The 55,294-nt window shown below is 70.0% G+C and carries 51 protein-coding genes, 2 tRNA genes and 1 pseudogene (2 of these 54 running past the window's edge); 22 read left to right on the top strand and 32 right to left on the bottom strand.

Annotated elements, in window-relative coordinates; genetic code table 11:
• The 5 genes from Q392_RS29055 to Q392_RS29035 form a co-directional block, all read left to right on the top strand.
• On the top strand, positions 1-373 hold the 3' end of the coding sequence (locus Q392_RS29055; RefSeq protein WP_051954053.1) for a Bug family tripartite tricarboxylate transporter substrate binding protein. 602 nt of this gene lie to the left of the window's left edge; 373 of the gene's 975 nt are visible here — the last part of the coding sequence; the start codon falls outside the window, past its left edge; the stop codon is at positions 371-373.
• A 27-nt stretch (positions 374-400) separates the two neighbouring features.
• Positions 401-973 (top strand): NADPH-dependent FMN reductase, encoded by a 573-nt coding sequence (locus Q392_RS29050; RefSeq protein ID WP_038217124.1) that lies wholly within the window; start codon positions 401-403, stop codon positions 971-973.
• A 22-nt stretch (positions 974-995) separates the two neighbouring features.
• Positions 996-1,697 carry a 3-oxoacid CoA-transferase subunit A gene (locus Q392_RS29045; RefSeq protein ID WP_038217121.1) on the top strand — a complete coding sequence of 234 codons (702 nt, stop codon included), beginning with the start codon at positions 996-998 and terminating at the stop codon, positions 1,695-1,697.
• A complete protein-coding gene (locus Q392_RS29040; RefSeq protein WP_038217118.1) occupies positions 1,694-2,332 on the top strand; it encodes a 3-oxoacid CoA-transferase subunit B in 639 nt (212 codons plus the stop codon). Before Q392_RS29045 ends, Q392_RS29040 begins: the two co-directional genes overlap by 4 nt.
• Positions 2,333-2,497: 165 nt before the next feature.
• Complete coding sequence (locus Q392_RS29035; protein ID WP_211260333.1) at positions 2,498-2,722, top strand: hypothetical protein; 225 nt, start codon at positions 2,498-2,500, stop codon at positions 2,720-2,722.
• A gap of 101 nt (positions 2,723-2,823) precedes the next feature.
• Here Q392_RS29035 and Q392_RS29030 read toward each other — a convergent pair.
• From Q392_RS29030 to argA, 15 genes are all read right to left on the bottom strand, one after another.
• Positions 2,824-2,899: transfer RNA gene (locus tag Q392_RS29030), tRNA-Lys, on the bottom strand.
• A gap of 67 nt (positions 2,900-2,966) precedes the next feature.
• Complete coding sequence (locus Q392_RS29025; RefSeq protein WP_038217112.1) at positions 2,967-3,782, bottom strand: tRNA threonylcarbamoyladenosine dehydratase; 816 nt, start codon at positions 3,780-3,782, stop codon at positions 2,967-2,969.
• Entirely contained in the window at positions 3,779-4,525 is a 747-nt protein-coding gene (gene ybgF / locus Q392_RS29020; RefSeq protein ID WP_038217109.1) for a tol-pal system protein YbgF, read from the bottom strand. Before ybgF ends, Q392_RS29025 begins: the two co-directional genes overlap by 4 nt.
• A 2-nt stretch (positions 4,526-4,527) precedes the next feature.
• Positions 4,528-5,043, bottom strand: a complete 516-nt coding sequence (gene pal, locus Q392_RS29015) for a peptidoglycan-associated lipoprotein Pal (RefSeq protein WP_038217106.1) — start codon at positions 5,041-5,043, stop codon at positions 4,528-4,530.
• Positions 5,044-5,076: 33 nt separating this feature from the next.
• A complete protein-coding gene (gene tolB, locus Q392_RS29010) occupies positions 5,077-6,393 on the bottom strand; it encodes a Tol-Pal system beta propeller repeat protein TolB (protein WP_038217102.1) in 1,317 nt (438 codons plus the stop codon).
• A gap of 110 nt (positions 6,394-6,503) precedes the next feature.
• Entirely contained in the window at positions 6,504-7,013 is a 510-nt protein-coding gene (locus Q392_RS29005) for a hypothetical protein (RefSeq protein WP_038217101.1), read from the bottom strand.
• 42 nt (positions 7,014-7,055) lie between these two features.
• A complete protein-coding gene (locus tag Q392_RS29000) occupies positions 7,056-9,050 on the bottom strand; it encodes an ABC-F family ATP-binding cassette domain-containing protein (protein WP_038217098.1) in 1,995 nt (664 codons plus the stop codon).
• 149 nt (positions 9,051-9,199) lie between these two features.
• Complete coding sequence (locus tag Q392_RS28995) at positions 9,200-10,159, bottom strand: HemK family protein methyltransferase (protein WP_038217095.1); 960 nt, start codon at positions 10,157-10,159, stop codon at positions 9,200-9,202.
• Positions 10,159-11,382 (bottom strand): succinyl-diaminopimelate desuccinylase, encoded by a 1,224-nt coding sequence (gene dapE / locus Q392_RS28990; RefSeq protein WP_038217091.1) that lies wholly within the window; start codon positions 11,380-11,382, stop codon positions 10,159-10,161. Before dapE ends, Q392_RS28995 begins: the two co-directional genes overlap by 1 nt.
• A 17-nt stretch (positions 11,383-11,399) precedes the next feature.
• Entirely contained in the window at positions 11,400-12,557 is a 1,158-nt protein-coding gene (locus tag Q392_RS28985) for a PilT/PilU family type 4a pilus ATPase (protein ID WP_038217087.1), read from the bottom strand.
• 66 nt (positions 12,558-12,623) lie between these two features.
• Positions 12,624-13,457: a 2,3,4,5-tetrahydropyridine-2,6-dicarboxylate N-succinyltransferase gene (gene dapD, locus Q392_RS28980; RefSeq protein ID WP_038217084.1), complete on the bottom strand. Its 834-nt coding sequence runs from the start codon at positions 13,455-13,457 to the stop codon at positions 12,624-12,626.
• Between the two features lie 34 nt (positions 13,458-13,491).
• Complete coding sequence (gene dapC, locus Q392_RS28975) at positions 13,492-14,703, bottom strand: succinyldiaminopimelate transaminase (RefSeq protein WP_038217081.1); 1,212 nt, start codon at positions 14,701-14,703, stop codon at positions 13,492-13,494.
• 77 nt (positions 14,704-14,780) lie between these two features.
• On the bottom strand, positions 14,781-15,131 hold the full coding sequence (locus tag Q392_RS28970; RefSeq protein ID WP_038217079.1) for a hypothetical protein: 351 nt from the start codon (positions 15,129-15,131) through the stop codon (positions 14,781-14,783).
• Between the two features lie 89 nt (positions 15,132-15,220).
• Entirely contained in the window at positions 15,221-15,856 is a 636-nt protein-coding gene (locus Q392_RS28965; RefSeq protein WP_038217075.1) for a LysE family translocator, read from the bottom strand.
• A 36-nt stretch (positions 15,857-15,892) separates the two neighbouring features.
• A complete protein-coding gene (gene argA / locus Q392_RS28960; RefSeq protein WP_038217061.1) occupies positions 15,893-17,242 on the bottom strand; it encodes an amino-acid N-acetyltransferase in 1,350 nt (449 codons plus the stop codon).
• Here argA and Q392_RS34280 point away from each other — a divergent pair.
• A pseudogene (locus Q392_RS34280) lies at positions 17,241-17,591 on the top strand (ESPR domain-containing protein); the annotation flags it as partial. The gene argA and the pseudogene Q392_RS34280 sit on opposite strands and share 2 nt — an antisense overlap.
• Positions 17,592-17,933: 342 nt before the next feature.
• Positions 17,934-21,068: an autotransporter family protein gene (locus tag Q392_RS28955; RefSeq protein ID WP_245610851.1), complete on the top strand. Its 3,135-nt coding sequence runs from the start codon at positions 17,934-17,936 to the stop codon at positions 21,066-21,068.
• Between the two features lie 21 nt (positions 21,069-21,089).
• Here the strand turns inward: Q392_RS28955 and Q392_RS28950 are convergent, their stop codons facing one another.
• Positions 21,090-23,084 (bottom strand): AAA family ATPase, encoded by a 1,995-nt coding sequence (locus Q392_RS28950; protein ID WP_084217468.1) that lies wholly within the window; start codon positions 23,082-23,084, stop codon positions 21,090-21,092.
• A gap of 9 nt (positions 23,085-23,093) precedes the next feature.
• Positions 23,094-23,339 (bottom strand): hypothetical protein, encoded by a 246-nt coding sequence (locus Q392_RS28945; RefSeq protein WP_038217054.1) that lies wholly within the window; start codon positions 23,337-23,339, stop codon positions 23,094-23,096.
• Between the two features lie 390 nt (positions 23,340-23,729).
• Here Q392_RS28945 and hrpA point away from each other — a divergent pair, with 390 nt between their 5' ends.
• The gene (gene hrpA / locus Q392_RS28940; protein WP_038217043.1) at positions 23,730-27,740 is read left to right on the top strand and encodes an ATP-dependent RNA helicase HrpA; all 4,011 of its coding nucleotides are present in this window, start codon (positions 23,730-23,732) and stop codon (positions 27,738-27,740) included.
• A gap of 129 nt (positions 27,741-27,869) precedes the next feature.
• On the opposite strand, the gene Q392_RS32495 is transcribed toward hrpA, so the two are convergent.
• The 6 genes from Q392_RS32495 to lptF form a co-directional block, all read right to left on the bottom strand.
• Positions 27,870-28,028: a DUF3309 family protein gene (locus tag Q392_RS32495; protein ID WP_211260336.1), complete on the bottom strand. Its 159-nt coding sequence runs from the start codon at positions 28,026-28,028 to the stop codon at positions 27,870-27,872.
• Between the two features lie 102 nt (positions 28,029-28,130).
• A complete protein-coding gene (locus Q392_RS28935) occupies positions 28,131-29,291 on the bottom strand; it encodes a pyridoxal phosphate-dependent aminotransferase (protein WP_038217041.1) in 1,161 nt (386 codons plus the stop codon).
• Between the two features lie 20 nt (positions 29,292-29,311).
• Positions 29,312-30,253: a CysB family HTH-type transcriptional regulator gene (locus Q392_RS28930; protein ID WP_038217039.1), complete on the bottom strand. Its 942-nt coding sequence runs from the start codon at positions 30,251-30,253 to the stop codon at positions 29,312-29,314.
• 43 nt (positions 30,254-30,296) lie between these two features.
• On the bottom strand, positions 30,297-30,689 hold the full coding sequence (locus Q392_RS28925; RefSeq protein ID WP_038217037.1) for a sirohydrochlorin chelatase: 393 nt from the start codon (positions 30,687-30,689) through the stop codon (positions 30,297-30,299).
• Positions 30,689-31,795 carry an LPS export ABC transporter permease LptG gene (lptG, locus tag Q392_RS28920; protein ID WP_038217035.1) on the bottom strand — a complete coding sequence of 369 codons (1,107 nt, stop codon included), beginning with the start codon at positions 31,793-31,795 and terminating at the stop codon, positions 30,689-30,691. Before lptG ends, Q392_RS28925 begins: the two co-directional genes overlap by 1 nt.
• Positions 31,792-32,886 carry an LPS export ABC transporter permease LptF gene (gene lptF / locus Q392_RS28915; RefSeq protein WP_038217033.1) on the bottom strand — a complete coding sequence of 365 codons (1,095 nt, stop codon included), beginning with the start codon at positions 32,884-32,886 and terminating at the stop codon, positions 31,792-31,794. Before lptF ends, lptG begins: the two co-directional genes overlap by 4 nt.
• 22 nt (positions 32,887-32,908) lie before the next feature.
• On the opposite strand from lptF, the gene Q392_RS28910 reads away from it, so the two are divergent.
• From Q392_RS28910 to Q392_RS28890, 5 genes are all read left to right on the top strand, one after another.
• The gene (locus Q392_RS28910) at positions 32,909-34,408 is read left to right on the top strand and encodes a leucyl aminopeptidase (RefSeq protein ID WP_038217031.1); all 1,500 of its coding nucleotides are present in this window, start codon (positions 32,909-32,911) and stop codon (positions 34,406-34,408) included.
• Positions 34,405-34,842: a DNA polymerase III subunit chi gene (locus tag Q392_RS28905; RefSeq protein WP_038217024.1), complete on the top strand. Its 438-nt coding sequence runs from the start codon at positions 34,405-34,407 to the stop codon at positions 34,840-34,842. Before Q392_RS28910 ends, Q392_RS28905 begins: the two co-directional genes overlap by 4 nt.
• An 11-nt stretch (positions 34,843-34,853) precedes the next feature.
• Complete coding sequence (locus Q392_RS28900; RefSeq protein ID WP_038217022.1) at positions 34,854-35,276, top strand: hypothetical protein; 423 nt, start codon at positions 34,854-34,856, stop codon at positions 35,274-35,276.
• A 123-nt stretch (positions 35,277-35,399) separates the two neighbouring features.
• Positions 35,400-36,614, top strand: a complete 1,215-nt coding sequence (locus Q392_RS28895; RefSeq protein WP_038217021.1) for a branched-chain amino acid ABC transporter substrate-binding protein — start codon at positions 35,400-35,402, stop codon at positions 36,612-36,614.
• 139 nt (positions 36,615-36,753) lie between these two features.
• Positions 36,754-36,945: a hypothetical protein gene (locus Q392_RS28890; protein ID WP_038217019.1), complete on the top strand. Its 192-nt coding sequence runs from the start codon at positions 36,754-36,756 to the stop codon at positions 36,943-36,945.
• Positions 36,946-37,018: 73 nt separating this feature from the next.
• On the opposite strand, the gene Q392_RS28885 is transcribed toward Q392_RS28890, so the two are convergent.
• Both Q392_RS28885 and Q392_RS28880 read right to left on the bottom strand, forming a co-directional pair.
• Positions 37,019-38,230: an OmpA family protein gene (locus Q392_RS28885; protein ID WP_051954052.1), complete on the bottom strand. Its 1,212-nt coding sequence runs from the start codon at positions 38,228-38,230 to the stop codon at positions 37,019-37,021.
• A complete protein-coding gene (locus tag Q392_RS28880) occupies positions 38,230-38,553 on the bottom strand; it encodes a superantigen-like protein SSL4 (RefSeq protein WP_038217016.1) in 324 nt (107 codons plus the stop codon). The genes Q392_RS28885 and Q392_RS28880 overlap by 1 nt, the downstream gene beginning before the upstream one ends.
• 283 nt (positions 38,554-38,836) lie before the next feature.
• Between Q392_RS28880 and Q392_RS31570 the strand changes: the two genes are divergently transcribed.
• Complete coding sequence (locus tag Q392_RS31570; protein WP_157008409.1) at positions 38,837-39,364, top strand: hypothetical protein; 528 nt, start codon at positions 38,837-38,839, stop codon at positions 39,362-39,364.
• Positions 39,365-39,454: 90 nt separating this feature from the next.
• Here Q392_RS31570 and Q392_RS28870 read toward each other — a convergent pair.
• The 3 genes from Q392_RS28870 to Q392_RS28860 form a co-directional block, all read right to left on the bottom strand.
• Positions 39,455-39,545: transfer RNA gene (locus tag Q392_RS28870), tRNA-Ser, on the bottom strand.
• A 15-nt stretch (positions 39,546-39,560) separates the two neighbouring features.
• Positions 39,561-40,487 (bottom strand): SPFH domain-containing protein, encoded by a 927-nt coding sequence (locus tag Q392_RS28865; protein ID WP_038217014.1) that lies wholly within the window; start codon positions 40,485-40,487, stop codon positions 39,561-39,563.
• Positions 40,488-40,523: 36 nt separating this feature from the next.
• The gene (locus Q392_RS28860; protein WP_038217009.1) at positions 40,524-40,949 is read right to left on the bottom strand and encodes an NfeD family protein; all 426 of its coding nucleotides are present in this window, start codon (positions 40,947-40,949) and stop codon (positions 40,524-40,526) included.
• A gap of 194 nt (positions 40,950-41,143) precedes the next feature.
• Between Q392_RS28860 and Q392_RS28855 the strand changes: the two genes are divergently transcribed.
• Positions 41,144-43,429, top strand: a complete 2,286-nt coding sequence (locus Q392_RS28855) for an arginine/lysine/ornithine decarboxylase (RefSeq protein WP_038217003.1) — start codon at positions 41,144-41,146, stop codon at positions 43,427-43,429.
• A gap of 12 nt (positions 43,430-43,441) precedes the next feature.
• On the opposite strand, the gene Q392_RS28850 is transcribed toward Q392_RS28855, so the two are convergent.
• The 4 genes from Q392_RS28850 to fabI all read right to left on the bottom strand — a co-directional run bounded on the left by Q392_RS28850 (position 43,442) and on the right by fabI (position 46,500).
• Positions 43,442-44,311 carry an EamA family transporter gene (locus Q392_RS28850; RefSeq protein WP_038216999.1) on the bottom strand — a complete coding sequence of 290 codons (870 nt, stop codon included), beginning with the start codon at positions 44,309-44,311 and terminating at the stop codon, positions 43,442-43,444.
• Between the two features lie 127 nt (positions 44,312-44,438).
• Positions 44,439-44,840: a YbaN family protein gene (locus tag Q392_RS28845; RefSeq protein ID WP_038216995.1), complete on the bottom strand. Its 402-nt coding sequence runs from the start codon at positions 44,838-44,840 to the stop codon at positions 44,439-44,441.
• Complete coding sequence (locus tag Q392_RS28840) at positions 44,840-45,691, bottom strand: DNA ligase (RefSeq protein WP_038216992.1); 852 nt, start codon at positions 45,689-45,691, stop codon at positions 44,840-44,842. Before Q392_RS28840 ends, Q392_RS28845 begins: the two co-directional genes overlap by 1 nt.
• A 14-nt stretch (positions 45,692-45,705) precedes the next feature.
• Positions 45,706-46,500 (bottom strand): enoyl-ACP reductase FabI, encoded by a 795-nt coding sequence (fabI, locus tag Q392_RS28835; RefSeq protein WP_038216989.1) that lies wholly within the window; start codon positions 46,498-46,500, stop codon positions 45,706-45,708.
• Positions 46,501-46,648: 148 nt separating this feature from the next.
• Here fabI and Q392_RS28830 point away from each other — a divergent pair, with 148 nt between their 5' ends.
• From Q392_RS28830 to nusA, 7 genes are all read left to right on the top strand, one after another.
• Entirely contained in the window at positions 46,649-48,466 is a 1,818-nt protein-coding gene (locus Q392_RS28830) for an extracellular solute-binding protein (protein WP_038216985.1), read from the top strand.
• A 5-nt stretch (positions 48,467-48,471) separates the two neighbouring features.
• Entirely contained in the window at positions 48,472-49,485 is a 1,014-nt protein-coding gene (locus tag Q392_RS28825; protein ID WP_038217519.1) for a microcin C ABC transporter permease YejB, read from the top strand.
• A gap of 10 nt (positions 49,486-49,495) precedes the next feature.
• On the top strand, positions 49,496-50,536 hold the full coding sequence (locus tag Q392_RS28820) for an ABC transporter permease (RefSeq protein WP_038216982.1): 1,041 nt from the start codon (positions 49,496-49,498) through the stop codon (positions 50,534-50,536).
• Positions 50,533-52,152, top strand: a complete 1,620-nt coding sequence (locus Q392_RS28815; RefSeq protein WP_038216979.1) for an ABC transporter ATP-binding protein — start codon at positions 50,533-50,535, stop codon at positions 52,150-52,152. Before Q392_RS28820 ends, Q392_RS28815 begins: the two co-directional genes overlap by 4 nt.
• A gap of 20 nt (positions 52,153-52,172) precedes the next feature.
• Positions 52,173-53,390 carry a YbfB/YjiJ family MFS transporter gene (locus tag Q392_RS28810; protein WP_038216977.1) on the top strand — a complete coding sequence of 406 codons (1,218 nt, stop codon included), beginning with the start codon at positions 52,173-52,175 and terminating at the stop codon, positions 53,388-53,390.
• A gap of 265 nt (positions 53,391-53,655) precedes the next feature.
• The gene (gene rimP, locus Q392_RS28805) at positions 53,656-54,261 is read left to right on the top strand and encodes a ribosome maturation factor RimP (protein WP_038216974.1); all 606 of its coding nucleotides are present in this window, start codon (positions 53,656-53,658) and stop codon (positions 54,259-54,261) included.
• A gap of 19 nt (positions 54,262-54,280) precedes the next feature.
• A protein-coding gene (gene nusA, locus Q392_RS28800) for a transcription termination factor NusA (RefSeq protein WP_038216967.1) crosses the window boundary here: on the top strand, positions 54,281-55,294 show its 5' portion. It continues 474 nt past the right edge of the window; the window shows 1,014 of its 1,488 coding nt (coding positions 1-1,014); its start codon is at positions 54,281-54,283; the stop codon falls past the right edge of the window.

The following is a 55,294-nucleotide window of genomic DNA, read 5'->3' as shown; positions in this document are numbered from 1 at the left end:
GGGCTTCGGCGCGGTGCTGGTCAGCTCGATCACGGGCCACCTGAACAGCGGCGCGCTGCGGCTCGTCGCTGTCTACGCCGACAGGCGCCATCCTTCGTTCCCTGACGTGCCGACCCTGAAGGAAGCGGGCGTTCCCGTGGTGCAGGCCAGCTTCGGCGGCGTGCTTGCGCCGGCGCGCACGCCGGACGCCGTCGTCGCCCGGCTGGAAGGCGCCTGCCGCGCGGCGGTGGCCTCGCCGAAGTACCAGGGCTGGGCGCGCGGCGCCAACCAGGTGGTGGACTTCCGCCCCGGCAGTGAATTCGAGCGCAACATGCGCGAGGACAGCCGGCTCAAGGCCGCCACGATCCAGCGGCTGGGCCTGAAGCAGCCTTGAAGCATCATTCGTCCCATGACGACTTCCATGACACGACCCATCCTTCACACCCTGATCTGCAGCACGCGCCCCGGACGCGTCGGTCCCGCCGTCGCCGAATGGGCGCACGCGGCCGCCCGTGCCCACGGCGGCTTCGATGCGCGGCTGGTGGACCTGGCCTCGTTCGGCCTGCCCGTCTTCGACGAGCCGGAGCATCCGCGGCTGGGCCGCTACCAGCACGCGCACACGCGCGCCTGGAGTGCCAGCGTGAGCGAGGCCGACGCCTTCGTCTTCGTCCTGCCCGAGTACAACTTCGCGCCGCCGGGCGCCCTGGCCAATGCGCTGAACTACCTCGTGCGCGAGTGGCACTACAAGGCGGTGGGCTTCGTCAGCTACGGCGGCATGTCCGGCGGCATCCGCGCCGTGCAGGCGACCAAGGGACTGCTCGGCACGCTCAAGGTGGTGCCGATGCTGGAAGCGGTCGCCATCACGAACGTGGGGCAGCAACTGCAGGCCGAAGGCGGGCTCGGCGCCAACCCGGCCCATGCCCAGGCCGCGACCGCCATGCTCGACGAACTGCTGCGCTGGACGGTGGCGCTCCAGGGCCTGCGGGCGAAGTAGATCGGCTGTTCATGGAGAAGACATGATCGACAAGATCGCTCAGACCACGGCCGACGCGATCGGCCCGGTGGCCGACGGCGCCACGGTGTTGCTCGGCGGCTTTGGCACCGCCGGCATGCCCGACGAACTGCTCGCCGCGCTGATCGGGATCGGCCCGCGCGGGCTGACCATCGTCAGCAACAACGCCGGCAACGGCGACACCGGCATCGCGGCCCTGCTCAAGGCCGGCCTGGTGAGGAAGATCATCTGCAGCTTCCCCCGCTCGGCCGACAGCTACGTCTTCGACGAGCTGTACCGTGCCGGCAAGATCGAGCTGGAGCTGGTGCCCCAGGGCAACCTGGCCGAGCGCATCCGCGCCGCCGGCGCCGGCATCGGCGCCTTCTTCTGCCCCACCGGCTTCGGCACCGAGCTGGCCGGCGAGCGCGAGACCCGCGTCATCGACGGCAGGCCCTACGTGCTCGAATACCCCATCCATGGCGACCTGGCCCTCATCAAGGCCGAGCGCGGCGACCGCTGGGGCAACCTCACCTACCGCAAGGCCGCGCGCAACTTCGGCCCCGTGATGGCCATGGCCGCGAAGAGGACCGTCGCCAGCGTGCACGAGATCGCCGGGCTGGGCACGCTGGACCCCGAGGCCATCGTCACCCCCGGCATCTTCGTGAGCCGGATCGTGAAGATCGCGCGCACCGCCACCCAGGCCGGCGGCTTCAGGGAGGCGGCATGAGCTACCAGCGCAGGAGCAAGGACGCGCTGGCCGCGCGCGTGGCGCAGGACATCTTCGACGGCGCCGTGGTCAACCTGGGCATCGGCCAGCCCACGCGGGTGGCCAACCACCTGCCGCCCGGACGCGAGATCATCCTGCACAGCGAGAACGGCATCCTGGGCATGGGCCCGGCGCCGGCCGAGGGGCAGGAGGACTACGACCTGATCAACGCCGGCAAGCAGCCGGTGACGCTGCTGGCGGGCGGGGCGTACTTCCACCATGCCGACAGCTTCGCGATGATGCGCGGCGGGCACATCGACATCTGCGTGCTGGGAGCCTTCCAGGTGAGCGCGACGGGAGACCTGGCGAACTGGAGCACGGGCGAGGAGGGGGCCATCCCGGCGGTGGGCGGGGCGATGGACCTGGCCACGGGCGCCAAGCAGACGTGGGTGATGATGGACCTGCTGACCAAGCAGGGCAGCAGCAAGCTGGTGGACAGGTGCACCTACCCGCTGACGGGGCTGGCCTGCGTCAAGCGCATCTACACCGACCTGGCCACCTTCGAGTGCTCGCCGCAGGGGCTGGTGCTGGTGGACATGGTGGAGGGCCTGGAGCGCGAGGCGCTGCAGGCGATGGTGGGGCTGCCGCTGCGATGACGCGCGCTTGATGATGCCGGGATCGGGGTGATGGTGCGAGGAACGTCCTGGATCATCCGGTGCGTTTCTTCTCTCTGCGCGAGAATCGCGCACCTCATGGGTTCATCGTCTCTTCGAATCGTCATCGGCCCGCGTTGGGCCGCCTTCGCCCAGCCCAGGGACGGCATGCGCATGCTCGGTACGGTGCAGCGCGGCATGCAGATCGGCGCCCTGGCGCTCCTGGACGACGGCAGCTATGTCCAGGTCAATGGCGACGTGATAGAGCGTTTGAACACCAGCCGCGTGCTGCACGTCATGCGCGGCCGGCACGAAGCCGCACCTCGTGAGACACGGCCTGCGGCCGCGCCCGTCGTCATCGTGAAGAAGCGTCGCCGGGTCGCCGCGGAGTGAGAGCGCTGCGCATCACTGGAAGCAATGCGACAAAAAGACGAAAGCCTGCCATGAATGCATGGCAGGCTTTCCTTGGTGGGGTGCGGCCAGACGGGGTGGGGTGGTAGGACGTACAAGATTCGAACTTGTGACCAACGGATTAAAAGTCCGCTGCTCTACCAACTGAGCTAACGTCCCCCTCGTCTTCTTGCTTCTTCTCGCACCGGAGCGAGCCCGCTGCGCAGCAAAGCGCGCAAGTATAGCGTCATGCGCCGCGGGCCAGACGGTCCAGCACCCATCCCGCCGCGCATTGGCCGAAGGTGGCGGTCACGCTGACCACCGAGCCGTAGCCATGGCAGTTGAGGCTGCCGTCGGCGCTGCCGGAGGTGGCGCAGGAGGCATCGGGCGGCGCGACGCTCTCGGTGCTGAACACGCAGGGAATGTCGATGCGGCGCCCCTCCCCGGGTGCGCCGTGCTGCTTGCGCAGGCGCTGGCGCAGGCGCGCCAGCAGCGGATCGTGCGAGGCGCGGGCCAGGTCGTCGATCTCCACCTGGTGCGCCAGCCGCTTGCCGCCGGCTGCGCCCGCCGTGATGAACAGCGTGCCGCGGCCGGGGCCGCGCGCCCAGGCGGCCATGGCGAGCTTGGCTGCCATCTGGTCGCAGGCGTCGATGACGGCATGCACGGGGCCGTTGGCCGCAATGGCCGCATCGCGCAGCGCATGCCAGTTGCCGGGCTCGACGAACTCGTCCAGCGGCAGCACGCGGCAACCGGGATGGATCTGCGCGATGCGCTCGCGCATGGCCTGCACCTTGGCCTGGCCGACGGTGCCGTCCAGCGCATGGATCTGGCGGTTGATGTTGGATTCGGCGATGTGGTCGAGGTCGACCAGCGTGAGCGCCCCGACGCCGCTGCGCGCCAGCGCCTCCACGGCCCAGGAGCCGACGCCGCCGATGCCGGCGACCAGCACGTGCGCCGCACGGATGCGGGCCGCGCCCGGCACGCCGTAGAGGCGTTCGAGTCCGCCGAAGCGGCGGGCCAGGTCGGCGGATGCCGTGTCCGCCGCCGTGGCATCCTGGCTCATCGCAGACGGCTGAGCCGCTCGCGGCCGGCCTGCGCGGCCTCGGACTGGGGATAGGCCTTGACCAGGTCTTCCAGCGTGCGGCGTGCCGCGCGCGTGTCCTTCAGCTCGATCTGGCAGTTGGCGATCGACAGCACGGCCTCGGGCGCCTTCGGGTGGTCTGGCGCGGTCGAGAGCATCGAGCGGAAGTTCGCGATGGCCTCGGCGTAGTTGCGCGTGGCGTACTGCGCGTTGCCCAGCCAGTACAGCGCCGAGGGCGCGTAGCCGCTGCGCGGGTAGCGCTTGACGAAGTCGGCGAAGGCGGTCTGCGCCTGGGCGAACTGCCCGGCGCGGAAGACGCCCAGCGCCGCATCGAAGTCGGCCTTCTCCTTCGGGTCGGCGCTGAACTCGCGGCCGTCCACCGACACCTGCGTGGGCTCGTTTTCCTTGAGCTTGTTGTCGATGTCCGCCTGCCGCTGCTGCATCTCGGACAACTGGCGCGTGAGCTGCTCGTTCTGGCCGGTCATGCGCGCCAGCTCGCCGCGCAGCCCGTCGATCTGCTGCTGCAGCTCGACCAGGCTGCGGCGCAGCTGGGCGTTCTCCTGCGTGCCGGCCTCGGCCTGCTGGCGCACCGCCTCGACGCGCTGGCGCAGGTCGAGGATGGCGCGGCGGGCCTCGTCGTCCTCGAACAGCGCCGCCTGCGCACCCGCGGACGCACACAGAACAAAGGCGGCAAGCGCCGCCTGCCGCCAAGGGTGCATCGACATGGTCAACGGTAGACGATCTCGGCGCGGCGGTTCTGCGCCCACGCGTCCTCACCCGTGCCCTGGGCCGCCGGCTTCTCCTTGCCGAAGCTCACGGCCTCGATCTGCGCGTCGTTCACGCCCAGCAGGGTGAGCGCGCGGCGCACGGCCTCGGAGCGCTTCTGGCCCAGCGCCAGGTTGTACTCGCGGCCGCCGCGCTCGTCGGTGTGGCCTTCGATGGAGATCTGGCGCGACGGGTTGGCCTTCAGGAAGCGGGCATGGCCGTCGATCAGCGACTGGAACTCGGGCTTGATGGTGTAGCTGTCGAAGTCGAAATAGACGATCCGTGCCACCCCGACCGGGCCCTGGCGCGTCTGCGCGTTCGGGTCGATCGTGACGGGTGCCACGCCGCTGGCCGCGCCGCCGGTGCCGCCGGCGCCCGCACCGCCGGCGCCTGCCGCGCCGTCGTTGAGCTTGGTGCCGGACGAGCATCCGGCGATGAGCGCCACGATGGCCAGCGAATAAAGTGAACGTCTAAGCATGTCGGACTCCTCTGGTTGATCTTGATTGGTTGATCACTGCTTCTGAAACGGACCCCAGTCCGGTTCGCGGATGTCTCCCGCTTTGCCGGCCAGGCGTGCCTTGATCTTTCCGTCGAGCGTGGTGGTCATCAGGGCCTCCCGGCCCTGCAACTGCGTGGCGTAGACGATGAGCTTGCTGTTGGGCGCGAAGCTCGGGTTCTCGTCGGCGCTGGTGTCCGTCAGCGACGTCACGGTGCCGCTGGACAGCTCCATCACCTGCAATTTGAAGGCGCCGCCGGTGCGCGTGATGTAGGCCAACCACCGGCCGTCCGGGCTGACCGACGGGGAGATGTTGTAGGACCCGGAGAAGGTCACGCGGGTCGGGTTGCCGCCGCCGGCCGACATCTTGTAGATCTGCGGCGAGCCGCCGCGGTCGCTCACGAAGTAGATCGTGCCGCCGTCGGCCGAGTAGGTGGGCTCGGTGTCGATGGCGCTGCTCTGCGTCAGGCGGCGCGGTTCGCCGCCGCCGGCGGGGATGGTGAACAGCTGCGAGCCGCCGTCGCGGCTGAGCGTCACGGCCAGCGTGCCGCCGTCCGGCGACCAGGCCGGCGCGCTGTTCGAGCCCTTGAAGTTGGCCACCAGCCGGCGCTGGCCCGTCGCCACCGAGTGCACGTAGACGACTGGCTTGCGCGATTCGAAGGAGACGTATGCCAGTTGCCCGCCGTTGGGCGACCACACGGGCGAGATGATCGGCTCCGGGCTGGCCAGGGCGGCCTGGGCGTTCTCGCCGTCGGCGTCGGCCACCCACAGCGTGTAGCGGCCGCCGGCGCGCGTGACGTAGGCCAGGCGGGTCGAGAAGATGCCCTTCTCGCCGGTGAGCTTCTCGTAGACGTAGTCGGCGATGCGGTGCGAGGCCAGGCGCAGGTCGGCCTGCGGCACGGTGTAGCTCTGGCCGCCGAGGTCCTGGCCGCGCACCACGTCCCACAGGCGGAAGCGCACGTCGTAGCGGCCGTCGGCCAGGCGGGTGACGCTGCCGGCCACCAGCGAGTCGGCCGTGCGCTGGCGCCACAGGGTGAGGTCGGGCCGGGCGTTCTCGTCCATCGACTGGCCCGAGGCGTCGACGCCGCGGAACTGGCCGCTGCGTTCCAGGTCGGCCTTGACGATCTCCGAGATCTTCTGCGGCGAGGCATCTTCACCCTTGAACGGCACCAGCGCGATCGGCAGCTGCGTCAGGCCCACACCCGATACCTCGACCCGGAACTGGGCCAGCGCAGGCAGGGCGGGGGAGGCAGCAAGGGCCGCGAGAAGGGAGCGGCGAGCGAGGGGCTGGGCGGGGAAGGAGCGGATGGACGGCAACAGCGTGTTGTTCATGCAGTTCGGAGAAATGTCCCGCAACGAAAGTTTCCGACTGGCGGAAAGCTAGCAATGGTACACATTGCCCCGACGTCTACGTCACAAACTGTGTACGTTCCGGCCGCGTCCTACAGTGCGGGCGGCGTCGGGGCCGCCGGCAGCAGCATCTGGGCGGCCCGGGCCACCCGCACGCAGTCCTTGATGTGCTGCTCGCCCAGCGTGCGCAGCGCCGCGTAGCCGAGCGCCGCGCCCGCCAGCTGGCCGGCCAGCGGCACCCAGCGGGCGGCCTGGCGCGCGGTGAGCATCACGCCGGCGCGGCGGGCCAGCGCCAGCAGCAGGTCGCGCGTGAGGAGCTTGCCGATCAGCACCGCGCCGATGGTGTTGGCGGCCTGCAGCACCCGCTCGCGCTGGCGCGGCGAGAGGTGCGCCAGTTGCGGCGTCGCCAGGCCGAACTCGGCGCTGATGCTGGGCAGCAGGCGGGCCAGCAGGGCGGCGTCGGCCGCCAGGTCGACGCCCGGCAGCGGCAGCGCGCCGGCCGCCGCCGCCAGCAGCGCCTTGCGGCCCAGCAGGCGGCGGCTGCGGTGGACGGCCGCGACGAGCGCGGGATCGCCTTGGGCGAGTTCGATGGCGGAGGGCATGGTGCTGTGAGAGCCCGTGCGCGCGCCGCCGTTCCCTGCGCGTCAGCCGGCCAGCGCTTCCAGTTGTTCCGAGAGCACGAGCCAGCGTTCCTCCAGCCCGGCGATCTCGGCTTCGAGCTGCTTCAGGCGCCGGCCCGCCTCGGCCAGCTCGGCCGGCGGCAGCGCCTCGGCCAGGCGCCCGTGCAGCGCGTCGCGCTCGGTGCCGGCGGCAGCCAGGCGGGCGTCCACCTGCGCCAGCTCCTTGCGCAGCGGCTTGGCCTGCTCGGCCGTCTGCTGGCGCTCGCGGGCCTGGCGCTGGCGCTCGGTGCGCGGGTCTGCGGGCGCCACGGGCGCAGCCGCGGGGGCGGCCGGCGGCGGCGCCTTGTCCGCCGCCGTCTCCAGGCGGGCGCGCTCGCGCTGCTTGCGGGCCTCGTCCAGCAGGTAGCGTTGGTAGTCGTCCAGGTCGCCGTCGAAGTCGCTCACGGCGCCGCCGCCGACCAGCCAGAACTCGTCGCACACGGATCGCAGCAGCGCCCGGTCGTGGCTGACCAGCATCAGCGTGCCCTCGAACTCGTTGAGCGCCACGGCCAGCGCTTCGCGCGTGGCCAGATCCAGGTGGTTGGTCGGCTCGTCCAGCAGCAGCAGGTTGGGGCGCTGCCAGACCATCATCGCCAGCACCAGGCGCGCCTTCTCGCCGCCGCTCATGGTGCCCACGGGCTGCTTGACCATGTCGCCGCTGAAGTTGAAGCTGCCGAGGAAGCCGCGCAGGTCCTGCTCGCTGCTGCGGCCGGGCGCGGCGGCACCCAGCTCGCGCGCCAGGCGCACCATGTGCTCCAGCGGGTTGCTGGCCTCGTGCAGCACGTCCAGCTCCTGCTGCGCGAAGTAGCCGATGGCCAGGCCCTTGCCCTCGGTAACGGTGCCCGAGACGAGCGGCAGGTCGTGCGCGATGGTCTTGACGAAGGTGGACTTGCCGCGGCCGTTGGCGCCCAGGATGCCGATGCGCTGCCCGGCGAGCACCGAGCGGTTGACGCCGGAGAGGATCACCTTCGGCCCGGCGTCCTCCTGCGCATAGCCGAAGCACGCGTCCTGCACGCTGAGCATCGGGTTGGGCAGGCTGGCCGGCTCCTTGAACTCGAAGCTGAAGTCCGCCTCGGCCAGCAGCGGGGCCACCTTCTCCATGCGCTCCAGCGCCTTGACGCGGCTTTGCGCCTGCTTGGCCTTGCTGGCCTTGGCCTTGAAGCGGTCGATGAATTTCTGCAGGTGGGCGATCTTGTCCTGCTGGCGCGCGTAGGCGGCCTGCTGCTGCGCCAGCTTGAGGGCGCGCATGTCCTCGAACTTGCTGTAGTTGCCGCCGTAGCGGGTGAGCTTCGCATGCTCGATGTGCAGGGTCACGTCGGTCACGGCGTCGAGGAACTCGCGGTCGTGGCTGATGACGATCATGGTGCCGGCGTACTTCTGCAGCCAGCTTTCGAGCCAGACGAGCGCGTCCAGATCCAGGTGGTTGGTCGGCTCGTCCAGCAGCAGCAGGTCGCTCGGGCACATCAGCGCCCGGGCGAGCTGCAGCCGCATGCGCCAGCCGCCGGAGAAGCTGTTGACCGGCTGCTCCAGCTCGTGCACCTGGAAGCCCAGGCCGAGGATGAGCGCCTGCGCGCGCGGCGCGGCGTCGTGCTCGCCGGCGTCGGCCAGGTCGGTGTAGGCCTGCGCCAGCGCCATGCCGGCCTCGGCATCGTCGGGGGCCTGGGCATGCGCCTCCTCGGCGCGGGCCAGGGCGGCGCGCGCCTCCATCAGGCGCGTGTCGCCTGCGATGACGAAGCCGGTGGCCGGCTCGTCGGTCTCGGGCATGTGCTGGGCCACCTGGGCCAGGCGCCACTGGCGCGGCATGGAGAAGCTGCCGCCGTCCTCGTGCAGCGAGCCGTTGAGCAGCGCGAAGAGGGTGGACTTGCCGGCGCCGTTGCGGCCGACCAGGCCGACCTTCTCGCCGGGGTTGAGGGTGGCGCTCGCGCCGTCGAGCAGCACCTTGGTGCCGCGGCGCAGGATGACGTTGTCGAGAATGATCATGTCTTGAGAGGGCGGGGCGCGGCGTTGCGCGTCCGCGTCGGAAAAGGAATGACGGCCGGTCCGCGATGCGTGCAGACCGGCAGGTGGTGCGAAAGGCGGCGCTCAGGCCCGACTTCGCACCAGGGGCAGCAGGTCGAAGGCGGCCGAGGTCATGGCGATGCCGCCGCGAGGGCGTCCCGGGTGAGCAGCAGCACCTGGTCGGTGCCGGCGCTGGTCTCCAGCCACACGGCCTCCAGGCGCGGGAAGGCGGCCTCGAAGTTCTCGCGCTCGTGGCCGATCTCCAGCACCAGCACGGCCTCGCCGCTCATGCGCGCGGGCGCGTCGGCCAGCAGGCGGCGGACGAAGTCCATGCCGTCCGCGCCGCCGGCCAGGGCCAGCGCGGGCTCGGCCCGGTACTCGGGCGGCAGCGCGGCCATGCTCTGCGCATTGACGTATGGCGGGTTGCACAGGATCAGGTCGTAGGGGCCGGGCAGGGCCGCGAGGCCGTCGGATTCGATCAGGCGGATGCGGCCGTCCAGGCCGTGCCGCGCAACGTTGATGGCCGCCACCTCCAGCGCCTCGCGCGAGAGGTCGGCCGCATCGACGGCGGTCTCCGGCCAGGCCATCGCCGCCAGCACCGCCAGGCTCCCGTTGCCGGTGCACAGGTCGAGCACGCGCAGGAATGGTGCCCCCACGCTCGCCACTTCGTGTGCTTCGCTGCCCCCCGAGGGGGCGCTCGCTTGCTTGGGGCGGCCCGGCGCGGCGCTCGGCTCGCTCAGCCACGGATCGATGCCGCCGTCGGCGATCAGCTCGGCGATGAAGCTGCGCGGCACGATGGCGCGCTCGTCCACGTAGAAGGACACACCCTGCAGCCAGGCTTCCTTCGTCAGGTAGGCAGCCGGCTTGCGGCTGGCGATGCGTTCATCAACCAGGGCTTGTACCTGCGCCGCGCTGCCGGACGAAACCTCGCGCGCGGCCACGCCGTCCAGGTCGTCGAGCGGCAGGCGCAGCCGCCACATCACCAGCCAGGCGGCCTCGTCGAAGGCGTTGGCGGTGCCGTGGCCGAAGGCGACGCCGGCCTCGGCGAGCTGCCGCTCGGCCGCGTGCACGAGGTCCAGCACGGTCGCCATCACGCGGCGGCCGCGTTCAACGTCGTGATCGCGCGGCGGTAGATGTTCTTCAGCGTCTCGATGTCGCCGGGCGCGACGTGCTCGTCGATCTGGTGGATGCTGGCGTTGACCGGCCCCAGCTCGATCACCTGCGGGCAGACCTTGGCGATGAAGCGCGCGTCGCTGGTGCCGCCGCTGGTGGACAGCTCGGTCTCGATGCCGGTCTCTTCGCGGATCGCGCCCTGCACCGCGGCCACCAGCGCGCCGGGCTGCGTGAGGAAGGGCAGGCCGCCGACCGTCCAGGCCAGTTCGTAGTCCAGGCCGTGCCGGTCCAGCACGCCCTGCACGCGCGATTGCAGCGACTCGGGCGTGGACTCGGTGGAGAAGCGGAAGTTGAAATCGACCACCGCCGTGCCCGGGATGACGTTGCTCGCGCCGGTGCCGGCGTGGATGTTGCTCACCTGCCAGCTCGTCGGCTGGAAGAAGGCGTTGCCCGCGTCCCAGCCGCCCTCGGCATTGATGGCGACCAGCTCGGCCAGCGCCGGGGCCAGCGCATGCACCGGGTTCTTCGCCAGGTGCGGGTAGGCGATGTGGCCCTGCACGCCCCGGGCGGTGAGGCGGCCGCTCATGGTGCCGCGGCGGCCGTTCTTGATCATGTCGCCGCAGCGCTGCACCGAGGTGGGCTCGCCCACGATGCACCAGTCCAGCCGCTGGCCGCGGGCGGCCAGTTCGCGGCAGACGACCACGGTGCCGTCCACGCCCGGGCCTTCCTCGTCGCTGGTGAGCAGCAGCGCCAGCGCGATGCGCGGCGAAGGCTCGGCGGCGAGGAACTCCTCGATGGCGACGACGAAGGCGGCCAGCGAGCTCTTCATGTCGCAGGCGCCGCGGCCGTAGAGCAGCCCGCCGCGGTGGGTGGGCGTGAAGGGCGGGCTGGTCCACTGCTCGAGCGGGCCGGTGGGCACGACGTCGGTGTGGCCGGCGAAGACCAGCACCGGCGCATCGACCGGCGGGATCGGCGTGGCCGGGATGGCGGCGCCCGGCGCCGGTGCGGCAGCGGACGGCCCGGGCCGGCGGACGGCCCAGAGGTTGGTGACGCGGAAGTCCGTCGGCCCGCTCTCGATGCGCTCCAGCGCGAAGCCCAGCCGCGCCAGGCGCTCGCCGATGAGCTGCTGGCAGCCGCCGTCCTCCGGCGTGACGGACGGCGTGGCGATGAGTTGTTCGGCGAGGTGGAGCGTTCGGGTCATCGAGGAAGGCGCGGTGGTCAGCCCTGGTGGTGCACGTCCAGGGTGATCTCCGTGAAGGTGGGCGCCTCGACCTGGTCGAGCAGCTTGCGCTCAGCCTCCGGCTTCGGCTGGGTGGCGTTGTGGTTCTGCAGGCGCCACATCAGGTTGGTGGGCGAGTCGGCATGGGCCATGCCTTCCTCGCGCTCGATGCGGCCGTCGAGGATGAGCTTGGCGATGGCCTCCTCGAAGGTCTGCGAGCCCTCGGCCATGGAGTTGTTCATCGCCTCCTTGACGCCGGAGAAGTCGCTCTTCTCGATCATCTCGGCCACCAGCGCGGTGTTGAGCATCACCTCCACCGCCGGCAGGCGCGAGCCGCGCGGCGTGCGCAGCAGGCGCTGCGCCACGATGGCTCGCAGCGCGCCGGCCAGGTCGCCCAGCAGGGTGGGGCGCACCTCCACCGGGTAGAAGGACAGGATGCGGTTGAGCGCCCGGTAGGCGTTGTTGGCGTGCAGCGTGGCCAGGCACAGGTGCCCGGACTGGGCGTAGGCGATGGCGGCCGTCATGGTCTCGCGGTCGCGGATCTCGCCGATCTGGATCACGTCCGGCGCCTGGCGCAGCGCGTTCTTCAGTGCGATCGACAGCGACTGCGTGTCGGTGCCCACGTCGCGCTGGTTGATGATCGACTTCTTGTTGACGTAGGTGAACTCGATCGGTTCTTCCACCGTCAGGATGTGGCCGGAGGCGTGCTCGTTGCGGTAGTCCAGCATCGAGGCCAGCGTGGTGGTCTTGCCCGCGCCGGTCGCGCCGACCATCAGGATCAGCCCGCGCTTTTCCATGACGAGCTGCTTGAGCACCTCGGGCAGGTTCAGGTCCTCGAAGGCCGGGATGAGGTTGGCGATGTAGCGGATCACCACCGCGCAGCTCCCGCGCTGGCGCATGGCGCTGATGCGGAAGTTGCCGACGCCCTCGCGCGCGACGGCGGTGTTCAGCTCGCCGGTGCGCTCCAGTTCCGCGATGCGCTCGGGCGTGACGATCTCGCGCAGCAGCTCCAGCGGCGCCTCGGGCGGCAGCACCTGCGGGTTGATGGGCAGGCACTGGCCGTTGATGCGGATCTGCGCCGGCGCATTGGCCGTGAGGTACACGTCGGAGGCCTTGCGTTCGGCCATCAGACGAAGAATGCGGTCCATCGTTCCCATCGAGCCCTCCAGGTGTTGTGATCGTTGCAAGCGGCGAGGCCGCCCGGGGGCGGCCTCGCGGCGGGGTCAGTCTCGCAGCAGGTCGTTCAGGCTGGTCTTGGAGCGCGTCTGCGCGTCGACCGTCTTGACGATGATGGCGGCGTAGGTGGAATAGTCCTGCCCCGCCTTGGTCTTCTTGGGCAGGTTGCCGCTGATGACCACGCTGCCGGCCGGCACGCGGCCGTAGCTGATCTCGCCGGTGTCGCGGTTGAAGATCGGCGTGCTCTGGCCGATGTACACGCCCATGCCCAGCACCGAGTTCTCTTCCACGATCACGCCCTCGACCACCTCGGAGCGGGCGCCGATGAAGCAGTTGTCCTCGATGATGGTCGGGTTGGCCTGCAGCGGCTCCAGCACGCCGCCCAGGCCCACGCCGCCCGACAGGTGTACGTTGGCGCCGACCTGCGCGCAGGAACCGACGGTGGCCCAGGTGTCGACCATGGTGCCTTCGCCGACGTAGGCGCCGATGTTCACGTAGCTGGGCATCAGGATCGCGCCCTTGGCGACGAAGCTGCCGCGGCGCGCTATCGCCGGCGGCACGATGCGCACGCCGGAGTCGCGCAGCTCGTTGGCCGACAGGTGCGAGAACTTGGTCGGCACCTTGTCGTAGAAGCCCAGCGAGCCGGCCTGGATCTGCTCGTTGTCCTTCAGGCGGAAGGACAGCAGCACTGCCTTCTTGACCCACTGGTGCACCGTCCACTGGCCGACGCCTTCGCGCGTGGCGACGCGCAGGTGGCCGTTGTTCAGCTCGGCGATGACGTGCTCGACGGCGTCGGCCACCTCCTTGGGCGCCTGGGTGGGCGAGAGGTTGGCGCGGTCTTCCCACGCGGCGTCGATGATCTGTTGCAGTTGCTGGCTCATGGAAGGGTCGGTCGGATCGAAAAGGGTGGAGGGATCAGGCGCCCGGGTGGCGGCGCGTGAAGTCGACGATGCGGCGCGCGGCCTCGGTGCATTCGGGCGTGTCGGCCACGAGGGCCATGCGGATGCGGCCCCGGCCGGGATTGGCGCCCTGCGACTCGCGCGCGAGGTAGCTGCCGGGCAGCACCGTCACATTGTATTGAGCGTACAGGGCGCGGGCGAAGGCCGCGTCGTCGCCGTTCCAGCCCGGCGGGATGCCCGCCCACAGGTAGAAGCTGGCGTCGGGCAGGCGCACGTCCAGCACCGCTTCCAGCATCGGCGTGACGGCCGCGAACTTGGTGCGGTACTGCATGCGGTTGTCGACCACGTGCGATTCGTCGCCCCAGGCCGCGATGCTGGCCGCCGCCACCGCGCCGCTCATGGCGCTGCCGTGGTAGGTGCGGTAGAGCAGGAACTGCCTGACGATGGCCGCGTCGCCCGCCACGAAGCCGCTGCGCAGGCCCGGCACGTTGCTGCGCTTGGACAGCGAGGTGAGCGCGATCAGGTTGCGGAAGTCGCCGCGGCCCAGCTTCGCGGCTGCCTCCAGGCCGCCCAGCGGCGGTTCGTCGCGGAAGTAGATCTCGCTGTAGCACTCGTCGGAGGCGATGACGAAGCCATGACGGTCGCTCAGCGCGAACAGCTTCTCCCATTCGGCGAGCGGCATCACGGCGCCGGTGGGGTTGCCGGGCGAGCAGACGTAGACCAGTTGCGTGCGCGCCCACACCTCGGCCGGCACGCTGTCCCAGTCGACCGCGAAGTTGCGCGCCGGATCGCTGGGCGCGTACCAGGTGTCGGCGCCCGCCAGCAGGGCCGCACCTTCGTAGATCTGATAGAAGGGATTGGGCGAGATGACCACCGGCGCCGGCGAGCGCGTGGCGTCCACCACCGTCTGCGCCAGGGCGAACAGCGCCTCGCGCGAGCCGTTGACGGGCAGCACCTGCGTGGCCGGGTCCACTTCCAGCGCATAGCGGCGCTTGAGCCAGCCCGTGAAGGCCTGGCGCAGCTTCAGGTCGCCGGCGGTGGCGGGGTAGATGGCCAGCGCGCCCAGGCCCTCGACCAGGGCGTCCTTGATGAAGGGCGGGGTGGGGTGGCGCGGCTCGCCGATGCCCAGGCTGATGGGCGTGTGGGCCGGATCGGGCTGGACGCCGGCGAAGAGCTGCCGAAGCCGTTCGAAGGGGTAGGGCTGCAGCTTGGCGAGCAGGGGATTCATGGGGCCGGATTATCCGTGAGCGCCCGGGGTGTGGCGCCGTGTTGCAGGCCCATCCAGGCCGGCGGCCGAGCGCCGCGTCAGCGGCCGATGCGGCGGGCCGCCTTCGGTGCCGGGGCTGACGCCAGCGCCTCGGCCTGCGCCTTCAGCGCCTCGATCGTCCGCCCGGTCTGGCGCAGCTTGCGCAGCGCGTCGGCGCCGCGCTCACGCTCTTGCGCGCTGGCATCGGGTTGCTGGCCCAGCAGCACCTCGCCGAGCCAGCCGATCTGGCGGCCGTAGCTGGCGACGTGCGCGTCGATCAGCCGCTCCAGCGCGGGGTTGCCGGAGGCCAGGGTGGTGGCGGTGTCGGTCTGCACGGTCTGCGTCCAGTCGCCGCCGGCCGGCCAGCGGTAAGTGGGGGCGTAGAAGAAGAACCACATCCAGGGCCACATGGCACGCTCCTCCGGTCGCAGGCGGTGATGAACGCTGCGATTGTGCGGAGCCAGCCGGCCGCGGGGAATCGACCAGTCGGCCGAGGCGCTCAGGCGGCGGCGCTGCCGCGCCGGTAGAAGGCCAGCGAGCCGGCCAGCGCCAGCAGCAGCGCGCCGCAGGTGCGGTCGAGCCAGCGCATGGCGCGGCCCCTGAGCAGCCGTACCGCCCGCGCGCCGACGAAGGCGTAGACCAGCATCATCGCCAGGTCGAGCCCGGCGAAGAGGAAGGCCAACACCAGGTACTGCGGCGCCTGCGCCGCGGCCGGGTCGATGAACTGCGGCAGCAGCGCCGAGCAGAACAGGTAGCCCTTGGGGTTGGTCACGGCCACCAGGAAGGACTTGCCGAAGATCTGCACCGGCGTGCCGTGCTGCGCCGCCGGCAGCGCCGCCACGTCGATGCCGCCGGCCGAGCGCAGCATGCGCAGGCCGATCCAGGCCAGGTAGGCGGCGCCCACCCACTTGAGCACGCCGAACCAGAACTCCGAGGCCGCCAGCAGCGCGCCCAGCCCCAGCGCCACCGCCCCGACCAGCACGAAGTCCGACAGCATCGCGCCGGCCATGCCCGGCAGCGCGCGCCGCACGCCGACGCGCGAGCCGTTGGACAGCGCCAGCAGCATCGTCGGCCCCGGCGTGGCGATGGCGGCCAGGGCGACGATGCAGAAGAGCAGGGCAGTGGCAATGGTCATGGCAGGGTCTCCGGCCGCGCCGCGGCGGCGCCTCGGTCAGTGCAGCTTCTTGACCAGCACCTGGCTGCGCCGGTCCCAGTTGTAGCGGCTCTTGCGGGCCTCGGGCAGCCACTCGGGGTTGACCTGCTGGAAGCCGCGCTTGATGAACCAGTGCATGGTGCGCGTGGTCAGCACGAAGATGCTGTCCAGCCCCATGGCGCGGGCGCGGTGCTCGATGCGCTTGAGCAGCTTCTCGCCGTCGCCCTGGCCCTGCGAGTGGGGCGAGACGGTCAGCGCCGCCATCTCGGCCGTCCTGGCCTCGGGGTAGGGGTACAGCGCGGCGCAGCCGAAGATCACGCCGTCGTGCTCCACCACGGTGTACTGGTGGATGTCGCGCTCGATCTCGGTGCGGCTTCGCTTGACCAGCGTGCCGTCGCGCTCGAAGGGCTCGATCAGCTGCAGGATGCCGCCGATGTCGTCCACCGAGGCCTCGCGCACGGATTCGAGCTTCTCGTCGATCACCATCGTGCCGATGCCGTCGTGCACGTAGATCTCCAGCAGCAGCGAGCCATCGACCGCGAAGGGCAGGATGTGGCTGCGCTCCACGCCGCCCTCGCAGGCCTTGACGCAGTGCTGCAGGTAGAACGCGGTGTCGGTGGGCCGCTGCGGCGGCGAGAGGTCGGCCAGCAGCTTCTTCGCGGCGTCCAGCGGCAGCTCGGTGTCGATCGGGTTGTCCTCGCTCACCGGGCGGCCGGCGTCCAGGGCAATGCCGGGGATCTCCGTCAGGAAGATCAGCTTGTCGGCCTGCACGGCGATGGCCACGCTGGTGGCCACCTCTTCCATCGTGAGGTTGAAGGCCTCGCCGGTGGGCGAGAAGCCGAAGGGCGAGATCAGCACCATGGCGCCGAAGTCCAGCGCGCGGCGGATGCCCACCACATCCACCTTGCGCACCAGGCCCGAATGCTGGAAGTCCACCCCGTCCATCACCCCGACCGGCCGGGCGGTGATGAAGTTGCCCGAGATCATGCGCACCGTGGAGCCGGCCATCGGCGTGTTGGGCAGGCCCTGGCTGAAGGCCGCCTCGATCTCGTAGCGCAACTGGCCGGCGGCTTCCTGCGCGCAGTCCAGCGCCACCTCGTCCGTGATGCGGATGCCGTGCGAGTACTTCGCCGCATGGCCCTTGGCGCGCAGCTGCTCGTTCACCTGCGGCCGGAAGCCGTGCACCAGCACGATCTTCACGCCCATCGACTGGATCAGCGCCAGGTCCTGCGCCAGGCTCTGCAGCTTGCCGGCCGCGATCGCCTCGCCCGCCACCGCCACCACGAAGGTCTTGCCCCGGTGCGTGTGGATGTAGGGCGCCACCGAGCGGAACCAGGGGACGAAGGTGAAGTTGAAGACGGTGGACATGGGCAGTGCCGGAGGCAAAGGGGGCGCGTCGGGAGGGCGGATTGTCTCCGAATGGCGTCAGGCGGGCTGCGGCGCTGGAGGTGGCAGTTTTTCACGAGGCACGAACAATCCGGCGCGAGGAGGGTGTCGCAAAAATCAGAAGAAGGACTTATTTCATGGCGTCCTCAGAGGGCTGCTCCATAGACTGTCAAATTCTGTAAGGAAGAGGGGCCAGAGGGTGAATAGGAGCTATAGGAACGTCTGGAATGAGGCGGTCGGCGCGTGGGTGGCTGTGCACGAGCACGTGCGCTGCCGTGGACGCGCCATGGGCACGTCCGTGGCGTTGAGCACCATCGGCTTGTTGGCGCAACCGGCGGCTTGGGCGGCATGCACCGACACCCCCGGGGCGACTTTTACGGCCAATGCTGGCAGCGCTTGCACCCTGGCGCCTGGCGTGAACTCGATTTCGGTCAATGGGGTGGTCATGCAGGCTTCGGGGGCGGCATCTTCATGGACCGCCAACGAATCCATGACGATGACAAGCACATATGTGGGCGGGGCTTCAGGCCAGTATGGCGTGCACTCGCTCAATGGGGGCAGCGTTTTTCTCAATGGGGCGTCCAACAGTGTCACGACCAACGGCCAGAGCCTTTCGCATGGTGTCTATGCTCAGGGTGCAGGATCGCGGATTCTTGTGGCGGGCGACCTGCACGTGACTGCCAATGGCGGCATCAACCCCAACGCCAGTTCAGCCGTCCGCGGCATCATGGTCAGCGGCGGCGGTGTGGTGGACATCCAGGGACACACCACGGTCGACATGACCAATGCAAACTGGCCGGCCGGCACCAACAACCGCGCCGTGTCCGCCGAGGGAGGAACGATCAACCTGAACACCGCCACGCTGTATGCCGCAGGGTCGGCTAGCAGCGCGATCGGCATGGGGCTTCAGGTGAACTCGAACACCTCCGTGATCAACGCCAACGGCCTGGTCAGCATCACCACGAAGGGCGTGAACGCGCAAGGCGCCTACGCACTCAACGGCCAGATGAATCTGGCCGAACTCAAAGTCGAAACGGCAGGCAGTGCTGCGAACGGGATCCTGGTGGGAGGATCGACGGGCCGGGTCACCTTCCATGGCGGCAGCATCGAGACCACTGGTACCTCTGCCAGAGGCATCAGGGTCACACAGGGCACGGCGGAATCGACCGGGGCCCTGGATATCAGTACGGCGGCAGGTGGCAGCCATGGCGTGCAGGTGCTGGACGGCGGCACCGCCACGTTGGCACAAACCGTCATCCATACCGCTGCTGACGACTCGATGGGCATCGACTTGGTCAACACGGTTGCGAAGGGTACGGCGCTCAACCTGAACGGCGCGCTGTCCATCGAGACGCAGGGCAAGGCCAGCAGCGGCATCCGCTCGGTTTACAACACGGCCAACGCGGTCGTGGTGCCAGTGGGCAGCAGCATCCTGACGCATGGGGAGAGGGCGCACGGCCTGGAACTCTCGGCATCGGCGGGCGACCAGACCACCTGGAGTGTGGCGGCCGGCGCGCGCGTCGAGGTCCAGGGAATGAATGCCTATCCCGTCTACCTGTCCAGTCCGGCAGGAAAGGTCGCCTTTTCCAATGCGGGAGAACTGGTGGCGGGTGGGTTGAGCATCAGCGGTCTCATGATCGACGGCGCCGCCGGCGGCGCCGACGTCACCAACAGCGGCACCATCACTTTCAATTCTCCCATTGCGGGCACCGGCATGGCGGGCCACGACATCGCGGGTGATGCACGCATTGTCAACACCGGCGCCATCACGGCCGGTCCATTGGGCGGCGGGGCGGGCATCGCCATGTCCCACAGCGGTCCGTCCGGTACGTTGACGGTGGAGAACCAGGGCAGCATTGCCGCTCAGGGCAAGCTCGCCATGGGAATGTCTGCCGTGGCGGCCGGCGCGGGCAACGTGTCGCTGGTCAATGCCGGCACAATTGGTACCCCCGCGGTGCCTGTGGGTACGGGTGTTTGGGGTGCTGTGAATTCGCCGTCGGCGCTGCTGGCGCTGGACAACAGTGGGCGCATCGATGCGCAGTCGACAGGCATCTCCGCTCACAGCGCGGGCAGCCTGGACATCACCAACGCCGGCCTTGTGGCCGAGAGCGCCGCGGTGGCGCTGGACGTCTCCGGCAATGTGGCGATGGGCGGTGCCATCGACAACAGCGGCAGCCTGCTGGCCGGCTCGACCGCCGTGCTGTCGCAGACGCCCGGCAGCCTGAGCCTGAGCAACAGCGGTACCTTGCGTGCGCCGGAGGCCATCCGTGCGACGGCCGGTACCCTTGGCGCCACCAACACGGGCCTGATCCACGGCACGGTGCAGGCGGCAGGCGGGCAGATCGACCTGAGCAACGCCGGCCTGTGGACCAATACCGGCGACTCCGTGCTCACCTCCCTGAGCAACAGTGGCACCGTCACCTACACCGTGCCGGTGGGAGGGACCTACAAGATCGTCACCGTCGGCAACTACGTCGGCCAGGGCGGGCAGATCAACCTCAACACCTGGCTGGGCGACGACGGCTCGCCCAGCGACCGGCTGGTGATCGACGGCGGCAGCGCCACCGGCAGCACGCGTCTGGGCATCACCAACACCGGCGGTACCGGTGCGCGAACGACCGGCAACGGCATCCTGGTGGTCGACGCGCAGAACGGCGCCACCACCGGCACCGGCGCCTTCTCGCTGGCCGGCCCGGTGAGCGCCGGCGCGTACGACTATTCGCTGGTGCGCCGCGCCAACCAGAGCTGGTACCTCAGTTCCGACCTGATCACCACGCCGCCGGTCGATCCGGGCGCGCCCACGGACCCCGGCACCGTGACGCCGCCGGCCGTCAGCCTGCCCAACTACCGCCAGGAAACCTCGCTCTACGCCGCCGTGCCCTCGCTGGCCGCGCTGCACAGCGCTGCGACGATGGACAGCTTCCACGAGCGCATGGGCGCGGCCGGCTATGCCGCCGCCGGCGAGGACAGCCGGCCTGCGCGCCTGTGGGTTCGCCTGATCGGCAGCAACGGCAAGCGCAAGGGCGATGCGCTGGGCGTCTACGGCCGCAGCGGCCCCGCCTACGACCACAAGACCGCCGCGCTGCAGCTCGGCGGCGACTTCTACCAGGGCCGCAATGAGGACGGCAGCCGCACCCATGCCGGCCTGTACTTCGCCACCGGTCAGACCAGCGGCGACGTGCGGCACTTCAACGGCACCGCGGCGGGCAGTGCCAAGCTGGACGTCACCTCGCTGGGCCTGTACTGGACGCTGCTGGGCGCGCAGGGCGGCTACGTGGATTTCGTTGCCCAGGGCAGCCACTACGGCGTGAAGGCCACCTCCACCCGCATGCCGGGTGTGAAGAGTTCGGGTACGGGCTACGACGTGTCGGTCGAGGGCGGGCTGCCGTTCAGCCTGGGCGGTGCCTGGACGCTGGAGCCGCAACTGCAGGTGCGCCGCCAGCAGGCCGACCTGGGCGGCGGCGCAGACCTGGCCGGCCGCGTGAACTACGGCGACGTGGACTCGCTGGTCGGCCGCGCCGGTCTGAAGCTGGGCTACGCCACGCCGAAGCTGGCGGCCTGGGCGCGGCTGGACCTGCTCAACGAATTCCAGGGCCGCAGCACGACCACCGTGTCGTCGCTGGCGGGCCTGCACGGCGTGAATTTCGACAGCAGCGTGCACGGCCGCTCGTTGGCGCTGACGGCCGGCGTGGATGCGCGGCTGACGCAAGCCGTCTCGCTGTACGGCTCGGCCAGCTACCGCCGCGCGCTGGGCGGAAGCCGCGGTCACGCGTGGGGCGCACAGGCCGGCGTGAAGGTCGCCTGGTAGCAGGCGGCGATCCCGGCGCCTTCAGAGGGCTTCCGCGCAGCCGGACGACCGCGACGGCCTTCTGCCGGGCGCCCGCCGCCTCGGCGCGGCTGCGGCGCGGAAGGCCGCCAGGCGCATCGCATAGGCGTCGATCGGCTCGCCCGGCGACGGGGCCGCCGCGGCGCGCAGCTTCAGCAGTTCGACAAAGCGCGCGGGCGCGATGCTGCCGCAGCGCAGCAGTTCGTCCACCAGCGTCAGCAGTTCGACCGTGTGGGCGGCGATCAGGCCGTCGGCGCGGCTCTGCTGTTCGCGCAGCAGAGCCTCGATGGCGGCGTTGGTCGGCGCCAGGGAGGTGTTGACGTTCTCGCCCGCGCCGTCGGCCACGTCGGTGTGCGACAGCCGGGGGCCGAAGCCCAGGTGCCGCACCATGCGCGCTGCGGTGGCGGTGGCCTTGCGCAGGTCGCCCTCGGCGCCACTGGTCGCGTGCGCATCGCCGAAGACGAGGCGCTCGGCCGCGCGGCCGGCCAGGCTCACGCAGATGGAGTCCAGCAGGTTGCGGCGCGACCATGCCTTGCGCGGCGCATAGCTGTTGTAGCCGCCCTCGAAGGAGGCGACGTTGATGCGCACCTCCAGCGGGGCATGGCCGAAGAGCAGCGCGTAGGCCAGGCCGTGGCCGGCTTCGTGCATCGCCAGCAGGCAGCGGAAGTCCTCGCTGGTGCGCCGGCGGGCGCGGCTGAGGTCCAGCGGCGCGTCGAAGTGCCGCTCGTGCGCCTCGAAGCGTGCGCGCAGCCGGCCGCCGGCCATCGACAGATGCACGGTGTCGCCGGGCGCGGCGCCATGCTCCAGCGCCCACAGGGCCGCCTGGACCAGCGTGGCGCTCAGGATCGCATGGATCGACGAGAACAGCGGCCGCGTGCCCTGCGCCGGGAAGACGCCGTCGGCGTAGAGCTGCGCGTGGACGGACGCGTCCAGCACGAAGCCCACGCCGGCGCTGGCGCGCGTCTCCTCGACGTAGCGTTCGCAGGTGTGGCGGATCAACTGCTCGTAGGCCGCGCGCGAGAGCGAGGGGTAGATCACGTGGTCGTTGCCCAGCCGCGCGATCTGCTCCGGCTTGAAGCGCTCGGCCAGGGCCTTCTTCACGTCGATGACCGACAGGCCGCGCGTGAGCGCGTGGAAGATGTCGGCGTCGGTGTCGCAGTCCTCCACGCGGGTGGCCATCTCCTCGTACATCTCGTCCAGGTTGCCGCAGACGAAGACCAGCAGCCGGCTGTAGTCGGTCTCCCATTGCGTGCGCGATTCCTGGAAGGCGCGCAGGCGATCGAGCATCTGCCCGGGCGTCCAGGCCATCACCTCGGTCAGCGGCGCGTCGAGCTTGAGGTTGCGGCGCAGCTCCTCGGCTTCCCAGGTCGAGAGGCTGAAGCGGCGCCGCCGCGCCGGCGCATCGCCGTCGCCGTCGTTCCCGGCGGCCTCCCGGTCGGCGTCGTACAGGGCGCCGGCGATGGCGGTCTCGATCTCGCCCAGCAGCGACAGCGGCAGCGGCAGGCGGCCGTCGGAGAGCAGCGCCCAGACGTCCTGGTAGCGCTCGACGCGCGCGTCCTTGCGCTGCTCGTCCACGGTGCGGTAGCGCTGGAACTCGTCGAGCACCAGCACGCCGGGCGCGCCCTCGGCCATGCCGCCCTGCGCCAGCAGGCCCGAGATCGTGGCCGGGCCGCGGCCGCTGGCGCCATGGCTGAAGCCGTCCATCTGCACCTCGACGAAGCGGTCCTGGAAGCCCAGCAGTTGCGCGAGCCGGCGCACGAGCTGCGTCTTGCCGGTGCCGGTGAGGCCCCACAGGCAGACGATGACGGGCCGCGTGACGATCTTCGGCAGCACGTACCAGGCGCGCACGGACTCGATCACGCGGTCGATCACCGCGTCGATGCCGAACAGCTCCTGCTTGAGCGTGGCGGCCGCGGCCTGGAGGTGCGCGCTGCGCTCGGCGAGCTGGGCGCGCAGGGCCTGCGCATCGGGCAGGGCGTTGGAAGTCGGGTCGTTCATGTTCTTCTTCTAGTCGTTGTCGTGCCGGGCCGCGGCCAGGCGCAGCAGCGCCACGCGGTCGGCGCGCCGCTGCGCGCCCTGGCTGCGGACATGGCGCCCGGCGCCCGAGGCGCGCGTGCCCGCCAGGGCGCGTGCGACCGGGTTGCGCGGCGGCGCGGCGGTCTTCTCGATGTGCAGCACCATCGGCTGCTTCATGCGGCGCAAGGCCTTGACCCGGCCTTCGGTGAAGGCGCGGGATCGCTTCTTTGCACTCATGCGTGCGGTTCCTGAAATGTGCGCCCCCAGGACCGGGCTGTGCCCGTCCCGCCCCCCGAGGGGGACAGGATCATTTGGGGCGGCCCGGCGTGGCCCTGAAAGCAAAAAGCCCCGGCTGAGCAGGCCAGGGCTTCGCGGCGCCTGGGCTGACGTGGTGCGAGCACGGTCAGCCGGGGCGGGGAACCGTGTTCAGAGGAAGGTGTTGAACAAGTACGACATGAAGAAGGTGCTCCTGGATTGGGGAGCCGGCGCAAGGTTGCTCGTTGCGTCGGCGGAAAGAGCGAAGGGCGCGATTATTGGGAGGCTGCGCATGCCATGCAAGCACGAAGCGGGTGTTTGGCGCATCGCGTTGTGCATCGGCAACGCACGCTTCGGATAATCGGGGGCTTCATGTCCCAGCCCGAGTCCCCCACGGCCGCGAACGCGCCGGCCGCCCGTCCTTCCTTGCGCATCGAGTTCCCCGAATCGCTGCCGGTTTCCGGCAAGCGCGAGGAGATCATGGCCGCCATCGCGGCGCACCAGGTCGTCATCGTGTGCGGCGAGACAGGCTCGGGCAAGACCACGCAGTTGCCGAAGATCGCGCTGGCGATGGGGCGGGGCAAGCTGAACGCCGCGCCCGGCAGGGGCCGGCTGATCGGCCACACGCAGCCGCGTCGCATCGCGGCCAGCTCGGTCGCCAAGCGCATCGCCGAGGAGCTGCACACGCCGCTGGGCGAGGTGGTGGGCTACAAGGTGCGCTTCCAGGACCGCCTCTCGCGCGACGCCTCGGTCAAGCTGATGACCGACGGCATCCTGCTGGCCGAAACGCAGACCGACCCGCTGCTCAAGGCCTACGACACGCTGATCATCGACGAGGCGCACGAGCGCTCGCTGAACATCGACTTCCTGCTGGGCTACCTGAAGGAGATCCTGCCGCGCCGGCCGGACCTGAAGGTGATCGTGACCTCGGCCACCATCGACGCGGACCGCTTCGCGGAGCATTTCGCCTCTGCGAAGGGCAGGGCGCCGGTGATCTATGTGTCGGGCCGGACCTATCCGGTGGAGATGCGCTACAGGCCCTTCGAGGAATCGAAGGAGTTCGACCTGAACGACGCCATCGCCGACGGCGTGGACGAACTGTGGGCGGGCAACGCCGCCGGCGACATCCTGGTCTTCCTGCCCGGCGAGCGCGAGATCCGCGAGGCGGCCGACCACCTGCGCAAGCACCTGTCGCACCATCCTGTGCTGCGCAGCGCCGATGTGCTGCCGCTGTTCGCCCGGCTGTCGCAGGCCGAGCAGGACCGCGTGTTCGACGGCCACACCGGCCGGCGCATCGTGCTGGCGACCAACGTGGCCGAGACCTCGCTCACCGTGCCGGGCATCCGCTATGTGATCGACACCGGCACGGCGCGCGTGAAGCGCTACGCCTTCCGCAGCAAGGTGGAGCAGTTGCTGGTCGAGCCGGTCAGCCAGGCCGCGGCCAACCAGCGCGCCGGCCGCTGCGGCCGGGTGGCCAACGGCATCTGCATCCGCCTGTACGACGAGAAGGACTTCGCCGGCCGCCCGCGCTTCACCGACCCCGAGATCCTGCGCTCCTCGCTGGCCGGCGTGATCCTGCGGATGAAGTCGCTGCACCTGGGCGACGTGGCGCGCTTTCCCTTCCTGGAGGCGCCCTCGGGCCGCGCCATTGCCGACGGCTACCAGCTGCTGGGCGAGCTGGGCGCGGTTCATGAAGACAACGAGCTGACGCCCATCGGCCGCGAGCTGGCGAAGCTGCCGCTGGACCCGCGCGTGGGTCGCATGATCCTGGAGGCGCGCGAGCGCGGCGCCCTGCAGGAGGTGCTGGTCGTCGCCGCGGCCCTGTCGGTGCAGGACGTGCGCGACCGCCCGCTGGAGGCGCAACAGCAGGCCGACCAGGCGCATGCCAAGTTCGACGACGAGAAGAGTGAGTTCAGCGGCTACCTGACGCTGTGGAAGTGGATCAACGACGCGCGCGGCGGCATGCCCGTGGCGCGTACCACGCGCGAGATGCAGGCGACGGCGCAGGGCCCGAAGAAGGCGAGCGCGGCGGTGCTGCCCATCACGCAGCGCACCGTCGCAGCGCCGGCGCCCGCCGCGGCGCAGGCGCATCCCACGCACAAGCTCAGCAACCGCCAGTACGAGCAACTGCTGCGCCAGAACTTCGTCAACGTGCGCCGCGTGCGCGAGTGGCGCGACATCCATTCGCAACTGCTCACGGTGGTGACGGAGCACAAGTGGAAGCTGAACGCCGCCCCGGCGAGCTACGAGGCCCTCCACAAGTCGATGCTGGCCGGCCTGCTGGGCAACGTGGGCTGGAAGATGGAGGATGAGGACGCCTACCTGGGCGCCCGCGGCATCAAGTTCCACCGCCACCCCGGCGCGCACCTGCGCAAGCGGCCCGGCCGCTGGATCGTCGCCGCCGAGCTGGTGGAGACCACCCGCCTGTTCGGCCGCGGCATCGCCACCATCGAGCCGCAGTGGATCGAGGAGGTGGCCTCGCACCTGCTGAAGAAGCAGCTGCTCGACCCGCACTGGGAGAAGAAGGAGGCGCGCGTCGCCGCCTTCGAGCGCGCCACGCTCTACGGGCTGGTGGTCTACAGCGGCCGGCGGGTGGACTTCGCCAAGGCCGACCCGGCCGGCGCGCGCGAGATCTTCCTGCGCGAGGCGCTGGTGGACGGCGAATGGGAGACGCGCCTGCCCTTCCTGGCCGCCAACCGCCGGCTGATCCGTGAGGTCGAGGGGCTGGAACACAAGTCGCGCCGGCAGGACGTGCTGGTGGACGACGCGCTGATCTACGCCTTCTACGACGCGCACGTGCCCGCCGACGTGGCGGGGGGACAGGCCTTCGAGCACTGGTACCGCGAGGCGTCGAAGGCGAATCCACGCCTGCTGTTCCTCTCCAGGGACGAGCTGATGCGCCACCAGGCCGCCGGCATCACCACGCAGGCCTTCCCGCCGACGGTGAAGCTGGGGGGCGTGGACTGCGCGGCCGGCTACCTGCACGCGCCGGGCGACCCGAAGGACGGCATCACGGTGACGGTGCCCCTCTTCGTGCTCAACCAGGTCAGCGAGGAGCGCTGCGAGTGGCTGGTGCCGGGCATGCTCAAGGACAAGATCCAGGCGCTGCTGAAGAGCCTGCCGCAGAAGCCGCGCTCGCGCTTCGTGCCGCTGCCCGAGTCGGCGGCGCGGCTGGCCGAGGTGCTGGGCGCGCCGGAGGTCTTCGGCCACGGTTCGTTGACCGATGCGCTGCTCAGGCAGGTGCGCGAGGCGACCAGCCTCGACGTGAAGCGCGCCGACTTCAAGCTCGACATGCTGCCCGCCCACCTGTTCATGAACCTGCGGGTGGTCCATGAAGACGGCCGCCAGCTCGGCATGGGCCGCAACCTGGGCGCGCTGAAGGGCGAATGGGGGCGGCAGGCGCGCGGCGCCTTCCAGGCGCTGGCGGGGCTGTCGCTGCGCAAGGAGGCGCAGGCGGATGCGCCTGCGGCACCCGCACCGGCCCGGCAGGCCGCGGCGGCCCCCGCGGCCAAGGCGGCGCCGGCCGCCAGCGCGACGCAGCGCTACACGTCCTGGGCCTTCGGCGAACTGCCGGAACTGATGGAGGTGCGCCGCGGTTCGCAGTCGCTGATCGGCTTCCCGGCGCTGATCGACGCCGGCGATGCGGTGACGATCGAGGTGTTCGACGAGCCGGAGGTGGCCGCCGCGAAGCACCGCGCCGGCCTGCGCCGGCTGGTGGCGCTGCAGCTCAGGGACGCGCTCAAGTACCTTGAAAAGAACATCCCCGACCTGCAGAAGATGGCCGTGGCCTACATGCCGCTGGGCACGCTGGAGGAGCTGCGGGCGCAGATCATCGACGTGGCGCTGGACCGCGCCTTCCTGGCCGACCCGCTGCCCGCGGACGAGGCAGCCTTCAAGCGGCGCATCGACGAAGGGCGAGGGCGCCTGACGCTGATCGCCAACGAGGTGGCGCGGCTCGCCGCCACCGTGCTGGCCGAGTACGCGGTCGCCGCGCGCAAGCTCAAGGACACCAAGAACGCGCCCGAGGCGGTGAAGGACGCCACCGAGCAACTGAACCGCCTGGTCGGCAGGCGCTTCGTCGCCGACACGCCCTGGCCGCAGTTGCAGCACTTCGCCCGCTACCTCAAGGCCATCGTGCTGCGCATGGACAAGCTGCGAGCAGACCCGGCGCGCGACGCGCAGAAGCTGGCCGAGCTGAAGCCGCAGGAACAGCGCTACTGGCGCCTGGTGGCCGAGCGCAAGGGCGCCACGGACGAGCGCATGCTGGAGTTCCGCTGGCTGCTGGAGGAACTGCGGGTGAGCTTCTTCGCGCAGGAGCTGCGCACGCCGCAGCCGGTGTCGGCCAAGCGGCTGGACAAGGCCTGGGCGCAGCTTCAGACATGAAAAATGGCCCCCACGCTCCCCCGCTTCGCGCGGTCCGCTGCCCCCCGAGGGGGTGCTTTTCATCCTGGGACGGCCCGGCGATGAAAAAGCCCGCGCGCGGCGGGCTCGGTCGGCGGGTGGGAGGCGCTGCTATATGCGCCCGGTCAGCAGCAGGATGATCACGATGATGACCACCAGGCCCAGGCCGCCACTCGGGCCCCAACCCCAGCCACGGCTGTAGCCCCAGTTCGGCAGCGCGCCGACCAGCAGCAGTATCAGCACGATCAGGAGAATGGTCGAAAGCATCAGAGGTCTCCGGCAGTTGCGAAGGAACCCATGCTCCTCCGCCGGCCGGCTGCCGGGAGGCGGCGGGCGGCGTGGCCCGGCGTCAGGCGCGGGCCAGCGCGCTTGTCAGAGACGGGCCAGCCGCTCCAGCGCGGCGCGCAGCGTCTCGTCCTTCTTGGCGTAGCAGAAGCGCACCACGCGCTGGTCGAAGCCGTCGCCGTAGAAGGCCGACAGCGGGATCGCCGCCACGCCGATCTCGGCGGTCAGCCACTGGCAGAACTCGGCCTCGTGCAGATCGCTCACGGCCGAGATGTCCACGCACTGGAAGTAGCTGCCCTGGCTGGGCAGCAGCTTGAGCCGCGTCCTCGCAAGGCCCTCGGCGAAGAGGTCGCGCTTGGCGCTGTAGAAGGCGGGCAGTTCCAGGTAGGGCGCCGGGTCGGCCATGTAGGCGGCCAGGGCGTGCTGCATCGGCGTGTTGACGGTGAACACGTTGAACTGGTGCACCTTGCGGAACTCCGCCGTCAGCGGCGCGGGCGCGGCCACGTAGCCGACCTTCCAGCCGGTGACGTGGTAGGTCTTTCCGAAACTGCTGACGATCACGCTGCGCGCGGCCAGGCCCGGGAAGCGCGCCACGCTCTCGTGCCGGGCGCCGTCGTAGACCATGTGCTCGTAGACCTCGTCGCTGATGACGAACACGTCGGTCGGGGCCAGCAGTTCCTCCAGCCGGCGCATCTCGCCCTCCGTCCACACGGTGGCGCTGGGGTTGTGCGGCGTGTTGATCAGGATCATCCGCGTGCGTGGCGTCAGCGCGGCGGCGATGCGGTCGAAGTCGGGACGGAAGCTGCCGGGCGTGAGCGGCACGCGCACCACGGCGGCGCCGGCCAGCTCGATGTTGGGCACGTAGCTGTCGTAGCAGGGCTCCAGCACGATCACCTCGTCGCCCGGCCGCACCAGCGCCAGGACGGTGGTGATGATGGCCTGCGTGGCGCCGGCGGTGACGGTGATCTCGGTGGCCGGGTCGTAGCGGCGGCCGTACAGCGCCTCAATCTTGGCCGCGATGGCCTCGCGCAGCGCCGGCACGCCGGGCATCGGCGGGTACTGGTTGTGGCCTGCGGCCATGGCGTCCGTGACGGCCTGCGTCAGCTTCGGGTCGCAGCCGAAGTCCGGGAAGCCCTGGCCGAGGTTGACGGCGTTCTTTTCGGCCGCCAGGGCCGACATGACGGTGAAGATGGTGGTGCCGACGGAGGGCAGCCGGGTGCCGGGCTCAGGCGTGCGCGGGGTGGTCATTTCGCGAGAAACGGGGGTGGTCAAAGATCGTAGTCGTCGCGGTGGCCGGACAGGGCCTTGGCGATCAGGTTGCGGTCCAGGCGGTCCGACAGCAGTTCGGCGAACCTGAAGACGAAGTTGCGCAGGTAGGCGCCGCGCTTGAAGGCCACGCGCGCCACGTTCTGGCCGATCACCTGGCCCATCGGGCGCACCACCAGGTCGCTGTCGGCCTCGCCCTGCACCGCCATCTCGGCCACGATGCCCACGCCCAGACCCAGCCGCACGTAGGTCTTGATCACGTCGGAGTCGATCGCCTCCAGCGCGATGCGCGGCGCGAGCTTCTTCTGCGCGAAGGCGTGGTCGATGCGCGTGCGGCCGGTGAAGGAGGGGTGGTAGGTGATGATCGGCTCGGCCGCCAGGTCCTCCAGCGTGACGCGCTCCTTGTCGGCCAGCCGGTGGCCCTTGGGCAGCACCAGCACGTGCTGCCACTCGTAGCAGGGCAGGGTGACGAGCTCGGGGTACGCGTCCAGCGACTCGGTGGCGATGCCGATCTCGGCGATCTCGTCGATCACCATGCGCGCCACCTGGTCGGGCGAGCCCTGGTGCAGGCTCACGTTGACCTTGGGGTAGGCCTCGCGCAGCTTGACCACCGGCACCGGCAGCACGTAGCGCGCCTGCGTGTGGGTGGTGGCGATGGACAGGGTGCCGCTGTCCTGGGCGCTGAACTGCTCGCCGATGCGGCGCAGGTTGCCGATCTCGCGCATGATCAGCTCGATGCTGGCGACCACGTGCTGGCCGGGCTCGGTGATGCGCTTGAGGCGCTTGCCGTGGCGCGCGAAGATCTCGACGCCCAGTTCCTCCTCCAGCTCGATGATGGCCTTGGACACGCCGGGCTGCGAGGTGTGCAGCGCCTTGGCCGCCTCGGTGAGGTTCAGGTTGCGCCGGACGGCCTCCTGGACGAACTTGAACTGATGAAGGTTCATATTGATTTCAGAATTACCACGGAAATCATTATGCCTTCTGTGTCTAAGGAGTGGGCGGGCCGCTGTGGTTTTCCTGCAGCGCCAGCCGGGCCATCAGGTCGACGAGGGCGGGAGATTCGCCCACGGCCGGAGCCAGGGTGAACGCGATGCCGGGCCAGGCGCTGCGCAGTTCGTCCATCAGGCGGGGCAGGTCTTCGCGCAGGTGCCGGCCGATGCCGAGGAACAGCGGCACCACGCGCACCGTGCGCACGCCGGCGGCGGCCAGCTCGGCGGCCGCCTGGGGCAGGTCGGGCGCGGCCAGTTCCAGGTAGGCGCAGCGCACCACGGCGGCCGGGTCCAGCTCGGCCGCGCGCCGCGCCACCGCCTCCACCGGCTCGCGCCAGCGCGCATCGCGCGAGCCGTGCGCGAACAGCACGATGCCCCGCCGGCCGTCCATCACCGCCTCAGCACCAGCCAGCCGAAGGCGCCCAGCGAGAGCACCGAATAGATCATTCCCGGCGCCGCCGCCGTGAGCCAGGGCCACCACTCGCGCAGGTTGCCGATGTAGCCGAACACGTTGTTCAGCAGGAAAAAGCTGATGCCGATCATCACCCCGCCGAACACGTAGCTGGTGATGCCGCTCTGGCGGAAGTGCAGGTAGGCGAAGGGCAGGGCCAGCACCACCATCACCAGGCAGGACAGCGGATAGAACACCTTGCGCCAGAACTCGATCGCGTAGCGCTGGGTGGTCTGCCCGTTCGCGTCGAGGTGGCGCGTGTACTCGAACAGGTCGATGGTGCTCATGCGGTCGGGGCGCAGCAGGGCGACCGAGACCATGTCGTTGGTCAGCGTGCTGGGCCACTGCAGCTCGGGCTGCGTGCTGCGCTCGACGTGCGCCTGGTTGGCGTCGGCCGTGTCGTAGGTCTCCTGCTCCACGCCGTAGAGCGTCCAGCGGCCGTCGCCGATGCGCGCGAGCAGCGAGGTGGTCTGCGAGGCGACGAAGCCGCGCCCGTCGAAGGCGAAGATGCGCACGTTCTTGAGCGTGCCGTCGCGCTCCATCGAGGCCACGTTGACGGCATAGCTCATCTCGCCCTGCTTCTCGCGCAGCCAGGCGCCGGTGTTGCCCGTCATGGCCCAGGCGCCCTGGTAGCGCGTCTTGAGCAACTGCGCCGCCCGGTCCGAGGCCGGCGCCAGGTAATCGCCGACGGCGAAAGTGAGCAGCACGAAGCCCAGGCCCAGCATCAGCAGCGTGCGCAGCGCGCGCCAGGGCCCCAGCCCGCTGGTGCGCAGGATGGTGTACTCGGAACTCTGCGCGAAGCGCGCCATCACGAAGATGGTGCCGATCAGCACCGTGATGGGCAGCAGCTCGTACAGGTGGCTGGGCACCAGCAGCGATACGTACAGCAGCGCCTGCGGCACGCCGTAGCCGAACACGCGCTGCCTGGAGATGGCCTGCAACTCGTCGACGAAGTCGAAGAAGAAGAACAGGCACAGGAAGCCCAGGCTCACGAAGGCCACGGCGCGCAGCACCTCGACGTAGATCAGGCGGCGGATGGTCTTCATCGCAGGGGCAGGCGGGTGGAGCGGGCGCGGCGGCCCCAGTTGTTGTGCCGCTTGGCCAGCCACAGCAGCGTCAGCAGCAGCGCGCCGCCGTGCAGCACCGTCAGGAAGGTGCCCAGGCCGTGGCGGCCGCTGCTGATCCAGCTGTTGCCCAGGTTCAGCAGGTTGTAGTAGACGACGAAGGCGAACAGCGCGAACACCAGGTTGCCGCTGCGCCCCACGCGCGGATTGACGCCCGAGACCACCAGCGCGAGCAGCACGAAGTTGACCGCGGCCAGCACCATGCCGATGCGCCAGCCCAGCTCGCCGCGGTTCGGGTCGGTCGGCTCGGCCAGCAGCGCCAGCGTGGAGCGCGCCCGCGGGGGCGTCTGGTCGGCGGAGGTGGGCGCGTCGCTGCCCACCTTGGCGCCGTAGCTGGCGAACTCGCTGACCTTCAGCCCGGTGTTGTCCAGGCGGCGCTCCAGGCGCTGGCCGTCCCTGAGCACGAGGTAGCGGCCCTTGTCGATGTCCTCCACCCGGCCGCTGCGGGCGGTGGTGACGATCTGCAGGCCGCGCTCGATGGAGGAGATGAACACGTTGGAGGCGGTCGTGCCGTCGGCCGTGTCCTTGTCGACGAAGAACACCCGGTTGCGCCCGGAGGACTCCTGGAACTGCCCGGGCGTGACGCGATCGATGTCGCCGCGCCGCTCGTACTGGTCGCGCATGCCCTGCGTCTGCAGGTTGGCCCAGGGCCAGCCGACGAAGGCCAGCGCGGCGATCAGCAGCAGCACCGGCCAGGCGAACTGGAACAGCGGCGCGACGAAGTCGGCCAGCCCGCGCCCGCTGGACAGCCAGATCACCATCTCGCTGTCGCGGTACATGCGCGAGAGCGTGCCGACGATGGCGATGAACAGGGCCAGGCTGAGGATCGTGGGCATGTAGCCGACCACGGTGTAGGCCATGATCAGGAACACCTCGGACGGGTTCACGCTGCCCTTGGAGGCCAGGCCCAGCGTGCGGATCAGGATGATCGTCATGACGATCGTGACCAGCACCACCAAGGTCGCGCCGAAGCTGCGCGACAGCTCCTTGCGTAATGAGGAATGGAATAACATCGTCGAGGGAAAAACGAAGATTATGGACTTTCAACTCAAGACCCTCGGCCTGGCCCAGGCGGCGTCCGAAAAGGCGGATGCGCTGATCGTGCTGGTGTCGCCAGGCGATGGGGAGCAGGCCCCGGGCGCGCTCGGCGGCCTGATCGGCGCGGCGCGCAAGGCCGGCGACCTGCCCGACAAGGCCGGCAAGTGCCTGATGCTCTATCGCCCGCAGGGCATCGCCGCGGCGCGCGTGGTGCTGTCGAGCCTGGGTGACGGACCCGCCGCCACGGCCGCGCGCAGCGCGGTGCTGGCCGCCTGGCAGCAGATCAGGGCGGCCAACCCCAAGCGCGTGGTGCTGGTGTGGTCCGGCGGGGTGGTGCCGGCGGCGCTGCAGGCCGCGGTCGTCGCGCTGGCGGATGCGAGCTACGTCTACACCCACACCAAGTCGAAGGCGGAGCCGCGCGCGCTGCGGCAGGTGGTCGTGGGCGTGCCGCAGGCGAGCGCCTGCAAGGCCGCGCTGGCCGAGGCGGTGGCCGCGGTGCGCGGCGTGGAATTCGCCAAGGAATGGGGCAACCGGCCCGGCAACCACTGCACGCCGACGATGCTGGCCGAGGCCGCGCGCTCGCTGGCCAAGGCGCCGCGCATCAAGTGCGAGGTGCTGGGCCCGAAGGAGGTCGCCGCGCTGAAGATGGGCGCCTTCATGGCCGTGGCGCAGGGCTCGGCTGAGCCGCTGCGCTTCATCGTGCTGCGCTACCAGGGCGCGGGCAAGGCCGACGCGCCGCAGGTGCTGGTGGGCAAGGGCATCACCTTCGACACCGGCGGCGTCTCGCTCAAGCCCGCCGCCGAGATGGACGAGATGAAGTTCGACATGTGCGGCGCCGCCTCGGTGCTGGGCGTGTTCCGCGCGCTGGGCGAGCTGCAGCCCGCCGTCAACGTCGTCGGCCTCATCCCCACCTGCGAGAACATGAACGACGGCCGCGCGCTCAAGCCCGGCGACGTCGTCACCAGCATGAGCGGCCAGACCATCGAGGTGCTCAACACCGATGCCGAAGGCCGCCTCATCCTGTGCGATGCGCTGGCCTATGCGGCCCGCTTCGATCCGGCCGCCGTGGTCGACATCGCCACGCTCACCGGCGCCTGCGTGATCGCGCTGGGCGGCGTGCGCAGCGGCCTGTTCGCCACCGACGACGGCCTGGCCGGCGCCCTGGCCGCCGCCGGCGAGGCCGCGCAGGACCGCTGCTGGCGCATGCCGCTGGACGACGAGTACGCCGAGGGCCTGAAGACCTCCTTCGCCGACGTCGCGAACGTCGCCGGCCGCGCCGGCGGCGCCATCACCGCCGCCAAGTTCCTGCAGCGCTTCGCCGGCGAAGCGCCCTGGGCGCACCTGGACATCGCCGGCACCGCCTGGAAGAGCGGGGCGGCCAAGGGCGCGACGGGGCGTCCCGTCGGGCTGCTGCTGCGCTACCTGCTGGACCGCGCCGAGGGCGCGGCGCCGGCCGCGCGCAAGGCTTCGCGCCGCAGCCGCGGCGCTGCCGCATGACCGAGATCGACGTCCACTACAACGCGGCGGACAAGCTGCACCATGCCTGCCGGCTGCTGCGCAAGGCGGCGGTGGCGGCGGGTGCGCGCGTGGTGGTGGTCGGCGACGCGGCGCAGCTCGATGCGCTGGATGCGGCGCTCTGGGGCATCGCGCCCACCGAATTCGTGCCGCACTGCCGCCACGACGTGCCCGGGTGGATGCTGGCCCGCACGCCCGTCGTCATGTGGCCGGCGCGGCACGCGGCCTCGCCGCCGCACCGCGAAATCATCGTGAACCTCGGCGTGGAGCTGCCCGACGGCTTCGAGCGCTTCGAACGCCTGATCGACCTGGTCGGCGAGGACGAGGACGAGCGCCGCGCCGGCCGCCTGCGCTGGCGCCACTATGCCGACCGCGGCTACGCCATCACGCGCCACGACGTCGGCGCCCGTCGCTGAGACATCCATCGATGGACGGCCCGGCCCGCGTTCCCCCGCGCTTCGTGCCCACGCTGACGGCCGTGGTGGACCCGCAGCGGCCGGACGATGCGCCGCCCGCGGTGCAGCAGGAAGCGCCGCCGCCGCCCCCGGCCGAACCGGCATCCGCTCCCGTTGAAACCGCCGCGCCGGCAGCCGCGCCGGCGTCGATGGTCGCGCTGGACGATGCCGATGCCTTCCGGCTCGAAGAGGAACTCCTGCACCGCGTGCTGCAGCGGATCGACCTGTCGCTGGAGGAGCGGCTGACCGAGGTCGTCTCGGCGGCGGTGCAGCGCCAGCTCGACGCCATGGTGCCGCAGCTTCGCGGCGAGATCGAGGCCGTTTTGCGGGCGCTGGTGATCGAGGCGCTGGCCCGCGAACTTCCGGGAAACACCGAGTCCCAGACGCGTTCTTGACGCTCTGCGCTGGGCTAAACTGCGCCGCGGGTCCACCGCCGGGCTGGCGCGGAATGTGCTGAGCGAAGGCCCGGGTCGAACGACCGATTCATCAACACCTATTCCTCATACCTGGAGGTTCCCATGCAATTGAAATGGACTGCGGTCGCCCTGGCTGCACTCTCTGTCGTGGCTTGCGGCAAGAAGGAAGAGGCGGCTGCGCCCGCTCCGGCCGCCGCACCCACTGCAGCAGCGCCTGCCCCGGCCGCGCCTCCGCCCGCCGGCGAAACGCTGGTGGTGAAGATCGGTCACGTCGGCCCGACCAGCGGCCCCATCGCCCACCTGGGCAAGGACAACGAACTCGGCGCCAAGATGGCGATCGACGACCTCAACGCCAAGCAGGTCAAGATCGGCGACAAGGTCGCCAAGTTCGAACTGGTGGCCGAGGACGACGCTGCCGACCCGAAGCAGGGCACGGCCGTCGCGCAGAAGCTGATGGACGAGAAGGTGAACGGCGTGGTCGGCCACCTGAACTCCGGCACCACCATCCCGGCCTCCAAGATCTACAGCGACGCCGGCGTCCCGCAGATCTCGCCTTCGGCGACCAACCCGAAGTACACCCGCCAGGGCTTCAAGACGACCTTCCGCGTCGTGGCTGACGACACCCAGCTGGGCGGCACCCTCGGCCGTTACGCCGTCGAGACGCTCAAGGGCAAGAACATCGCCGTGATCGACGACCGCACGGCCTACGGCCAGGGCGTCGCCGAGGAGTTCGAGAAGGCCGCCAAGGCTGCCGGCGCCACCATCGTGGGCCACGAGTTCACCACCGACAAGTCGACCGACTTCAACGCCATCCTGACCAAGCTCAAGGGCGCCAAGCCCGACATCCTGTTCTTCGGCGGGATGGACGCGGTGGGCGGCCCCATGCTCAAGCAGGTCAAGCAACTGGGCCTGAACGTCAAGTTCATGGGTGGCGACGGCCTGTGCACGGGCGAGTTGGCCAAGCTGGCCGGCGACGCGGTCGGCGAGGAGATGGTCTACTGCGCCGAGGCCGGCGGTGTGGACGGCGAGTTCAAGGAGCCGCTGGAGAAGTTCAAGGCCGACTTCAAGGCCAAGAACGGCGTCGACGTGCAGATCTATGCGCCGTACGTCTACGACGCGGTGCAGGTGCTGGCCGATTCCATGGTGCGTGCCGGCTCGGCCGACCCCGAGAAGTACCTGCCGGAAGTCGGCAAGACCAACTACAAGGGCGTGACCGGCCCGATCACCTTCGACGAGAAGGGCGACATCAAGAACGGCGCCCTGACGCTGTACACCTACAAGGGCGGCCAGCGCACGCAGATCGCCGTGGTCCGCTGATCCTCTGCGGTTGTTGCAAAAGCGTGAAAAAAGGGGCCCTCGGGGCCCCTTTTTCTTGGCATGAGTACTTTGGATGGATTGCCGGCCAGGATGGCAGGCCCTAAGCTACCTGTATCCATTTGTTTGCATCTCTGCCACCATGATCAGAACCCTCGCACTCCTGGCCGGCCCGGTGTTGTCGATCGCGCTGGTGAGCCTGTTCGGCATCGAGGTGCTGTTCGGGTGCCTGGCCCTGGTGCTGCTGACGGTGGCCGTGTCTTGTGCCGCGCCCCGCCTGACGGGCGTGCCGCGCGAACTGGCCGAGGACGATGCGGTGCACACGCTGATCTGACCGAAGCGACGCATCCACGACAAAAAGCCCCGCCAAGCGGGGCTTTGTCATTCATGGGACTCGCGCGGGAAGGTCACGCCTCACAGGGCACAACCTTGAACTCCACGCGCCGGTCCAGCGCATCGCTGGCGTCGTCGGTGCCGGTGCCCACGATGTTCTCGTGGAAGCCCTTGCCCGCCTCGCGCAGCTTTCTCGACAGGGCCGGCGTCTCGGCCGCCAGGCGCGCCTTCACGGCCTGCGCCCGCTGCAGCGACAGGCGCTCGTTCACCTCTTCGGAGCCGGTGCGGCTGGTGTGGCCGGTCACGACCACGCAGGACTCGGTCTGCGTCGCCTGGCGGGCGATCTGGCGCAGCCACATGGGATAGACGCCGCTGATCTTGGGGTCGCCCAGAAAGTCTGTGGAGCCGGGCCGGAACAGGAACTTGACGCTGAGGTTGTTGGTCTCCAGCCCCAGCCGCGCCAGCTTGCCGAAGCTGGCCTCGGCGTCGGCGGCGCGGCCCAGTTGCATCTGCGTGAGATACAGGCCGCTGTAGACGCGCAACTGCTGCCCGTCCCGGCGGCGTGCGGCCGACTCGTAGCGCGCCAGCGCATCCTGCCAGCGGCCTTCCTCGTAGGCGGCGATGGCCTCCTGCAGCACGGCCGAGGTGGACAGCCGCTCCAGGTACAGCGCATCCGCGGGCTGCCCGGCGGGTGTCTCGCTGGTGCGGATGTAGCCTTCGGTGGCACGGTCCTTGGGGTTGACCGGGCTGTCGCGGTAGAAGGCCGTGGGGCGCGTGTCCAGCTTGTCGTCGCTGATGCGCGCGGCCGCCTGGGCGATGACGGTGCCGCTCTTGAGGTCCGTCAGCGCCAGGGCGAGCCGGTAGGGGCCGCCGTCCTTGTGGCGCGACAGCGTGCCGTTGAGCACGTACTGGGCCTTCTCCACCTCGTCGCCTGCGAACGGCGCCACCGTGAACTGGCTGAAGCGCTCCTGCATGCGCTGCACCACGCGCTGCTCGATGGCGCGCGTCACCTCGGTCTGCTGGCCGCTGGCGCCGTCCAGCAGCGGATCGATGACGATGCGGTTGGGCTTCAGTCTGGACTCGACCTTGGCAAGGAAGGCGGGCAGCTTCTGCGTCTGCACCATCAGGTCGTCCACCGCCTGCTGAACGGCCTGCTCGAAGGGCACTGCGGCCGTGTTCCCCGAAGGGCGGTTCGCGCAGGCGGCCAGGCCGCAGGCGAGGACCAGAAGCGCGGCGATTCGGGGCAGCCAGCCGTTCAGGCGGCGCACGGCAATGGGGGCATTCATCAGCAATCGTTCCTCAGGTAGGCCATGTCGCGATCGGAAACCGGCTCGCCCACCTGGGCGCGCATCATGATGTCGGCGCAGCGGCGGGACAGCGGCGGCCGTGCCGCAGCCGGCGTGGGCGAGGGCGCGCTGCGCGGCGAGGGCGCCTGCCGTGCCTTCGCCGCAGGGGGCGGCTGCTTCGGCGCCTTGTCGGGCGGCGTCTCGACCTTCGCGGGCGGAAGGGCGAGGCACGGCGTCGGGCAGGGCGCCGCTTCTTCCGCTTGCGCCATCACGGCCACGAACATCACCGCACCGCCGAGCACCCCGACGAGGGCCTGCTTCATCCCCGGAAGCGCCCGGCACCGCCCAGCCGGCCTGGAAAGGCGGCAGGGCGGAAGGCGCAGGAAAGCTGGCAGTTGAAGGCGGACATCGACCGGATCGGACAAATGTCAACAACTGTAGATTGAACCGGTGGCCAACCGAGCCCGCCAAACGGCTGACTCGGCCGAAAGGCATAGTCAGGGCGGGTCACATCACCGGATGCAGGCCCGCATGGGTGTGGGATGTCCGACCTCGTCCTTCGACAGGCCGCGCCTCGCTCTCGGCCGCGGCGCTACGATCCCCCGGATGCGCTCCGCTCTCGTCGCCTTGCTGCTGGTCGCCGCCAGTTCCTCCATGCAGGCCCAGCAGGTCTATCGCTGCGGCAACCAGTACAGCAGCGAACCCTGCGGCAAGGGCCGGGTGGTGGACGTGTCGCCGCCGGTGCGCAACCTCGACGCCGCCGGCGCTGCCCAGGTGTACCTGTGCGTGAGCAACAGCGGCGGCCGGTTCTGGTCATCGAATCACTGCCGCGAGCGCGGCGCGCTGATCGAACGGATCGAGTCGGTGCCGGCAGGACTGCCGTGGGACCAGCAGGTCCAGATCGCCGATCAGCAGACCCGGCAAGGCTACGCGGTGCAACGGCAGGTGATGAGCCAGCGCGGGGCGAGCACGCCGGGGGCCACCGGCGGCGACCCGTCGCGCTGCGCCCACTTCAATGAGCAGGTGGCCTACTACGACCGCATGGCACGGCAGCCGCACAGCGGCGTATCGCAGTCGTGGATCGCCGAGCGGCGCAAGGAAGTACGGGACGCGCAGTTCCGCGCGCGCTGCTGAGTTCCTGGCGTCAGCGCACAAAAAAGCCCGGATGACCCGGGCTTTTTCAATGACCTACCGCACGTTGGCGGATGTCGGTGGACTCAATTCTGGCGGAGAGGGCGGGATTCGAACCCGCGGTGGGGTATTAGCCCACACACGCTTTCCAGGCGTGCGACTTAAACCGCTCATCCACCTCTCCGCGAAGCCGGCCATTCTAACCTGCGGAAGAGGGCGCCTTGCCGGCCTGCACCATGCGCATGGCCGAAGCGATGAGGGTGGCGGTCTCGTTCATGCTGCTGGGCACGATGAGGGTGGTGGTCGCGTCGGCCGCCACCTTGCTGTAGGCGTCCACGGCGCGCTCGGCCACCTTGAGTTGCACGGCCTGCTCGCCGCCCGGCTGGCGGATGGCGGCGGCCACGCGCTCGATGGCCTCGGCCGTCGCCACGGCCACGGCGGTGATGGCAGCGGCCTCGCCCTGCGCGTTGTTGATCTGCGCCTGCTTCTCGCCCTCGGAGCGGGCGATGAAGGCTTCGCGCTCGCCGGTGGCGATGTTGATCTGCTCCTGGCGCCGGCCCTCGGACGCCGCGATCAGCGCACGCTTCTCACGTTCGGCCGTGATCTGGCGTTGCATGGCCTGCAGGATTTCCTTGGGCGGGGTCAGGTCCTTGATCTCGTAGCGCAGCACCTTCACGCCCCAGTTCAGCGCCGCCTCGTCGATGGCGGAGACGACCTGGGCGTTGATCATGTCGCGCTCCTCGAAGGTCTTGTCCAGCTCCAGCTTGCCGATCACGCTGCGCAGCGAGGTCTGCGCCAGCTGGGTGACGGCCACGATGTAGTTGCTGCTGCCGTAGCTGGCGCGCATCGGGTCCGTGACCTGGAAGTACAGGATACCGTCCACCTGCAACTGCGTGTTGTCGCGCGTGATGCAGACCTGGCTGGGCACGTCCAGCGGGATCTCCTTCAGGCTGTGCTTGTAGGCCACCTTGTCGATGAAGGGGATGAGGAAGTTGGGGCCCGGTGTCATGGTGCCGTGGTACTTGCCCAGGCGCTCGCGGATCCAGGCGTTCTGCTGGGGCACGAACTTGATCGACTGCCAGATGAAGATGAGGGCGATGACGAGGATGACGACGGCGACTTCCATTCCTGCTTCTCCTTGATTGCTTGCGTTGATGGCGGTTCAGATTCTTTCGAGCACCAGGCGGTTGCCCACGATTTCGACGACGCGGTGCAGGCCCGGCACGGGCACGGCACCCGGGCGGACCACGGCGGTCCACTGCGCGCCGCGGTGCCGCACGACCGCGGTGCCGTCGGCGTTCCATTCCTCGACGCTGACCTGTTCTCCCACGTCGAGGTTCAGGTTCGGGTCGGCCTGGCTGGGCACGCCGCTGGCGCCGCGGCGGTGCGTGACGTACCACAGGGCGACGGCACCCACCCCGACCAGCGCCGCCACCACGATCTGCGTCGTCAGCGCCAGGCCCAGGTGGGCGGCGATGGCGGCGGCGGCAAGGCCGATGCCCACCAGCAGCAGGTAGACGGTGCCTGACAGCAGTTCGAGCACGACGGCGACGCCGGCCAGCAGCCACCACAGGGTCGAATTCGCCATGAGATCTCCTCGAGAAAAACGCCGGGCCGCCCCAAGTTTTCTTGTCCCCCGCGGGGGGCGGGTCGGGCGCAGCCCGGCCCTGGGGGGCGCTCTCGGCAAAGGCCGCCATTGTGAGACAGAACGCTCAGCGTACGGTCACTTGAATTCCTTACACTTCGCGCCTTCTTCGCGCAGCCGCCACCGGAGCCGCCCCCATGAAATTCCGCTTCCCGATCGTCATCATCGACGAGGACTTCCGCTCCGAGAACACCTCGGGCCTGGGCATCCGGGCGCTGGCCCAGGCCATCGAAAGCGAGGGCTTCGAGGTGCTGGGCGTGACGAGCTACGGCGACCTGAGCCAGTTCGCGCAGCAGCAAAGCCGCGCCAGCGCGTTCATCCTGTCGATCGACGACGAGGAGTTCGGCGCCGGCCCCGACGTCGATCCGGCGGTGCTGAACCTGCGCAACTTCATCGGCGAGGTGCGGCGCAAGAACGCCGACGTGCCGATCTACATCTACGGCGAGACCAAGACCAGCCGCCACCTGCCCAACGACATCCTGCGCGAGCTGCACGGCTTCATCCACATGTTCGAGGACACGCCGGAGTTCGTGGCCAAGCACATCATCCGCGAGGCCAAGAGCTACCTGGAGAGCGTGCAGCCGCCGTTCTTCAAGGCGCTGATCGACTACGCGGAGGACGGCTCCTACTCCTGGCACTGCCCCGGCCACTCGGGCGGCGTGGCCTTCCTCAAGAGCCCGGTGGGCCAGATGTTCCACCAGTTCTTCGGCGAGAACATGCTGCGCGCCGACGTGTGCAACGCGGTGGAGGAACTGGGCCAGCTGCTGGACCACACCGGCCCCGTGGCCGCCAGCGAGCGCAACGCGGCGCGCATCTTCAACGCCGACCACTGCTTCTTCGTCACCAACGGCACCAGCACCAGCAACAAGATGGTGTGGCACCACACGGTGGCGCCGGGCGACGTGGTGGTGGTGGACCGCAACTGCCACAAGTCGATCCTGCACGCGATCGTGATGACGGGCGCGATCCCGGTCTTCATGAAGCCCACGCGCAACCACTTCGGGATCATCGGCCCGATCCCGAAGAGCGAGTTCGAGCCCGAGGCGATCAAGGCCAAGATCCGCGCCAACCCGCTGCTCAAGGACGTGGACGCCGACAAGGTCAAGCCGCGCGTGCTGACGCTCACGCAGTCCACCTACGACGGCGTGATCTACAACACCGAGACGATCAAGGGCATGCTGGACGGCTACGTCGACACGCTGCACTTCGACGAGGCCTGGCTGCCGCACGCGGCCTTCCACCCTTTCTACGGGCCGTACCACGCGATGGGCAAGCGGCGCGTGCGGCCCAAGGAGTCGCTGGTGTTCGCCACCCAGTCCACGCACAAGCTGCTGGCCGGCATCAGCCAGGCCAGCCACGTGCTGGTGCAGGACTCGCAGAACCGCCAGCTCGACCGCGACCTGTTCAACGAGGCCTATCTCATGCACTCGTCGACCAGCCCGCAGTACGCCATCATCGCCAGCTGCGACGTGGCCGCCGCCATGATGGAGCCGCCCGGCGGCACTGCGCTGGTCGAAGAGAGCATTCTGGAAGCACTGGACTTCCGCCGCGCCATGCGCAAGGTCGAAGCCGAGTTCGGCGAGGACGAATGGTGGTTCAAGGTCTGGGGCCCCGAGCACCTGGTGGACGAGGGCATCGGCCGCGCCGACGACTGGATCATCAAGGCCGAAGGCAAGGGCAACGGCAAGAACGGGGCGCGCAACTGGCACGGCTTCGGCAAGCTGGCCGACGGCTTCAACATGCTGGACCCGATCAAGTCCACCATCGTCACGCCGGGGCTGGACCTGAACGGCAAGTTCGCCGAGACGGGCATCCCGGCCTCCATCGTCACCAAGTTCCTGGCCGAGCACGGCGTGATCGTGGAGAAGACGGGCCTGTACAGCTTCTTCATCATGTTCACCATCGGCATCACCAAGGGCCGCTGGAACACGCTGCTGACGGCGCTGCAGCAGTTCAAGGACGACTACGCGCGCAACCAGCCGATGTGGCGCATCATGCCGGAGTTCTGCCAGCAGCACCCCGGCTACGAGCGCATGGGCCTGCGCGACCTGTGCCAGCGCGTGCACGAGCTGTATGCCCGCTACGACGTGGCGCGGCTGACCACCGAGATCTACCTGTCGGACCTGACGCCGGCGATGAAGCCCAGCGACGCCTTCGCCCACATCGCGCACCGCAAGACCGAGCGCGTGGAGATCGACGAGCTGGAAGGCCGCATCACCACCAGCCTGATCACGCCGTACCCGCCCGGCATCCCGCTGCTGATCCCGGGCGAGGTGTTCAACAAGAAGATCGTCGACTACCTGAAGTTCGCCCGCCAGTTCAACCTGGAGTGCCCGGGCTTCGAGACCGACATCCACGGGCTGGTGGCGCGCGTCGACGAGAGCGGGCAGAAGCGCTACTACGCGGACTGCGTCAGGGCCTGACGCCCGGCGGCGTCAGCCGAAGCGCAGCGTCATCACCCCGGCCAGCACGGCCGCGGTGCCCAGCACGCGCTGCAGGCCGAAGCGCTCGCGCAGCCATACGGCGCCGATCAGCGCGGCGAAGAGCACCGAGGTCTCGCGCAGCGCCGCCACCACCGCCACCGGTGCGCGCGTCATCGCCCACAGCGCGATGCCGTAGCTGCCGAGCGAGGCCACCGTGCCCAGCCAGGCCACGCGCGACCGCCGCGCCATGTAGGCCAGCGCTGCCGCACGGTGCGCGGGCCCGCGCCGCCACAGCACCAGCAGCAGGAAGGGCAGGCCGTCGAAGACGAACAACAACGCCACATAGGCCCCGGCATTGCCGCTGGCGCGCACGCCAAGTCCGTCGATGACGGTGTAGACGGCGATGATGCCGGCGTTGGCCAGTGCGAAGCCGAGCGCCTTGCCGCGGTGTCCGCCGGCGGTTTGCAGACGCGCCGGCGCCAGTCCCAGCAGCAACACACCTGCGCACACGCCCGCCACGCCCAGCCAGGCGCCGGCGGAAAGCGCCTCGCCCAGCAGCGCGTGGCTGCCCAGCGCCACCAGCAGCGGTGCGCTGCCGCGCATCACCGGGTAGGCCAGGCCCAGGTCGCCGTGCTTGTAGGCGCCGGCCAGGGCGATGTAGTAGCCGATGTGGACGACGGTCGATGCGGCCAGGTAGGGCCACGAGGCCAGGGCGGGCAGGCCGGTGAAGACGAGCATCGGCACCGCGAAGAACACGCCCAGGCCGTGGATCAGCGCGGTGTCGAGCGACTTGTCGGTGGACGACTTGATCAGCGCGTTCCAGCTCGCGTGCAGCAGTGCGCCGAACAGCACCGCGAGCGCGACCGGGCCGGTGAGCGTCATGCCGCGCCCGACCGTGGTGCAACGGCGGCGTGGGACGGGATCCTGCGTTCGGCCATGATGATGCGGCTGCCTTTCCTGGAGGGGATTGTCTATGTCATCGCGGCGCGGCGTGCACCTCGTTCCTCGGTCAGGGCTCCGGCCGGTGCCAGAGCCAGGCCAGTACGCAGGCCATCGCGCCGATGCCGGCCAGCGCACCCCAGCGCGAGGGCGACAGCCACAGCAGCAGCGCCGCGCATGCGGCCATCGCGATGGCCGCGCTGCGCTTGGCACGGCGGCTGACCCGGCCGCCGCGGCGCCAGTCCCGGATCAGCGGTCCGAACAGCCGATGCTGTTCCAGCCACGCCGCCAGCCGCGGCGAACTGCGCGCCGCCGCCCAGGCCGCCAGCAGCACGAAGGGCGTGGTCGGCAGGCCGGGCAGCACCACGCCGAGCACGGCCAGCGCCAGCGAGACGATGGCCAGCGCGACCATCAGCCAGCGCAGCGGGCCCTGGGCGGGGCGGGGTGGCGGATCGTCGTCGGGGGAGTCCATCAGGCACCGTCGCGCACGCGCAGGAAGCGCGCGAAGCGCGGCACACCCTGCGCGCTCAGCCCGTTGTAGCGGTAGGTGATGGTGCTGCCCACCGGCGGCGGGCTCTGGCGCTGGGCGTCGGTGAAGCCACTGCCGATGCGCAGCAGCCGGCCCTCCGGCGTGCGCACACGCAATGCACCCAGCCGCCCGGCGTGACGGCCCTGGCCGGGCAGGTGCCCGACGACCACCGCCTCGGCGTCGTCGTGCGGCTTGACCTTGAGCAGGTCGGCGCTGCGGCCGGAGCGGTAGGGCGCGCTGCCCAGGTGCAGCATCAGTCCTTCGCCGCCCTGCTGCACGGTCCTGTCCAGCAGCGCCTGCAGAGCCTGCGCGGTGGTCGCGCGCTGCTGCTGCACCGCCACCAGCCAGGGGATTGCCGGCAGCGGCAGCAACCGGCGCAGGGCGGCCAGGCGCGCATCGAAGTCGCCGGGCTGCGCGGGCAGGTCGAAGACCATGAAGCGCACTTCGCGCCAGGCCTTCTCGTCGGGCACCTGGCTTCGCACGGTGGCGGCGGTGAACCCGAAGCGGCCGCGGCCGGCCCACAGTTCGCCGTCCATGGGCTGGGCAGGCCAGCCGGCGGTGAACCAGGCCGGGGCGAAGACGCGCTCGCCGCCGCGCGTCCAGAGCTGGCGGCCGTCCCAGTAGCCGCGCATCCCGTCGTACTTCTCGCTGACCCAGTAACCCGCCAGCGGCATGCCGGGGCGCCAGGTGTCGGCCAGCATCAGCGCCGGCGCGGCGGCATGCGAAGGCAGCCACGGCAGGGTGCCCGCCCCGAGGGCCGCACCCCACAGCCATTGCCGGCGGGTGAGGCTCATCGGGCCTGCAGGGCTCAGCCCTCGGCCGGCTCGTCGATGCCGCCCACCACGTTGCTGAAGCCGCCGTCCACGTAGGTGATCTCGGCCGTCACGCCGCCGGCCAGGTCGGACAGCAGGAAGGCCGCCACGTTGCCCACGTCCTCGATCGTGATGTTGCGGCGGATCGGAGAGACGGCCGCCACGGCAGGCAGCAGCTTGCCGAAGCCCTTGATGCCGCTCGCGGCCAGCGTCTTGATCGGCCCGGCGCTGACGCCGTTGACGCGGATGCCCCGGGGGCCGAGCGAGCCGGCCAGGTAGCGCACCGAGGCTTCGAGGCTGGCCTTGGCCAGGCCCATGGTGTTGTAGTTGGGCACCACGCGCACGGCGCCCAGGTAGGTCAGCGTGAGCAGCGCCGCGCGGTCGTTCAGGTAGGGCAGGGCGGCCTTGGCCATCGCCGGGAAGCTGTAGGCGCTGATGTCGTGCGCCACCTTGAAGGCATCGCGCGAGAGGCCTTCCAGGAAGTCGCCCGCGATCGCCTCGCGCGGCGCGAAGCCGATGCTGTGCACGAAGCCGTCGAACTTCGGCCAGGTCTGCGCCAGGTCGGCGAAGAGCTTGTCGATCTGCGCGTCGTCGCCCACGTCGCAGTCGAACACCAGCGTCGAGCCGAACTCGGCGGCGAACTCGGTGATGCGGTCCTTAAAGCGCTCGCCCACGTAGCTGAAGGCGAGTTCCGCGCCCTGCTGGTGGCAGGCCTTGGCGATGCCGTAGGCGATGGAGCGGTTGGAGAGCACGCCGGTGATCAGAAGTTTCTTGCCGCTGAGAAAGCCCATGAATCTGCCCTTTGTCTGACTCGATGAAAAAGTTGTGCAGAATTCTCGCATGCGAGTATTGACGGCCCCCAGGGCTGGGCTGCGCCCAACCCGTCCCCCGAGGGGAGCAAGAAAACTCGGGGCGGCCCGGCGTTTTCTTGGGCTGCTCATGGCATTGACGTTCTTCGCGGCCCCTCTCGGCAGCGCCTGGGCCGTGCATGGCCAGGGCATGGGCTACGAGCCCAAGTACGGCCCGGGTTTCACCCACTTCGACTACGTGAACCCCGACGCGCCCAAGGGCGGCGATCTGGTGCTCTCGTCCAGCGGCGGCTTCGACAAGCTCAACCCCTTCACCCTCAAGGGCACGCCGCCGGAGGGCATGGGCTACAGCGCCAACGGCTTCGTGTTCTCCGAGTACGGGCTGATGTTCGAGTCGCTCACCACGCCCAGCGAGGACGAGCCTTTCTCGCAGTACGGCATGCTGGCCGAGGACATCGCCCTCGCGCCGGACCGCCTGAGCGTCACCTTCCGGCTCAACCCGAAGGCGCGCTTTTCCAACGGCGACCCGGTGCTGGCGAAGGACGTGAAGTACTCCTTCGACACCCTGATGAGCCGGCAGGCCTCGCCCACCTTCCGCTCCTACTGGAGCGACATCAAGGAGGCGGTGGTGGTGGGCGAGCGGGCGATCCGCTTCGACTTCAAGCGGCGCAACGCCGAGCTGCACATGATCATCGGCCAGTTGCCGGTGTTCTCGCCCAAGTGGGGCGAGGGCAAGCCCTTCGACCAGATCGTGACCGAGCCGCCCATCGCCAGCGGCGCCTACGTGGTGGAGAAAGTGGACTTCGGCAAGTCGATCACCTACCGCCGGCGGCCCGACCACTGGGCCGCCGAGCTGCCCGTGCGGCGCGGCATGTTCAACTTCGGCAGCGTCAGCTACCAGTACTTCAAGGACCGCATCGGGGAGGAGGAGTCCCTCAAGGCCGGCATGCTCGATGCGCTGGAGGAGGGCTCCATCATCGCCTGGGTGCGCCGCTACAAGGGACGGCGCTTCGATTCCGGCGAACTGGTGAAGGAGGAGATCCCCCACGCCCGCTTCACCGGCATGCAGGGGCTGATCGTGAACCTGCGCCAGCCGCGCTTCCAGGACATCCGGGTGCGCCAGGCGCTGGAGCTGGCCTTCGACTTCGACTGGCTCAACGCCCACCTGTTCTACGGCCGCCGCGCGCGCACGCAGAGCTACTTCCAGAACAGCCAGGACCTCATGGCCGCGCCGGAGATGTCGGCGCCCGAGCGCGAGCTGCTGGACGGCCTGAAGCACAAGGCCGACTACCTGGCCCGCACCCAGGGGCCGCTGCCGCGCGCGGCATCGACGGGCGACACCGCGGCGGGCCTGCGCGCGCAGCTCGTGCAGGCCCAGTCGCTGCTGCGGGAGGCCGGCTGGCAGTTCCGCGACGGGGCGCTGCGCAACGACAAGGGCGAGCCCTTCGTCATCCGCATCGACTTCGCCGACCGCGCCTCGAACGTGGTGATGGCGCCCTACGCGCGCAACCTGGCCAAGCTGGGCATCCGGCTCGAATACCTGGTGCGCGACCCGAGCCTGATCAAGAAGCGGCTGGACGACTTCGAGTTCGACATGGCGGTGCAGATCCTGGGCGGCTCCTCCAGCCCCGGCAACGAGCTGTACGACGACTTCGGCTCGAAGTCGGCGCAGGAGAAGGGCTCGCAGAACCTTTCCGGCATCGCCGACCCGGTGGTGGACGAGCTGGTGGAGCTGATCGTGGGCAGCCACGACCGGTCGTCGCTCGCCGCAGCGGCGCGCCTGCTCGACCGCTACCTGCTGCACCAGCGCTACCTGGTGCCGATGTACTACGGCAAGCAGTACTTCATCGCCCGCAAGACGCATCTGCGCCATCCCGAGGCGGCCCTGCCGCAGCGGCTCCTGGCACGCTCCTGGCTGTTGACCATGTGGTGGATGGCACCGCGCTGATTCCCATGGGTTCCTACGTCCTTCGCCGCCTGCTGCTGTTCATCCCCACGCTGCTGGGGGTGCTGCTGCTCAATTTCGTGGTGGTCCAGTTCGTGCCGGGCGGCCCGGTGGAACAGCTCACCGCGCGCATGACCGACCGCGAGGCGCGCCTGAGCGCCGGGCCGGGCGGCCGCGCGCTGGACGCCCGGCAGCTGGAGGAGATCAAGGCGCTCTACGGCTTCGACAAGCCGGCGCCCGAGCGCTTCGTGAAGATGCTGGGGCAGTACCTGCGCTTCGACCTGGGCAAGAGCTTCTCGCAGAACAAGACGGTGGCCCAGCTCATCAAGGAGAAGCTGCCCGTGTCCGTCAGCCTGGGCCTGTGGACCTTCTTCATCAGCTACCTGATCGCGGTGCCGCTGGGCGTGGCCAAGGCGGTGCGCGCGGGCACGCGCTTCGACTTCGTCACCACGCTGTTCGTGCTGATCGGCTATGCCATCCCGGGCTTCGTGCTGGGCGTGGCGCTGCTGGTGATCTTCGGCGGGCAGTTGCAGTGGTTCCCGTTGCGGGGGCTGACCTCGGCCAACTGGGATCAGTTGAGCTGGGGCGCGCGCATCGTCGACTACCTGTGGCACATCACGCTGCCCGTCACGGCGATGGTGCTGGGCAGCTTCGCGGTGACGGCCATGCTGACCAAGAACGCCTTCCTGGAGGAGATCCGCAAGCAGTACGTGCTGACCGCCCGCGCCAAGGGCCTCAGGGAAAAGCAGGTGCTGTGGAAGCACATCTTCCGCAACGCGCTCATCCCCATCATCACCGGCTTCCCGGCGGCCTTCATCGGCGCCTTCTTCACCGGCTCGCTGCTGATCGAGACGCTGTTCTCGCTCGACGGCCTGGGCCTCCTGAGCTACGAGAGCGTGATGCGGCGCGACTACCCCGTGGTGCTGGGCACGCTGTACCTGTTCACGCTGATCGGGCTGGTCACCAAGCTGATCAGCGATCTGTGCTACGTGTGGGTCGACCCGAGGGTGAAGTTTGACTAGCGCCGTCACCATGCCTGCTTCCGTCGAGTCGGCGTCGCCCGGGCGCCGCGCCTGGCGGCGCTTCCGCCGCAACCGGCTGGGCTTCTGGAGCCTGGTGCTGTTCAGCGTGCTGGTGGTGCTGAGCCTGTTCGCCGAGGTGCTGTCCACCGACAAGCCGCTCGTCGTGCGCTACCAGGGGCAGACCTACTTCCCGATCCTCAAGGACTACCCCGAGACGGCCTTCGGCGGCGACTTCGAGACGCCGGCCGACTACCTCGACCCGTTCGTGCGCCAGCGCATCACCGAGGGCGGCAACTGGGCCGTCTACGCACCCAATCCCTACGGCCCGCGCACGCTCAACTACTTCGCGAAGCAGCCGAACCCGGCGCTGCCCTCGGGCGAGAACCTGCTGGGCACCGACGACCGCGGCCGCGACCTGCTGGCGCAACTGATCTACGGCTTTCGCGTCAGCGTGCTGTTCGGGCTGGCGCTCACCGTCATCGGCGTGGTGCTGGGCGTCATCACCGGCGCCATCCAGGGCTTCTTCGGCGGCAAGACCGACCTGGCCTTCCAGCGCTTCATCGAGATCTGGGGTTCGATGCCGGAGCTGTACCTGCTGATCATCTTCAGCGCCATCTTCGCGCCCAGCGTGGCGCTGCTGCTGATCCTGCTCTCGCTGTTCGGCTGGATGGGCCTGTCGGACTACGTGCGCGCCGAGTTCCTGCGCAACCGGCAGATGGACTACGTGCGCGCCGCCCGAGCGCTGGGCGTGGGCAACCTGGCGATCATGTGGCGCCACATCCTGCCCAACAGCATGGTGCCGGTCGTCACCTTCCTGCCCTTCCGCATGAGCGCGGCGATCCTGGCGCTGACCTCGCTCGACTTCCTCGGCCTGGGCGTGCCGCCGGGCACGCCCTCGCTGGGCGAGCTGCTCAACCAGGGCAAGGCCAACATCGACGCGTGGTGGATCTCCATGTCCACCTTCGCCGTGCTGGTGCTCACGCTGATGCTGCTGACCTTCATGGGCGACGCGCTGCGCGATGCCATGGACCCGCGAAAGGCCGATGCATGACCGACCGCGGCGCCTTCCTGCTGTCCGTGCGCGGCCTGCGCGTGGCCTTCGACGGCCACGAGGTGGTGCATGGCGTGGACTTCGACATCGCTCCCGGCGAGAAGCTGGCGCTGGTGGGCGAATCGGGTTCGGGCAAGACCGTCACCGCCCTGGGCCTGCTGCGCCTGGCGCAGGGCGCGCAGCTCGCCGGTTCGGCCCGCCTGGCGGGGCCGGCGGGCGAGCGCGAGCTGCTGAGCGTCCCGGAACGCGAACTGCGCGGCATCCGCGGCCGCGAGATCGCGATGATCTTCCAGGAGCCGATGACGGCGCTGAACCCGCTGTACCCGGTGGGCGAGCAGATCGCCGAGGTGCTCGAGCTGCACGAGGCCCTGCCGGCCCGCGAGGCGCATGAACGCGCGGTGCAACTGCTGGCCGAGACCGGCGTGCCGGAGCCGGCGCGCCGGGCGCGGGCCTTCCCGCATCAGCTCTCCGGCGGCCAGCGCCAGCGCGCCATGATCGCGATGGCCCTGGCCTGCAAACCCCGGCTGCTGCTGGCCGACGAGCCGACCACCGCGCTGGACGTCACGCTGCGCACCCAGATCCTGGAGCTGCTGGAGCGCCTGCAGCGCGAGCACGGCATGGCGGTGCTGCTCATCACCCACGACTTGAACCTGGTGCGCCGCTTCGCCGACCGCGTGGCGGTGATGGAAAAGGGCCACCTGGTGGAGCAGGGCGCGGTGGCCGAGGTCTTCTCCGCCCCGCGGCACGCCTACACCCGCCGGCTGATCGACAGCCGCCCCGTGCGCGACGTGGCCCCGCCGCCCGCGGCCGACGACGCGCCGCCGGTGCTGCAGGCGGACGGCCTGCGCGTCAGCTACCCGGTGCCCCGTCCCGGCATCCGCGGCTGGTTCGGCCGCGATGCCTTCGTCGCGGTGCAGGGCGCCGGGCTGCGCATCGGGCGCGGCGAGACGCTGGGCGTGGTGGGCGAGTCCGGCTCGGGCAAATCCACCCTCGCGCTGGCGGCGCTCGGCCTGCTGCCGGCCGAAGGCGAACTGCGCATCGCCGGCCGCGCCTGGAGCGGCCGCACCACGGCCGACCGGCCGCTGCGGCGCGTGGTGCAGGTGGTCTTCCAGGACCCGTTCTCCTCGCTCTCGCCGCGCATGACGGTCGGCCAGATCGTCGGCGAGGGGCTGCAGGTGCACGGCGGCGCGCCCGATGCGGCCGCCCGGCGCGGCCGCGTGCTGGCCACGCTGGCCGACGTGGGCCTGACGGAAGACCAGTTCCCCGGCCTGCTGGAGCGCTATCCGCACGAGTTCTCCGGCGGCCAGCGCCAGCGCCTGGCCATCGCGCGTGCGCTGGTGGTCGATCCGCAACTGCTGGTGCTGGACGAGCCCACCAGCGCCCTGGACGTCACCATCCAGAAGCAGGTGCTGGGCCTGCTGCAACGCCTGCAGCGCGAGCGCGGCCTGGCCTACCTGCTCATCACCCACGACGTCGAGGTGGTGCGCGCCATGGCGCACCGGGTGGTGGTGATGAAGGACGGCGCGATCCTGGAGCAGGGCGAGGTCGATGCCGTGCTGGAGCGCCCGCAGCATCCCTATACACGCCAGCTCGTGGCGGCCGCGCTGGCCGACTAGAAAAAGAAGAAGCCGGATTGATGTCGAATTTCGGATACGAACCCCGCCACGGCTGGCGGGCTGCCCTGGCCTGCATGGTGGCCCTGGCCGTGGCGATGGGGCTGGGCCGCTTTGCCTTCACGCCGATGCTGCCCGTGATGCTGCACGAAGGCTCGCTGGACCTGGAGGGCGGCGGCGTGCTGGCCTCGCTCAACTACCTCGGCTACTTCATCGGGGCGCTGTCCTGTGCCGCCATCCGGGTGCCGGCGGCGGCGATGGTGCGCGGCGGCCTGGTCGCCACCGCGGTGCTGCTGCTGGGCATGGGGCTGCTGCACGGCTTCACCCTCTGGGGTGTGCTGCGCACCGCCGCTGGCGTCGCCAGCGCCTGGACCTTCGTCTTCGCCTCCGGCTGGGGCCTGCGCCGGCTGGCGGAAACCGGCATGCACCGGCTGGGCGGGGTGATCTACACCGGGCCCGGCATCGGCATCGCCGCCACCGGCCTGCTGGGCGGGCTGGCCTCCCGCTGGGGCGCCGATGCGGCCTGGATCGGCTTCGGCGCGGTGGCGCTGCTGCTCATCGCCGGCATCTGGCGGGTCTTCGACGACGGCGGCCATGCGAGCGAGCGGATGCCCGCTGCCACCCCGGCGGCTCCCGCCCCGGCCGCGTCGCGTGCCGCGGCGGGCCAGGACGGCGGCAGCGGCGACGCGCGCGCCCTGGTGATCCTCTACGGCCTGGCCGGCTTCGGCTACATCATCACCGCCACCTTCCTGCCGGTCATCGCCCGCCAGGCGCTGCCGGGGTCGGCATGGCCCGACCTGTTCTGGCCGCTGTTCGGCCTGGCCGTCATCCCCGGCGCGCTGGTGGGCGCCCAGGCGCCGCAGCACTGGGACAACCGGCTCCTGCTGGCCGCCGCCTACGCGATGCAGGCCGCGGGCGTCCTGCTGTCGGTGGCCTGGCCCGACGTGGCCGGGCTGGCGCTGGGCAGCCTGCTCCTGGGCCTGCCGTTCACGGCCATCACGCTGTTCGCCATGCGCGAAGCGCGGCGGCTCAAGGGCAACGCGTCGGCCGGGCTGATCGGCTACGCCACCGCGTCCTACGGCATCGGGCAGATCGTCGGCCCGATCTTCGCGGCTCCCCTGGCGCACCGCACGGGCAGCTTCACCGTGCCGCTGCTGGTGGCGGCGCTGGCGCTGGCGGGCGGGGCGGCGCTGTTCGCGTGGGTCGGGCGCCACGCCTTGCGCCCGGCGGGTGCGGCATGAGGCGCCCGGGCGCCCTCGGGCCGTGCAAAAGCGCCGCGCAGGCCCTATAATCGAAGGCTCACGACCAAACGGGCGGGTACCAACCGCCCTTTTTTTTTGGTCGCTTCGCTTTCTTCGCTCTCGCCCACGCTTGAGGCTCGTCTTCGATGCCCGGGCGGCCTGTCACCAGGGCCGCCGGCCGCGGCACCGGCCGGCTCGGCGCGCGGGCATGGCGGGTGGGGCGGGCACGAGGCACAGGCAGATTCACAAGGAAGCACGCATCCCGGTGGCATTGCAGCAGACCGTCGAAACAACCGTGGCCGGGCTCGGCTACGACCTGGTCGAGATCGAACGCTCGGCAGGGGGACTGCTGCGCGTCACCATCGATCTGCCCTGGGCCGGCGCGGCTGCCGACGGCGGCGGCGACGCCTTCGTCACCGTCGAGGATTGCGAGAAGGTCACGCGCCAGTTGCAATATGCGCTGGAGGTCGAGAACGTCGACTACCGGCGCCTGGAGGTGTCTTCGCCCGGCATCGACCGGCCGTTGCGCCACGAGCAGGATTTCGAGCGCTTCGCCGGCGAGGTGATCGACATCACCCTCAAGGCGCCGATGGGCGAGGCCGCGGCGGGGCAGGTGAATGCCAACCGCAAGAAGTTCCGCGGCACGCTGGAGCGCACGGAGGGCCCCGGCGGCGAGCGCGGCTGGCAGATCGTCTGGCGCGACGAGCCGGCGCCCGCCAAGCCCGGACAGAAGGTGAGCCAGAAGAAGCGGGAGGCCGCGCCGCTGCATGCGCTCGGCTTCCGGCTGGACGAGCTGCGCGACGCGCGGCTCGCCCCGATCGTGGATTTCAAGGGGCGCAAGCCCAGGACCGGCGGCGTACAGCCGGAGTGACAGCAAGGAGCCCAGTGGCATGAATCGCGAAATGTTGATGTTGGTGGATGCGATCTCGCGCGAGAAGAACGTCGAGCGCGACGTCGTCTTCGGCGCCGTGGAGTCGGCGCTGGCGCAGGCCACCAAGAAGCTGTACCAGGGCGACGTGGACATCCGCGTGGCGATCGACCGCGACACCGGCGCCTACGAGACCTTCCGCCGCTGGCACGTGGTGCCCGACGAGGCCGGCCTGCAGCTGCCCGACCAGGAGATCCTGCTGTTCGAGGCCAAGGAAGAGCTGCCCGACATCGAGCTGGGCGAGTACATCGAGGAGCCGGTCGAGTCGCTGCCCATCGGCCGCATCGGCGCCATGGCCGCCAAGCAGGTGATCCTGCAGAAGATCCGCGACGCCGAGCGCGAGATGCTGCTCAACGACTTCATGTCGCGCGGGGAGAAGATCTTCACCGGCACCGTCAAGCGCATGGACAAGGGCGACATCATCGTCGAGTCCGGCCGCGTCGAGGGGCGCCTGCGCCGCAGCGAGATGATCCCCAAGGAGAACCTGCGCAACGGCGACCGCGTGCGGGCCATGATCATGGAGGTCAACCTCGAGCTGCGCGGCGCGCCGATCATCCTCTCGCGCACCGCGCCCGAGTTCATGATCGAGCTGTTCCGCAACGAGGTGCCCGAGATCGAGCAGGGCCTGCTGGAGATCAAGAGCTGCGCCCGCGACCCCGGTTCGCGCGCCAAGATCGCCGTGCTCAGCCACGACAAGCGCGTCGACCCGATCGGCACCTGCGTCGGCGTGCGCGGCACCCGCGTGAATGCCGTCACCAACGAACTGGCCGGCGAGCGGGTGGACATCGTGCTGTGGTCCGAGGACCCGGCGCAGTTCGTCATCGGCGCGCTGGCCCCGGCCAACGTGTCGTCCATCGTGGTAGATGAAGAGAAGCACGCCATGGATGTGGTGGTGGACGAGGAAAACCTCGCCATCGCCATCGGCCGCGGCGGCCAGAACGTGCGCCTGGCTTCCGAGCTCACCGGCTGGAAGATC

The organism is Xenophilus azovorans DSM 13620, from assembly GCF_000745855.1.
GTDB lineage: Bacteria > Pseudomonadota > Gammaproteobacteria > Burkholderiales > Burkholderiaceae_C > Xenophilus > Xenophilus azovorans.
The sequence above is the reverse complement of the archived record's forward strand: the minus strand, read 5'-3'. Positions and strand labels throughout refer to the sequence as shown.

Excerpts from the sequence above, each read along its gene's own strand:
- Q392_RS28950 (WP_084217468.1), bottom strand. The coding sequence starts at position 23,084 with ATGAACGACCCGACTTCCAACGCCCTGCCCGATGCGCAGGCCCTGCGC.
- Q392_RS28930 (WP_038217039.1), bottom strand. The coding sequence starts at position 30,253 with ATGAACCTTCATCAGTTCAAGTTCGTCCAGGAGGCCGTCCGGCGCAAC.
- Q392_RS28995 (WP_038217095.1), bottom strand. The coding sequence starts at position 10,159 with ATGGCGACCGTGCTGGACCTCGTGCACGCGGCCGAGCGGCAGCTCGCC.
- Q392_RS29025 (WP_038217112.1), bottom strand. The coding sequence starts at position 3,782 with ATGAGCCAGGATGCCACGGCGGCGGACACGGCATCCGCCGACCTGGCC.
- tolB (WP_038217102.1), bottom strand. The coding sequence starts at position 6,393 with ATGAACAACACGCTGTTGCCGTCCATCCGCTCCTTCCCCGCCCAGCCC.
- lptG (WP_038217035.1), bottom strand. The coding sequence starts at position 31,795 with ATGAAGACCATCCGCCGCCTGATCTACGTCGAGGTGCTGCGCGCCGTG.
- Q392_RS28850 (WP_038216999.1), bottom strand. The coding sequence starts at position 44,311 with ATGACGCTCACCGGCCCGGTCGCGCTCGCGGTGCTGTTCGGCGCACTG.
- Q392_RS31570 (WP_157008409.1), top strand. The coding sequence starts at position 38,837 with ATGCGCTCCGCTCTCGTCGCCTTGCTGCTGGTCGCCGCCAGTTCCTCC.
- Q392_RS28855 (WP_038217003.1), top strand. The coding sequence starts at position 41,144 with ATGAAATTCCGCTTCCCGATCGTCATCATCGACGAGGACTTCCGCTCC.
- Q392_RS28810 (WP_038216977.1), top strand. The coding sequence starts at position 52,173 with ATGTCGAATTTCGGATACGAACCCCGCCACGGCTGGCGGGCTGCCCTG.
- Q392_RS28895 (WP_038217021.1), top strand. The coding sequence starts at position 35,400 with ATGCAATTGAAATGGACTGCGGTCGCCCTGGCTGCACTCTCTGTCGTG.
- Q392_RS28880 (WP_038217016.1), bottom strand. The coding sequence starts at position 38,553 with ATGAAGCAGGCCCTCGTCGGGGTGCTCGGCGGTGCGGTGATGTTCGTG.
- Q392_RS28905 (WP_038217024.1), top strand. The coding sequence starts at position 34,405 with ATGACCGAGATCGACGTCCACTACAACGCGGCGGACAAGCTGCACCAT.
- fabI (WP_038216989.1), bottom strand. The coding sequence starts at position 46,500 with ATGGGCTTTCTCAGCGGCAAGAAACTTCTGATCACCGGCGTGCTCTCC.
- Q392_RS29050 (WP_038217124.1), top strand. The coding sequence starts at position 401 with ATGACACGACCCATCCTTCACACCCTGATCTGCAGCACGCGCCCCGGA.
- Q392_RS28815 (WP_038216979.1), top strand. The coding sequence starts at position 50,533 with ATGACCGACCGCGGCGCCTTCCTGCTGTCCGTGCGCGGCCTGCGCGTG.
- Q392_RS28865 (WP_038217014.1), bottom strand. The coding sequence starts at position 40,487 with ATGGAAGTCGCCGTCGTCATCCTCGTCATCGCCCTCATCTTCATCTGG.
- hrpA (WP_038217043.1), top strand. The coding sequence starts at position 23,730 with ATGTCCCAGCCCGAGTCCCCCACGGCCGCGAACGCGCCGGCCGCCCGT.
- Q392_RS29045 (WP_038217121.1), top strand. The coding sequence starts at position 996 with ATGATCGACAAGATCGCTCAGACCACGGCCGACGCGATCGGCCCGGTG.
- Q392_RS29000 (WP_038217098.1), bottom strand. The coding sequence starts at position 9,050 with ATGATCATTCTCGACAACGTCATCCTGCGCCGCGGCACCAAGGTGCTG.
- Q392_RS28845 (WP_038216995.1), bottom strand. The coding sequence starts at position 44,840 with ATGGACTCCCCCGACGACGATCCGCCACCCCGCCCCGCCCAGGGCCCG.
- dapD (WP_038217084.1), bottom strand. The coding sequence starts at position 13,457 with ATGAGCCAGCAACTGCAACAGATCATCGACGCCGCGTGGGAAGACCGC.
- Q392_RS28965 (WP_038217075.1), bottom strand. The coding sequence starts at position 15,856 with ATGACCATTGCCACTGCCCTGCTCTTCTGCATCGTCGCCCTGGCCGCC.
- Q392_RS28840 (WP_038216992.1), bottom strand. The coding sequence starts at position 45,691 with ATGAGCCTCACCCGCCGGCAATGGCTGTGGGGTGCGGCCCTCGGGGCG.
- Q392_RS28935 (WP_038217041.1), bottom strand. The coding sequence starts at position 29,291 with ATGACCACCCCGCGCACGCCTGAGCCCGGCACCCGGCTGCCCTCCGTC.
- Q392_RS28910 (WP_038217031.1), top strand. The coding sequence starts at position 32,909 with ATGGACTTTCAACTCAAGACCCTCGGCCTGGCCCAGGCGGCGTCCGAA.
- Q392_RS28945 (WP_038217054.1), bottom strand. The coding sequence starts at position 23,339 with ATGAGTGCAAAGAAGCGATCCCGCGCCTTCACCGAAGGCCGGGTCAAG.
- Q392_RS28890 (WP_038217019.1), top strand. The coding sequence starts at position 36,754 with ATGATCAGAACCCTCGCACTCCTGGCCGGCCCGGTGTTGTCGATCGCG.
- dapE (WP_038217091.1), bottom strand. The coding sequence starts at position 11,382 with ATGACCCGAACGCTCCACCTCGCCGAACAACTCATCGCCACGCCGTCC.
- dapC (WP_038217081.1), bottom strand. The coding sequence starts at position 14,703 with ATGAATCCCCTGCTCGCCAAGCTGCAGCCCTACCCCTTCGAACGGCTT.
- ybgF (WP_038217109.1), bottom strand. The coding sequence starts at position 4,525 with ATGTCGATGCACCCTTGGCGGCAGGCGGCGCTTGCCGCCTTTGTTCTG.
- Q392_RS29040 (WP_038217118.1), top strand. The coding sequence starts at position 1,694 with ATGAGCTACCAGCGCAGGAGCAAGGACGCGCTGGCCGCGCGCGTGGCG.
- Q392_RS28830 (WP_038216985.1), top strand. The coding sequence starts at position 46,649 with ATGGCATTGACGTTCTTCGCGGCCCCTCTCGGCAGCGCCTGGGCCGTG.
- Q392_RS28825 (WP_038217519.1), top strand. The coding sequence starts at position 48,472 with ATGGGTTCCTACGTCCTTCGCCGCCTGCTGCTGTTCATCCCCACGCTG.
- pal (WP_038217106.1), bottom strand. The coding sequence starts at position 5,043 with ATGCTTAGACGTTCACTTTATTCGCTGGCCATCGTGGCGCTCATCGCC.
- lptF (WP_038217033.1), bottom strand. The coding sequence starts at position 32,886 with ATGTTATTCCATTCCTCATTACGCAAGGAGCTGTCGCGCAGCTTCGGC.
- Q392_RS28885 (WP_051954052.1), bottom strand. The coding sequence starts at position 38,230 with ATGAATGCCCCCATTGCCGTGCGCCGCCTGAACGGCTGGCTGCCCCGA.
- Q392_RS28900 (WP_038217022.1), top strand. The coding sequence starts at position 34,854 with ATGGACGGCCCGGCCCGCGTTCCCCCGCGCTTCGTGCCCACGCTGACG.
- Q392_RS28860 (WP_038217009.1), bottom strand. The coding sequence starts at position 40,949 with ATGGCGAATTCGACCCTGTGGTGGCTGCTGGCCGGCGTCGCCGTCGTG.
- Q392_RS29005 (WP_038217101.1), bottom strand. The coding sequence starts at position 7,013 with ATGCCCTCCGCCATCGAACTCGCCCAAGGCGATCCCGCGCTCGTCGCG.
- Q392_RS28925 (WP_038217037.1), bottom strand. The coding sequence starts at position 30,689 with ATGGACGGCCGGCGGGGCATCGTGCTGTTCGCGCACGGCTCGCGCGAT.
- Q392_RS28985 (WP_038217087.1), bottom strand. The coding sequence starts at position 12,557 with ATGGGAACGATGGACCGCATTCTTCGTCTGATGGCCGAACGCAAGGCC.
- Q392_RS28970 (WP_038217079.1), bottom strand. The coding sequence starts at position 15,131 with ATGTGGCCCTGGATGTGGTTCTTCTTCTACGCCCCCACTTACCGCTGG.
- Q392_RS29035 (WP_211260333.1), top strand. The coding sequence starts at position 2,498 with ATGCGCATGCTCGGTACGGTGCAGCGCGGCATGCAGATCGGCGCCCTG.
- Q392_RS28820 (WP_038216982.1), top strand. The coding sequence starts at position 49,496 with ATGCCTGCTTCCGTCGAGTCGGCGTCGCCCGGGCGCCGCGCCTGGCGG.
- argA (WP_038217061.1), bottom strand. The coding sequence starts at position 17,242 with ATGTCCACCGTCTTCAACTTCACCTTCGTCCCCTGGTTCCGCTCGGTG.